51 protein-coding genes (1 of these 51 running past the window's edge) are annotated in these 57,671 nt (G+C 39.1%); 23 read left to right on the forward strand and 28 right to left on the reverse strand.

Annotation, left to right across the window (positions count from 1 at the left end):
• Positions 1-77: 77 nt before the first annotated feature.
• The 5 genes from I6F66_RS11855 to I6F66_RS11875 all read right to left on the reverse strand — a co-directional run bounded on the left by I6F66_RS11855 (position 78) and on the right by I6F66_RS11875 (position 6,049).
• A complete protein-coding gene (locus I6F66_RS11855; RefSeq protein WP_197209315.1) occupies positions 78-1,139 on the reverse strand; it encodes a DUF21 domain-containing protein in 1,062 nt (353 codons plus the stop codon).
• 55 nt (positions 1,140-1,194) lie between these two features.
• Positions 1,195-2,547: a magnesium transporter gene (locus I6F66_RS11860; protein ID WP_165728468.1), complete on the reverse strand. Its 1,353-nt coding sequence runs from the start codon at positions 2,545-2,547 to the stop codon at positions 1,195-1,197.
• A gap of 313 nt (positions 2,548-2,860) precedes the next feature.
• Positions 2,861-3,610: a serine/threonine protein kinase gene (locus I6F66_RS11865; protein WP_165728467.1), complete on the reverse strand. Its 750-nt coding sequence runs from the start codon at positions 3,608-3,610 to the stop codon at positions 2,861-2,863.
• Between the two features lie 117 nt (positions 3,611-3,727).
• On the reverse strand, positions 3,728-4,261 hold the full coding sequence (locus I6F66_RS11870; RefSeq protein WP_231611873.1) for a MarR family winged helix-turn-helix transcriptional regulator: 534 nt from the start codon (positions 4,259-4,261) through the stop codon (positions 3,728-3,730).
• A 120-nt stretch (positions 4,262-4,381) separates the two neighbouring features.
• Entirely contained in the window at positions 4,382-6,049 is a 1,668-nt protein-coding gene (locus tag I6F66_RS11875; protein ID WP_165728466.1) for a methyl-accepting chemotaxis protein, read from the reverse strand.
• Positions 6,050-6,535: 486 nt separating this feature from the next.
• On the opposite strand from I6F66_RS11875, the gene I6F66_RS11880 reads away from it, so the two are divergent.
• The 7 genes from I6F66_RS11880 to pelG are packed head-to-tail and all read left to right on the forward strand — an operon-like array spanning position 6,536 to position 18,198.
• On the forward strand, positions 6,536-9,244 hold the full coding sequence (locus I6F66_RS11880) for an endo alpha-1,4 polygalactosaminidase (protein ID WP_165728465.1): 2,709 nt from the start codon (positions 6,536-6,538) through the stop codon (positions 9,242-9,244).
• Entirely contained in the window at positions 9,244-12,531 is a 3,288-nt protein-coding gene (locus I6F66_RS11885) for a tetratricopeptide repeat protein (protein WP_197209316.1), read from the forward strand. Before I6F66_RS11880 ends, I6F66_RS11885 begins: the two co-directional genes overlap by 1 nt.
• Before the next feature lie 14 nt (positions 12,532-12,545).
• Positions 12,546-13,061 carry a protein PelC gene (locus tag I6F66_RS11890; RefSeq protein ID WP_197180500.1) on the forward strand — a complete coding sequence of 172 codons (516 nt, stop codon included), beginning with the start codon at positions 12,546-12,548 and terminating at the stop codon, positions 13,059-13,061.
• Positions 13,058-14,356 (forward strand): PelD GGDEF domain-containing protein, encoded by a 1,299-nt coding sequence (locus I6F66_RS11895; protein ID WP_165728462.1) that lies wholly within the window; start codon positions 13,058-13,060, stop codon positions 14,354-14,356. The genes I6F66_RS11890 and I6F66_RS11895 overlap by 4 nt, the downstream gene beginning before the upstream one ends.
• Entirely contained in the window at positions 14,353-15,336 is a 984-nt protein-coding gene (locus I6F66_RS11900; protein WP_165728461.1) for a HEAT repeat domain-containing protein, read from the forward strand. Before I6F66_RS11895 ends, I6F66_RS11900 begins: the two co-directional genes overlap by 4 nt.
• Positions 15,329-16,846: a GT4 family glycosyltransferase PelF gene (gene pelF, locus I6F66_RS11905; protein WP_165728460.1), complete on the forward strand. Its 1,518-nt coding sequence runs from the start codon at positions 15,329-15,331 to the stop codon at positions 16,844-16,846. Before I6F66_RS11900 ends, pelF begins: the two co-directional genes overlap by 8 nt.
• Positions 16,834-18,198, forward strand: coding sequence for an exopolysaccharide Pel transporter PelG (gene pelG, locus I6F66_RS11910; protein ID WP_007584803.1), 1,365 nt, complete (start codon positions 16,834-16,836; stop codon positions 18,196-18,198). Before pelF ends, pelG begins: the two co-directional genes overlap by 13 nt.
• A 48-nt stretch (positions 18,199-18,246) precedes the next feature.
• Here the strand turns inward: pelG and I6F66_RS11915 are convergent, their stop codons facing one another.
• A complete protein-coding gene (locus I6F66_RS11915) occupies positions 18,247-19,221 on the reverse strand; it encodes a DNA topoisomerase IB (RefSeq protein ID WP_165741000.1) in 975 nt (324 codons plus the stop codon).
• Between the two features lie 217 nt (positions 19,222-19,438).
• Between I6F66_RS11915 and I6F66_RS11920 the strand changes: the two genes are divergently transcribed.
• Entirely contained in the window at positions 19,439-21,325 is a 1,887-nt protein-coding gene (locus I6F66_RS11920) for a hypothetical protein (RefSeq protein ID WP_165728458.1), read from the forward strand.
• A 213-nt stretch (positions 21,326-21,538) separates the two neighbouring features.
• Positions 21,539-22,369, forward strand: a complete 831-nt coding sequence (purU, locus tag I6F66_RS11925; RefSeq protein WP_007584800.1) for a formyltetrahydrofolate deformylase — start codon at positions 21,539-21,541, stop codon at positions 22,367-22,369.
• 181 nt (positions 22,370-22,550) lie between these two features.
• Here purU and I6F66_RS11930 read toward each other — a convergent pair whose 3' ends face one another.
• A complete protein-coding gene (locus tag I6F66_RS11930) occupies positions 22,551-23,201 on the reverse strand; it encodes a response regulator transcription factor (protein ID WP_007584799.1) in 651 nt (216 codons plus the stop codon).
• A 104-nt stretch (positions 23,202-23,305) separates the two neighbouring features.
• Positions 23,306-25,246, reverse strand: coding sequence for an acetate--CoA ligase (acs, locus tag I6F66_RS11935; RefSeq protein ID WP_165741001.1), 1,941 nt, complete (start codon positions 25,244-25,246; stop codon positions 23,306-23,308).
• Between the two features lie 440 nt (positions 25,247-25,686).
• On the opposite strand from acs, the gene I6F66_RS11940 reads away from it, so the two are divergent.
• Both I6F66_RS11940 and I6F66_RS11945 read left to right on the forward strand, forming a co-directional pair.
• Positions 25,687-26,853 carry a DcaP family trimeric outer membrane transporter gene (locus tag I6F66_RS11940; protein WP_197119077.1) on the forward strand — a complete coding sequence of 389 codons (1,167 nt, stop codon included), beginning with the start codon at positions 25,687-25,689 and terminating at the stop codon, positions 26,851-26,853.
• A 220-nt stretch (positions 26,854-27,073) separates the two neighbouring features.
• Positions 27,074-29,197 (forward strand): TonB-dependent siderophore receptor, encoded by a 2,124-nt coding sequence (locus I6F66_RS11945; RefSeq protein WP_165742066.1) that lies wholly within the window; start codon positions 27,074-27,076, stop codon positions 29,195-29,197.
• Between the two features lie 382 nt (positions 29,198-29,579).
• Here I6F66_RS11945 and recA read toward each other — a convergent pair whose 3' ends face one another.
• Entirely contained in the window at positions 29,580-30,623 is a 1,044-nt protein-coding gene (gene recA, locus I6F66_RS11950; protein WP_024591486.1) for a recombinase RecA, read from the reverse strand.
• A 68-nt stretch (positions 30,624-30,691) separates the two neighbouring features.
• Positions 30,692-31,180, reverse strand: a complete 489-nt coding sequence (locus I6F66_RS11955; RefSeq protein WP_101217726.1) for a CinA family protein — start codon at positions 31,178-31,180, stop codon at positions 30,692-30,694.
• A gap of 21 nt (positions 31,181-31,201) precedes the next feature.
• Here I6F66_RS11955 and mutS point away from each other — a divergent pair, with 21 nt between their 5' ends.
• A complete protein-coding gene (gene mutS / locus I6F66_RS11960; protein ID WP_197209317.1) occupies positions 31,202-33,787 on the forward strand; it encodes a DNA mismatch repair protein MutS in 2,586 nt (861 codons plus the stop codon).
• Between the two features lie 91 nt (positions 33,788-33,878).
• On the opposite strand, the gene rpoS is transcribed toward mutS, so the two are convergent.
• From rpoS to I6F66_RS12015, 11 genes are all read right to left on the reverse strand, one after another.
• Positions 33,879-34,853, reverse strand: coding sequence for an RNA polymerase sigma factor RpoS (rpoS, locus tag I6F66_RS11965; protein ID WP_149594147.1), 975 nt, complete (start codon positions 34,851-34,853; stop codon positions 33,879-33,881).
• Positions 34,854-34,888: 35 nt separating this feature from the next.
• Positions 34,889-35,713, reverse strand: a complete 825-nt coding sequence (locus I6F66_RS11970) for a peptidoglycan DD-metalloendopeptidase family protein (RefSeq protein ID WP_165728453.1) — start codon at positions 35,711-35,713, stop codon at positions 34,889-34,891.
• 41 nt (positions 35,714-35,754) lie between these two features.
• Complete coding sequence (locus tag I6F66_RS11975; protein ID WP_165740814.1) at positions 35,755-36,333, reverse strand: YqaA family protein; 579 nt, start codon at positions 36,331-36,333, stop codon at positions 35,755-35,757.
• Positions 36,334-36,342: 9 nt separating this feature from the next.
• Positions 36,343-36,981: a protein-L-isoaspartate(D-aspartate) O-methyltransferase gene (locus I6F66_RS11980; RefSeq protein ID WP_165728451.1), complete on the reverse strand. Its 639-nt coding sequence runs from the start codon at positions 36,979-36,981 to the stop codon at positions 36,343-36,345.
• Positions 36,971-37,735 (reverse strand): 5'/3'-nucleotidase SurE, encoded by a 765-nt coding sequence (surE, locus tag I6F66_RS11985; RefSeq protein WP_197119073.1) that lies wholly within the window; start codon positions 37,733-37,735, stop codon positions 36,971-36,973. The genes I6F66_RS11980 and surE overlap by 11 nt, the downstream gene beginning before the upstream one ends.
• Positions 37,716-38,768, reverse strand: a complete 1,053-nt coding sequence (truD, locus tag I6F66_RS11990) for a tRNA pseudouridine(13) synthase TruD (RefSeq protein WP_165728449.1) — start codon at positions 38,766-38,768, stop codon at positions 37,716-37,718. Before truD ends, surE begins: the two co-directional genes overlap by 20 nt.
• Positions 38,765-39,262: a 2-C-methyl-D-erythritol 2,4-cyclodiphosphate synthase gene (gene ispF / locus I6F66_RS11995; RefSeq protein WP_197142421.1), complete on the reverse strand. Its 498-nt coding sequence runs from the start codon at positions 39,260-39,262 to the stop codon at positions 38,765-38,767. The genes truD and ispF overlap by 4 nt, the downstream gene beginning before the upstream one ends.
• The gene (gene ispD, locus I6F66_RS12000) at positions 39,259-39,960 is read right to left on the reverse strand and encodes a 2-C-methyl-D-erythritol 4-phosphate cytidylyltransferase (protein ID WP_197142423.1); all 702 of its coding nucleotides are present in this window, start codon (positions 39,958-39,960) and stop codon (positions 39,259-39,261) included. Before ispD ends, ispF begins: the two co-directional genes overlap by 4 nt.
• Positions 39,950-40,237 (reverse strand): cell division protein FtsB, encoded by a 288-nt coding sequence (ftsB, locus tag I6F66_RS12005; protein WP_165728446.1) that lies wholly within the window; start codon positions 40,235-40,237, stop codon positions 39,950-39,952. Before ftsB ends, ispD begins: the two co-directional genes overlap by 11 nt.
• 31 nt (positions 40,238-40,268) lie before the next feature.
• Positions 40,269-40,910: a hypothetical protein gene (locus I6F66_RS12010; protein ID WP_197119069.1), complete on the reverse strand. Its 642-nt coding sequence runs from the start codon at positions 40,908-40,910 to the stop codon at positions 40,269-40,271.
• Between the two features lie 74 nt (positions 40,911-40,984).
• Positions 40,985-41,464 carry a DUF2947 domain-containing protein gene (locus I6F66_RS12015; protein ID WP_165740820.1) on the reverse strand — a complete coding sequence of 160 codons (480 nt, stop codon included), beginning with the start codon at positions 41,462-41,464 and terminating at the stop codon, positions 40,985-40,987.
• Between the two features lie 60 nt (positions 41,465-41,524).
• On the opposite strand from I6F66_RS12015, the gene I6F66_RS12020 reads away from it, so the two are divergent.
• The 4 genes from I6F66_RS12020 to I6F66_RS12035 are packed head-to-tail and all read left to right on the forward strand — an operon-like array spanning position 41,525 to position 45,322.
• Positions 41,525-41,764 carry a DUF1653 domain-containing protein gene (locus I6F66_RS12020; RefSeq protein ID WP_165728443.1) on the forward strand — a complete coding sequence of 80 codons (240 nt, stop codon included), beginning with the start codon at positions 41,525-41,527 and terminating at the stop codon, positions 41,762-41,764.
• A gap of 52 nt (positions 41,765-41,816) precedes the next feature.
• Positions 41,817-42,665 carry a MoxR family ATPase gene (locus I6F66_RS12025; protein WP_165740821.1) on the forward strand — a complete coding sequence of 283 codons (849 nt, stop codon included), beginning with the start codon at positions 41,817-41,819 and terminating at the stop codon, positions 42,663-42,665.
• 1 nt (position 42,666) lies between these two features.
• A complete protein-coding gene (locus I6F66_RS12030; RefSeq protein ID WP_197209318.1) occupies positions 42,667-43,854 on the forward strand; it encodes a VWA domain-containing protein in 1,188 nt (395 codons plus the stop codon).
• Between the two features lie 25 nt (positions 43,855-43,879).
• Positions 43,880-45,322 (forward strand): hypothetical protein, encoded by a 1,443-nt coding sequence (locus I6F66_RS12035; protein ID WP_197209319.1) that lies wholly within the window; start codon positions 43,880-43,882, stop codon positions 45,320-45,322.
• Between the two features lie 126 nt (positions 45,323-45,448).
• Here the strand turns inward: I6F66_RS12035 and I6F66_RS12040 are convergent, their stop codons facing one another.
• Together I6F66_RS12040 and I6F66_RS12045 are read right to left on the reverse strand one after the other, a co-directional pair.
• Positions 45,449-45,682 carry a hypothetical protein gene (locus I6F66_RS12040; RefSeq protein ID WP_231611874.1) on the reverse strand — a complete coding sequence of 78 codons (234 nt, stop codon included), beginning with the start codon at positions 45,680-45,682 and terminating at the stop codon, positions 45,449-45,451.
• Between the two features lie 66 nt (positions 45,683-45,748).
• On the reverse strand, positions 45,749-46,204 hold the full coding sequence (locus I6F66_RS12045; protein ID WP_166377786.1) for a GNAT family N-acetyltransferase: 456 nt from the start codon (positions 46,202-46,204) through the stop codon (positions 45,749-45,751).
• 618 nt (positions 46,205-46,822) lie between these two features.
• Here I6F66_RS12045 and I6F66_RS12050 point away from each other — a divergent pair.
• On the forward strand, positions 46,823-47,602 hold the full coding sequence (locus I6F66_RS12050) for a hypothetical protein (protein ID WP_197142429.1): 780 nt from the start codon (positions 46,823-46,825) through the stop codon (positions 47,600-47,602).
• Between the two features lie 15 nt (positions 47,603-47,617).
• Here I6F66_RS12050 and I6F66_RS12055 read toward each other — a convergent pair whose 3' ends face one another.
• The 3 genes from I6F66_RS12055 to I6F66_RS12065 all read right to left on the reverse strand — a co-directional run bounded on the left by I6F66_RS12055 (position 47,618) and on the right by I6F66_RS12065 (position 49,814).
• The gene (locus tag I6F66_RS12055) at positions 47,618-48,793 is read right to left on the reverse strand and encodes an NRAMP family divalent metal transporter (RefSeq protein WP_197160841.1); all 1,176 of its coding nucleotides are present in this window, start codon (positions 48,791-48,793) and stop codon (positions 47,618-47,620) included.
• Positions 48,794-48,955: 162 nt separating this feature from the next.
• Complete coding sequence (raiA, locus tag I6F66_RS12060; protein WP_007376058.1) at positions 48,956-49,312, reverse strand: ribosome-associated translation inhibitor RaiA; 357 nt, start codon at positions 49,310-49,312, stop codon at positions 48,956-48,958.
• 187 nt (positions 49,313-49,499) lie between these two features.
• Complete coding sequence (locus I6F66_RS12065) at positions 49,500-49,814, reverse strand: pyrimidine/purine nucleoside phosphorylase (protein WP_002958974.1); 315 nt, start codon at positions 49,812-49,814, stop codon at positions 49,500-49,502.
• Between the two features lie 75 nt (positions 49,815-49,889).
• On the opposite strand from I6F66_RS12065, the gene I6F66_RS12070 reads away from it, so the two are divergent.
• Positions 49,890-50,114, forward strand: coding sequence for a hypothetical protein (locus I6F66_RS12070; RefSeq protein ID WP_197209320.1), 225 nt, complete (start codon positions 49,890-49,892; stop codon positions 50,112-50,114).
• Between the two features lie 16 nt (positions 50,115-50,130).
• Here the strand turns inward: I6F66_RS12070 and tkt are convergent, their stop codons facing one another.
• Positions 50,131-52,122, reverse strand: a complete 1,992-nt coding sequence (gene tkt / locus I6F66_RS12075) for a transketolase (protein WP_165739638.1) — start codon at positions 52,120-52,122, stop codon at positions 50,131-50,133.
• 303 nt (positions 52,123-52,425) lie between these two features.
• On the opposite strand from tkt, the gene metK reads away from it, so the two are divergent.
• The 5 genes from metK to serA all read left to right on the forward strand — a co-directional run bounded on the left by metK (position 52,426) and on the right by serA (position 56,862).
• Complete coding sequence (metK, locus tag I6F66_RS12080; protein WP_101164183.1) at positions 52,426-53,577, forward strand: methionine adenosyltransferase; 1,152 nt, start codon at positions 52,426-52,428, stop codon at positions 53,575-53,577.
• Between the two features lie 175 nt (positions 53,578-53,752).
• Positions 53,753-54,301: a hypothetical protein gene (locus I6F66_RS12085; protein WP_165739640.1), complete on the forward strand. Its 549-nt coding sequence runs from the start codon at positions 53,753-53,755 to the stop codon at positions 54,299-54,301.
• An 18-nt stretch (positions 54,302-54,319) separates the two neighbouring features.
• The gene (locus tag I6F66_RS12090; RefSeq protein ID WP_197209321.1) at positions 54,320-54,916 is read left to right on the forward strand and encodes a 5-formyltetrahydrofolate cyclo-ligase; all 597 of its coding nucleotides are present in this window, start codon (positions 54,320-54,322) and stop codon (positions 54,914-54,916) included.
• Between the two features lie 53 nt (positions 54,917-54,969).
• Positions 54,970-55,623, forward strand: coding sequence for a ribose-5-phosphate isomerase RpiA (gene rpiA / locus I6F66_RS12095; RefSeq protein ID WP_007584757.1), 654 nt, complete (start codon positions 54,970-54,972; stop codon positions 55,621-55,623).
• A 9-nt stretch (positions 55,624-55,632) separates the two neighbouring features.
• Positions 55,633-56,862, forward strand: coding sequence for a phosphoglycerate dehydrogenase (gene serA / locus I6F66_RS12100; protein WP_007584756.1), 1,230 nt, complete (start codon positions 55,633-55,635; stop codon positions 56,860-56,862).
• A 67-nt stretch (positions 56,863-56,929) separates the two neighbouring features.
• On the opposite strand, the gene panP is transcribed toward serA, so the two are convergent.
• Positions 56,930-57,671: the end of a pyridoxal-dependent aspartate 1-decarboxylase PanP gene (gene panP / locus I6F66_RS12105; protein ID WP_024594075.1), read on the reverse strand. Its footprint extends 884 nt past the window's final position; 742 of the gene's 1,626 nt are visible here — the last part of the coding sequence; its start codon lies beyond the right edge, outside the window; its stop codon occupies positions 56,930-56,932.

Below are 57,671 nucleotides of genomic sequence, written 5' to 3' on the forward strand. Positions count from 1 at the left end.
GCTTAAGTTACAAGCCATCCTGGAAGGCTACGATTTAGCAAAATCTCTTGAGCCAGACTTGTGATCAAGAGACAGCTTTATAGCTGCTTTTTATTTTCTGTATTTTCATGCAGTTCGAGTTTTGGTGCACTCATACCTTTGAGTAACCGACCAAATATATCAGCGCCGGTAATAATGCGCTTCACATCACTCCACACTAACACCACATCGTGATCAATGGCCCCATCAAACGATTTATCTAAAGAATGACTAGCCCGTATTTTTAAAATAACTTCACTCAGGCGCATCGCCTCATCAGCAACAATAATAGGTCTGTGACAATAATGATAAGGGTCGAACGTCTCTGGTTCAAACAAGGCTGAACGTAAAAAGCCGTCAGCATCTACCACTAATAAAGGCCAACCGTCTTCATTGGTAATGATCACCCAGTTATAACCTGACTTATGTAGTTTTCGTAAAAACTCATTATCAGTCGTTAATGTAAGGTCTGGGAAAATAGGCAAATCAAGCTTAGTAGGCAAAGCAATAATAGAGTCTGGATCAATTACCTCACCCTCTTTGGTTACGCTTATTTCATCTAAGCTAAAAAAGTTAAGCGCGCCTATTCCCTCAACGTGCTGAACATCAGCCTCTTCTGCTTCTATGTGTTTGCGAATAATACCTCTGAGCTCACTTTCAGCAAAGTACGTAATCCCCTCTTTACCTAACCATGCATCGAGAATTAAAGCCGTTGGCTTAGCAACTACATAAAACAGAATCTGATAAAACTTAATTAGCGGCGAAAGTAGGCTCGCCATTTTTAGCGCATTACGCGAAAAATAAGCCTGCGGTGTTATTTCACCAATAATAGTAATTGCGATAGTTGAGAATAAAAACGAACTTGCGCCCATTAATACCGAATCAGAAAGTAGTGTAAGTAGTACGTTAATACCTACGTTGCCCCACAAAATAGTCGATAATAAAAAGTTAGAGTCGTTTCGAAGGGCCATCACTTTTATGGCCGCCTCGTTCCCTTTTGCACTTTCCATTTCGAGCTGAAGCCTACTTAGTGAAAAAAACGCTAAGTTTAAGCCCGAAAATATTGCCGATTGTGAAATACACAAAGCAATTGCACACCAAATCATGACTTCAAAGGTCATTGTATTTTCCTGTTAGTAATACCAATTCACTTAATTAAGCGAATTGGTATAAGGCTTATAAAAGCAATAAACTGCCTAAACCTAAAAAGGTAACAAACCCAACAATATCGGTAACGGTAGTTAAAATTACCGAGCCAGATAACGCAGGATCAATTTTCATTTTGTCTAAAATAGACGGAATAACAACACCAGCTAGTGACGCGGCCACTAAATTCAATAATATGGCTACCGTAATCGTAATACTGAGCATTAAATCGTTAAACCATAAGAAGGTAAGCAGGCCTATTACAAACGCCCATACCAAGCCATTTACAGCGCCAACACGTAGCTCTTTTTTAAGTAACGCATTGCGGTTTGAATCTGTAACCTGTCCGAGCGCTAAACCACGCACAATAACGGTTAATGTTTGACTACCTGCGATCCCGCCCATAGAAGCAACCACTGGCATTAATACAGCGAGTGCTACAACCTGTTCTATAGTTGCGCCAAATAAACCGATGAACCAGGACGCTAAAAAGGCAGTAGCTAAGTTAATACCTAACCATATACCACGGTTTTTAGCACTTTTTCGCACACTTGCGAACAGGTCTTCGTCTTCACGTAAACCACCGGCTTTAGCGGCTGCTTCATCAGCAATTTCTTGTCGTAATTCATAAGCAGAGGCAATGGTTAATCGCCCAAGTAATTTGTTATCAGCATTAACCACTGGCAGTGCCATTTTTTCACTGTGAATCACCACCTCTGCCGCTTCATATAAATCATCATCAGCATGGAGCGATGAAAAGTCATGATTTGCCAATGTCATTAAGTTATCAGTGTCGCTGGCTTTTATTAAATCATTTACCGCAACCTCACCTATTAAACTACCCTTGCGGCTTACTAAATAAATAACTTCACTGTATTGCGGTAAACCTTTATGTAGCAATTTTTTAGCACCACCGGCTGTTAGCTTCTCCGATACTTTTAAAAAGTCAAAACCTAACCAGTGACCAAGTTGTTCTGGCGGGTATTGCTGCGCTAATTCATATTGTTTGGTTTGCGCTTCATCGAGTTGCTTTTTTGCATACTCAACAAATCGCTCTGGTATAACTTCTTCAAGTTCCAGTAGCTCTTCTACATTAACTTCATCAAGAAGTTTAAAAGCCTCAGTGTCTTCTAGTGTTTGCAGCAACCACAAGCAACTATCTTCACTTAAATTAACAAAAATTTCGTGTTGCGTGTCTTCGTCAAGCAACTGCCAAATTTCAAGTCGTTGTTCTTTTGGTATCGCCTCAAAAAGTAATGACAGGTGCTCTGTTGAAAGCGTTAACTGCGCATCTGCTAATAATTTATTTTTGCGTTCTGTTGTATCGCATTGCAATAAATCATTTATGAGCTGTGGAAGTTGGTCTACCGGATACTCAATCATCTTAAAACCTTAAATTTAAAAGCGTACATTATTCACAGTTTACTTGAACAATAAAAAATTGCAGAAAAAACGTGAACTTATTAAGCATGCGCAGGCTATTTTTGCGCATTGTATGGGCAAACTAAATGCAGTACTAATATTTATTTTAAAAAATTAAAAAAACAGTAAAAGGAATTGTTTTTAAGGAATTAAACGACAAGTAAGTAAACCAAACGGATTACTTATAATAAAAAAAATCCCATATTAGCCAGGCTAATATGGGCAAAATCACACAATGAATAAGGTGTTTTTAAATTACGGTTTATGCTTTTAATTAAAGTCTATCGGTAATATTTCGTACTAAGTCAGAATCTACAAATTGAGTAATAAGTGCAGCGCCCCACGCATAGCCACGCTGTATTGGGTAACCTTTAAAAATCCAGCGTTTACGCACGTGATTGAAGCGATCTAAATAGTCTTGCTTTTTTTTAGGCAGAGGTTGATCGCCCAATTTATTCCATGCTTTATATACACCTGACATGTCAGAGCCTCGCATAAAGCGTTGCAACCAACGCGGAAAACGCGAGAAGCTAATGGTTGACTGAAAATCAATAAAATAAGGTTTACCGTCTGCGCCGCATAAAATATTACCCATATTACGCAAGTCTAAATGCACGATGCCTTTACGATGCATTTTTGCTACTTGGCGCTCAAGCTCGCTAAAAAAGTTAACAGGTAGTGTTTTGTCTTCATGAATTAAAGAGCGCAGTGGCATGCCTTCAATATAGTTATAAGCCACAGCTATCGGCGATAACCTACAAAAGCGATTAGCAACAGCATCAAGCTCAGCTAATCGGCTCAACCCTTTATATTCTTGATTTACAGATAGTCGCGCAAATGTTTTACGAATAAGCCACGGGCTTTGGCTAAAATCTTTAACAATCAAATCAAATTCATTATCTTTATATCGATACACAATCGCGTTAGCAAAACGTCCCTTATGGACAACACTTAAGTGATGTTGCATAAAAGTATGTTCTGGATATTGCTGCTGTAATTGTACTAACAAATTATTTTCAATCATAACAAACCTAACAAGATGATAACTTTAATTGCCTAGGCAACTATATTATCAAAGTTAGATTCTACGCACAATCAGATCAACTAATTAGCACGCTAACTTTCTGTTGAAACAGTATCACTATTTTATTGATAATCTATTTGTGGGGGGAATTTCGGGTAATGTATCTAGATTATTTATAGCTTTAAATAATAAGTCTATTATTTGATTTTTTTCTGGCTCTGAAAAACCATTTAATGCTTGAGCATAGACTTCGTTTACTACAGGCATTATTTCTGGACAAAGAGCTTTACCCTTTTCACTTAAACACAAAATAGTTGAGCGCTTATCAAGCTCACATTGCGTTTTAATAATGAGTCCTTTTTCTTCAAGTCGGTTTAGTAAGCGGCTCATAGCGCCACGATCATAAACCATATACTCACAAAGTCCTGCAAGCGTATTAACCGACTCTCTCGCAAGTAGTACTACCACAATATATTGCGCTGAGGTTAAGTCCATAGGAAGTAACTTGGCATCAACATGAATGGCTAATCTCGAGCGTAAAAAAGACACTAAACGCCCCAAGTCTTGCTCTGGCGCTAACTCTTCTCGAGTACAACGTTTAATTGATGGCATGTTTTGCATGGTTATTCCACTGTATAGGTATATTTGCATGCTGATAGACCTTAACACATACAAAAAATTCAATAATTTTTATAAAAACTAAGCGGCTAAAACTAAGCCACAAAAATAAAGCCGCTATTAGCGGCTTTTACTGTAAAGTTTTAAACTTTGTTAAATTTTAAACTGGCCAACGAGTTGTCCTAAGTTTTCACCACGCGCAGCTAAATGCTGGCCTACCGAAGAGGTAGTTTTGCTTGAAATAGTTAGTTCATTAACGATTTCTTGAATGGCAAATACATTACGGTTTATTTCTTCTGTAACGCTACTTTGCTCCAGCGCCGCTGTCGCAATTTGCGTACTCATGTCGTTAATTGATCTAACTGAGGTTGTTACCGCACCTAAACTTTCTGAAATAGCACGAGACGATTCTACTGAGCGATTACAACTATTCTGACTCGCTTGCATTGCGGCTACAGCATCCGATACTAAATTATGTAACTCACTCAACATTTCACTAATCTCTAATGTGCTAACTTGAGTACGACTTGCTAAGCTTCTTACCTCATCAGCAACAACAGCAAACCCTCGCCCTTGCTCACCTGCTCGTGCAGCTTCTATTGCAGCATTAAGTGCAAGTAAATTTGTTTGCTCGGCAATTCCACCAATTACGCTTAGTACACTATTAATCTTTTTAGATTGATCACTGAGTGAATCAACTTGTTCTGCGGCTAGGTTTATCTCGCCCATTAGGTTAGACACCTCACTGAGTGAAATATCAACACACTCTTGAGCTTTAGCAACTTCTTGCGTTGCCGCTTGGGTTGACTCTGCCACTTGGTTCGTATTTTGAGCCACCTCATGAGAAGTAGCCGACATTTCGGTAATAGCCGTCGCAACAAGGTCTGTTTCATGATTGTGATTAAGTAGCTTGTCTTCAATTAATCGTGTTTGTGTATTTATATCACTAGAGGCTGTTTTTACATCGTGTGTTACATCAACCACATTAGCAATAATGCCATGTAACTTACTTACAAACATATTAAATGCTTCGCCAAGTTGGCCTATTTCATCGTTAGTATCAATATCTAAACGTTTAGTTAAATCGCCCTCACCTTTGGCAATATCGTCAAGGCTTTGCGCCATACGCTGTATTGGTTTTACCATTGTATTTGCGGCAATTAACGCACATATAATAGTTAACACAACCCAAAATAAAGCAATTAGCAATAAGGTCACTACCTTATCATTCATGTGCTCTTGCATTGCTGTTTGATATTTAAGTAGTTCTGCGTCTATATCATCCATATATGCGCCAGTACCAATCATCCAGTTTGTACCTGGGATCATTGCTGCATAGCCCATTTTTTCAACTAAGCCTGTGGTATTTGGTTTTTGGAAATGATAGTTAAAAGCGCCACCGCCTTTTCTAGCTTGATCTAATAAGCCCACTATTATTTTTTTACCGTTAGGGTCAGTCATCCCTATTTTGTTTTGCCCTTCAATAGCATCACCTAATAATGCATGAAAAACACTAACGCCATTTGTGTCGTATATAAAAAAGTAACCACCTTGACCAAATGTTAAATCTCTTAAAGCATTTTTAGCATCTTGCTCAGAGCCATTTGCTATTTGGTAGCGCACAATTTTACTGGCAATTTCTACCTCGGTGCTTAGCAACGTTTGTTTGTCACTTATTAGTTTAGTTTGAAATGCTTCAAAATTTTGTTGCTGATTTTTATTCTCTAAATAATAAGAACTCAGCATCAAGCTAATCAAAAGTAGCATTAAGGGCAATATAGCTAATAACAACAGTTTGTTTTTCAAGCTTAAATTACTCATTATTTCTCCGGGGTATATAAATGCATATATAGCGACAATAGCCAAAAATTAAATTACGGCTGTTTACATTGTTTTATTGGGTTTAAAAGCATAGTAAATAAAAAAAATTGGTGGGAGTAAACTCATACCATGCTCAATTAGCTGATATTATAGTCACAAGGAAGGTATTTGGACACTAAAAACACTGAGACCTTCGTATTAATTAATATATAATTTGCCACTCTTTCACTAGAGATTTAAAGTTCTAGCAGCTGCATTGATCTAAACTTAATTTTATAACGTACTAAGACGATTAATCACCAGCTATGTAATGAGTTAACGCACGACTCATGTTAGTATTAATTTTAGGTTCATATAAATAATGAACATATAGATATTAAACTTCCATTAACATATAATAACCCTATATTACTAATACCAAACAACTAGAAAATCGGAACGCATCACTTTGAGCCACAGTTATAATCTAATAAAAATGAATTATTAATGAAATATATTTTATACCTTGCACTTTTAGTGTCTGCTCATGCATTCTCAGCACCTGTAAATAATAGTATCGCTTTTTACTACTCAGCGCCGATGCCATTAGCCGAAATGACTTTTTATTCTCGCGTTGTCGTCCAGCCTGAACTCGTTACCGAGCACGAGCTTAATTGGTTTAAAAAACGAAACATTGCCGTTTACGCTTATTTAAGTGTGGGTGAATCGTTCAATAAAAGTGATTCTTCACTTTCAGTTAATCCTAATTGGAACAGCCACATTGCAGATTTAACATCTACGGATTGGCAACAACAAATGCAAGACAGCGCAGCTTCTTTAAAAGCGCGTGGTTTCAGTGGTTTATTTTTAGATACGCTAGACAGCTATCAACTTTTAGATGACAAACACAGTAAATCAGATCAACAAGATGGCTTAGTCGCGATTATAAAAAACCTCTCTGGTACGTTTAATAAGCATCTTATTCTTAATCGAGGCTTTGAGTTATTACCTAAACTTACTGGTTTAGCCAATGATTTAGTTGCTGAAGGTTTATATAGTCATTACAACCCAACTAATAATAGCTACAAATTAACCACAGAGAACGATCAAGCTTGGCTAAGCGCACAATTAAAAACAGCACAAAACTTAGGTTTTAAAGTACAAGTTATTGATTATGCGCAGCCTGATAACCGCCTTGCTATGGCGCAAAAAATAAAACAAGCTGGCTTTACTCCTTGGGTAACAGATGGGCACTTACAAACATGGGGTACATCAACCATATCGCCAGTACCAAGACGCATCCTAATTCCGTTCAACAGTAATGTAAGACCACTCATTTACACTACCGTACATTTAAAGCTTGCGACCATGATTGAGTATTTGGGATATATTCCTGATTATGTTGATGTAGCTAAACGAGATTTGCCATTAGTAGATCCAAGTTTACATGCTGGTATTATTTCATGGACAAACAGCGATGCTTTTTACACCCCAACTATTACTAATTGGTTGGAAAGTAACTTAGGCGTTGTACCTGAGCTAATTATGGGTGAGCTACCGCAATCAACTAAACTATTACTTAACCTTGGTATTGAAGCGCTTAGCGTATTGCCTCCAGCCCCTTATGAACTTAATCATTTTACTACATGGCTAAAAGGCGAAGCGACAACATCGCCTGCGATAATTAAGCCCTACTTACTGAAATTAGCAACTGATGCCACCCCGCTTATCAATATAAAAGCGGCTGATGGAACTATAATAGTGCAGAGTACTAAAACAAAATATGGCGCGGTTGTTGTTGCACCTTGGCTTATAGATACCTTGCCAATGGAAGGGAGTAAATGGGTTATTGACCCACGTACACTACTCACCAAAGCAATGGGACTACCTCCGATTCTAGTGCCTGATACGACAACTGAAAGCGGTAGGCGCATGCTAACGCTGCATATAGATGGCGATGGCTTCACAAGCCCGGCACATTATGCAGGTAAACCATATTCTGCAGAAGTGATTCGCGATGAAATAATTAAGCGCTATAAACTGCCTTTGACCTCATCGGTTATTCAAGCTGATATTGAAAAAAGTGGCTTACATTCAAAACAAAGTGCCAAACTTGAAGGTATAGCGCGCAGTATTTTTAATTTGCCTTATGTAGAAATTGCTTCGCATACTTATAGCCACCCTTATTTTTGGACTGCGTTATCTGGCCTTAGAATAGTAGATAAAGATGAAGTAGATTATGGTTTTCATCTTGATGTACCTGGCTACGACAAAATAAGCTTAAAAAAAGAAATCACCGATTCAATAAAGTATATTGATGAAAACCTGACACCAAAAAACAAAAAAACAGTGATGATGTTATGGTCAGGCGATGCAACTCCCGGCCCTAAAGCGCTTGAATTGGCTCGCGATGCTGGCGTATTAAACGTCAACGGTGGTAATACAGATGTAAATGCCGATAACCCAAGCCTTACGCATGTTTCACCAATAGGTAGACCAGAGCACGATTTGCTGTATCAAATTTATGCCCCCATATTAAATGAAAACGTATATACAAACTTATGGCACGGGCCTTATTATGGTTTTAGACGCTTAACCGAAACATTTGAAATAACAGAAAAACCATATAGATTAAAACCCTACACTATTTATTTTCATTTTTACTCAGGTGAAATCCCTGCGGGACTAGACGCACTAAAACACAATATAGATTATGTTTTAGCTAGGCCAAATACACCGGTACATTTGAGCCATTACGCAAAAGTAGCAAAAGACTTTTACTTTTCTGCGCTAGCAAAAAACAGTAATAATGAATGGTTATTTAGCTCAAAATACATTCGTACTTTACGAATTCCTACTGATTTTGATATGCCTAACATTGCCCAAAGTGAAGGTGTGTCAGGCGTTACTGAAAAAGGTGACTATATACACATTATTAATAACGTAGCTCGTCTTAGCTTTGATCACAGTCAAAATAGTAAAAAACCTTATTTAGCGTCTGCAAATGTTGTTATTGATAACTGGCAAGTTAACGGACCTGTTAGCTTTAAAGCGTGGGTGCCTGCTTCGCTTGATTTAATTAATGCACGTTCTTGCGAATTTGTATCTAGCTTAGGAGAGCACTTTAAAGGTATTACACGCGCTAATGTGACGCACTTTAATCTTCCAAAGGGTCAATTTTATGGTTATCTTAACTGCAATGGAGTCGCTCGATAATGAATGCTAAAAAGCGCCCTCAGTTAATTTCTGTAAAAACAATATTAGCAATATTAGCTGTAAGTTGTTTTGCACTTTATGCATTATTTCCTCACACCTTATTTTTTGAAGATGATGAACTTTCACAAGATTATACCTTTGAAAAATCGTACCTTAATGCAGCGCTCAACACTGAGCCTAACAACGAAAAGCTACGCGCAAAATTGGTTGAACTACATATAGGGCTTAGTGAGTATTCACAAGCCACTAACGAACTTGAAAAACTACCAAGAGGTGAGCGCAAAGCAACTCTAGAAATAAAGCTGCTTTACTCATTATGGCTAGCAAGCGGGGCTAAAGTTGACGATCGCTTTGAAGATCTATCTTTAAAAATAGGTGTCCATAAGCATTGGGACGAACAAATACTAACTATTGCAAAAGCAGTTGGGTTAAACGCAAAAGTTGCTCTGTACTATCAAAAAAATAAACAACCACTACTTGCAGCTGATTACTGGTTGAGCGCTGGCGAACCAGCCAAAGCTCTCGCTATTTATAAAACAAATATAAATGCTGACATTGCAGCTAAAGCGATTGAGACTGCACTTGGCGCAAATAATCCGATACAAGCTTACGCCTGGTGGAAAACTTATGGCGACCAAGCTAATGTTAAACGCACCCTTTATTTAGCTAACTTAGCTGGCAATACAGAAGATTCAGCTCAAGCCATTGAAAGCTTATTAAAGAGCGATCCAAATAACACCGAGTACTTAACAAAAGCCATGCACCTGCGTTTAGCAAATGGGAATGCAAAAGGGGCTGAGCAATTACTCGCCAAGCTATTACTACAAACTCCAAATGACAAAGAGCTACGCTTACTAAATTGGAAAATAAAGCGCTGGCAGAACAAGCCTAAAGAAGCGCTTAAAGAGTTTAAATGGCTAATGTCGAACAGAGCTGTAACCCCAGCGATGCTTACTGACAGTGTTAATGACGCTGCGGCATTATATTTATACCAAGACGCCAACGATATATATGAATACAAAGCACAAAACCGACAATTAAAAGGCAATGGCTTTGCTAAGTGGATGCAAACAAACGAATTTATAGGCAACACAAAACAAGAACTCAGTAATATTGACCGTTTTGAACAAATAAATGGTAAGAGTGTATTATCGCAATATTGGAAAGCGAAAGTACTTCACGATTCCGGAAATTTAAAAGCACTAAGAGCTTTATGGCCTAAATATAAAGGGCCTAAAAATGAAGAAGACTTACTTTGGATAGCTCGTGCATTTTGGCTTGAGGATGACTTTAAAACAGCATTGTCTATTTTAAAAAACAAGCAACAAAGTACTAATGGAGAATTTTGGACTGCACGAGTAGATATGGCAATGCGTGTTCAAGATAAAAAAGATGAGCTTTATGCTTTTGAGCAACTAAAAGCAATCAGCACGCTAAGTGTTGGCGACACGCTTTATTACCAACAGCTGCGCTTTGAAGGACGGCCTCAAGAGCTTCTCGATTATCTATGGGAAAATGAGTCACTTACAGACCGCCAACTGATACAAATTGCATTATTAAGCACGCAAGTAAACGATGCTAAATCGGTTGCCCGTATTCACACAGAGCTTGATAAACAACGTTATAATAAAGCTCTCTACCCTGCTTGGGTTATTCTTTCAAATTGGTATCAAAATCAAAGTGATTTAAATTCGGCTTATACAACTCTAAACCGCGCCGCTAAATTAAGTGAATACGACCCCGATGTTGTACTCGCACAAGGTTGGTTAGCGCTACAAATGCACGACACTATAATGATCAGCCGTATTTTAACTCGCTATTCGGACAGCGATCCTACCTACGCGTGGACGCAATTATTAGCTAGCCTATCTATTTATGAAAAATCATATAACAGTGCTTACTTTTATTTACGAAAACTAGCTGTTGCAGATCCAAGTGACTTAACAACACTGGTTAACTTAGCCGATGTAATGAAGCAGCTTGGTTATTATGCGAATGCTGCCGAGCTAAATCACTATTTATTACAGCATTTACCTAAAGATAAATACGCATACAGAGGCCTAATGTACCGCTGGGCAGGTGCAATGGCTGTTCCTCATTTAATGCAATTAAACTCCATGGATGAGCTCGCGCCCGACACTATTGGTGAGCCTCAAGCAAACTGGTGGTTAGCACGTCGAGCTGCACAAAAGTTAGAACCTTGGCAAAAACTACAGCTTTATATGACCAACGGCGAGTTTAATAAAGCGAAACAGCTTATAGCTGAAGGTTCACTAAGCAAATTAGATGAGCTAAACGCCCTACTCTATTTAAAACAACCCTATGCCACCATGCAACGTTGGTACGAAGAACTTACTGGCGAGGCAAATGAATCGCAATTGAGTTTACTCAGAAATGCACGCGCATCCTATTTTAGAGCACTTGAAATAAACCTATCGCCAGAGGCTGGTTTAAACAGTAGCCAGTACGATGTAAACGTTTATTTTCCTTATGCTAATGGGCAATGGAAATTAAGTTTAAGTAATCAGCAAAATCTTGATAACAACGGATTACTGTTTGCGATAGAAGATAAGATGACATTTGGTCGTTGGTATTTTGATGCAAAAATAGATTCTCACCAAGGCAGCTTAGTTAGTCGCCAAGGTCTTAGCTTAGACTCTCGTTATCAATGGGATTCGCGTACTCAGGTAGGTTTAAAGCTTGAATATAATGTTGAAAACCGCCAATCAGAAGCGCTACTTAGCTATGCTCAGCTAGATAAAGCCACGGCCTATGTTAACTACAATATTGATGGTAGACAAAATGTACAGCTATCAGCAGCAGCGATGTCTTTTTCTCGAAGAAGCGATGGCAGCTCACTAATAAATGGCCAAGAATATAATGCACGTTACCAATACAGTATTTTAAAAGACCGCCCAATTTGGAACGCTTATTTTAGTGCACAGTGGCAAGACTTTGAACGTGTTAATGCATTAATAAATACAGATGCAAGTAGAAGACCGCTAAGAGTTGACCTTCAACCATTTAGACGTTTTGCACTAGGGACCTCATTTGCTTCAACAGGTTCGTTGGAGCCGCCTTATTTAGGCGCAAGCCCTTCATGGTTATTTGATATAAGTACTGGCTATCAAACACTTAACGATACAGTAGATGTATCAGTTTCAAGTGGCGCTGGTTGGTCTGTACTGGGCGATGATTTATTTAAATTACAGCTGGGTTACCAAAGTAGTAATAAAGTGGGTAACTCAGATACACAATTACAATTAGGTTATTACGTACATTTTTAATGTTAGGAGAGAGTATGTTTCGTTTAATTATACCGTGTTTGGTATTACTATTATCAGCATGTACCACCAGCAGAGTTGCTGATGATGTAGAGCTTAGCCCTTCAAAAACTGTGGCATTAATGCCACTTGTTAATCATGCTCAAACACCGCTTGCTGGTGAGCGTGCTGAAGATATTTTGGCCAGTATTTGGCAGCAAAATAAATTGCCAACTCTTATACGCGCTCCTCGCGTAAACACTAAAGAGCTTCCACCACTGGACGATCAATACCGTTTAGACAATGCTATGCAATGGTTAAGCACTCAACAAGCTGACTATGTACTAACAGGTAGCATTGAAGAGTGGCGCTATAAAGCCGGTCTTGACGGAGAACCTGTTGTAGCACTGACCTTATCACTCACAGTTAACGGGCAAACAACGCCAATTTGGACGGGAACTATTGCTAAAAGTGGCTGGGGTCGCGATAGCATTGCAGCAACAGCACAAGATGTGATTGCCGATTTAATTTCTTATATAGAGGTTAGTGAGTGAAAACACATTTCCTTAGACCAAGAGACGTTCCTGAGCTACAAATATGGGCTGAGGTATTTATATTTACCGCGCTTGCTTTAGGGCTGCCTGTATTATTTAACGCAGAGGACCCATTTTGGACTGAGGGAGGGTTTTCGTGGCCTGTACTTGGCCCACTTTTAGTTTCTCTACGTTATGGCTTTTCAAAAGGCTTTATTAGTATTTTATGTTTGCTTGTTGGTCAACTTTGTTTACTTCAAGCAAATATTTTATCACCACAAAGCGACTTCAATATTAACGCCATGATTGGCTACATTATTGTAATTATGATCACTGGCGAATTTAGGGATGTGTGGGAACGTACTAATCAACAACAAAGTATTCAGCTTGAGTACGTAACCGATCGCCTTGAAACATTTACTCGTCAGTATCACTTAATTAATTCATCTCACGATAGAATAGAGCAAATGCTTGCTGGCCACACGTTAAGTTTGCGTGAATCGCTACAAGCAGTAAGAACCTCTATCGGGCTATTAAAAGAAAGAAGGCTTGATAGCGCAGCGCAAAAAATAATCGACCTATTCGTTGAATATGGCTTATTAGAAAGAGCGGGATTATATAAAGTTGAAAACGACACTGTTTTAGAGCCACCACTTGCCTCTATTAGCCAAATGGGTCAGATAGCTGAAAATGATCCTCTTATATTAGCGATGATTGAAGAAAAAGAATTAGTATCAGTAAAAGACGCAAAAACTGCATTAGGTATAAGTAAATACCATATGGCAATCCCACTTATCGACGTAAATAATACAATTTACGGCGTTATTTTAGTTGAAAGAGTACAATTTTTTGCACTTAAAAATACCACTCTTACACTACTTGCTGTTATGGCTGGGCATATTGGCGACCTGCTGCGCCATGAAATAACAAACCCAGTAATGACGTATGAAGAGTCTCCATACTTTATTCGCCAAGTTAAACGCGCGAATAAAGAAGCAAAACGATACAACATTCCATCGCAGCTGCTAAAAATAAAAGCCAATAATATTACTGATAAATCGACTCAACTTATGAGTTATTTAAGTGAAGCACGCCGTGGTTTAGACATTTATTTGTATGATAATCAAAATCAGGTATTACTGCTATTAATGCCATTAGCTGATGAACTTGAAAAAGCAGGCTTTATTGCCCGAATGAACACGTGGTGTAAAGAGCGCACTGGTAGCACTTTAGCTGAGCTTGATATTGTTATTGAGCAACAACTTGCACTACCAATAAGCTCAGATGATATAAAGAGATTGGTTTCACTTTCATGATTATAATTATTATAGCGGCTATTTTAGGGTGTATTTGTCAGTACTTTGCACTAATAGAAGTACTGGAAACACCTAATTGGTTTTTAGCTATACTATTGCATGCTATTGCTAGCATCCTTTTTGCTATTGTTAGTTATGTGTTTATACCTAAAAAATACAAAACGACTCCTTATAGCTCTTTTTTGCTCATGTTTTTATTATTGTTTACATTACCAGTACTTGGAATTATAGGTGTTGTAGTAGCGCTTACGTTTGCTCTGTGTAAACCTCTAAAAAACGATGATATAGAAATTGAAGAGCATAAAATACCTGAGCTTCCTTTTGAAGCCAGAGCTATATCAGCAAATCCAACCTATTCTATGGGCGGGCTTAAAGCAATTTTAAAGCACGCGAGTGAACCAAATAAACGTTTAAGTGCTGTAATGGCAGCTCGTCACATGAGTGACTCACAAGCTATTCCTATTTTAAAGCTAGCACTTAAAGATTTAGAAGATGATATTCGCCTACTCGCCTACTCAACCCTTGATGGTAAAGAAACCAAACTCAACGAAAAAATCAGTTTATATCAGCAAGAAATAGCCGTTACGACTAAGCAGCCTAAATTGAGTCATTTACAAAAACAACTAGCCGAACTTTATTGGGAACTTAGCTACTTAGGTTTAGCCCAAGGTGCACTGCGAAAATACGTTTTAGAAAAAGCCGAAACACTTGCACAGCAAAGTATTGAGCACGTAAAAACACCTGCAACCTTTATATTTTTAGGCCGTATATCTTTAGCCTTAGACAAATACGAAATAGCCCATGAGTACTTACTTAAAGCAACCGAATTTGGTATGGCAAGGCGTCATGTTCTCCCTTATAAAGCCGAAGTTGCCTTTTGTATGAACAAGTTTGACGACTGTAAACGCTACTTAAAAGAACTCCCAGAACAACCTAAAGGCAGTGAATTACGTCATTTGCAGGAGTATTGGCATGAGTAATAAAAATGCAGACATTTTACTGCTTTTGGAAGGTACCTACCCTTACATACGTGGTGGTGTATCTAGCTGGGTTCATCAAATAATTGAAGGGTTACCTCATTATAACTTTGAGCTTGTTTTTATAGGTGGAGCGCCAGAGCATTATGGCGAGATTCAATATACTTTACCTAAAAACGTTACCAAGCTGCATGTTCATTATTTAGTGGAAAATGACACTTCTGAAATAAAAGCTAAGCATGGCATTAAATATAAAAAAGAGCTCTTTGATTTTTGGCAGCAACTACAAAATTATTTTAGAGATTGTAACGAGCCTATTCCGAGTGAATTGTTAAAATTTGCATTTGAAACTTTGGCTAAAAAAGACGGTATTAACGAAGCCGACTTTTTATATAGTGAATCATCGTGGCAAGTGCTCATCAATTACTATTCAACTTTTTGTGATGAATCCTCTTTTATTGACTTTTTTTGGTCATACCGCAATTTATATAAACCGCTATTTAAAATAGCCGAAATTGCACGTGGACTTCCAAAAGTTAAACTTATTCACTCAATATCTACCGGGTATGCTGGTATTTTAGGATCTGGTGCCAGTGTAATAAGCGATACTCCCTTTTTGTTGACCGAGCATGGTATTTACACCAAAGAGAGAAAAATAGATCTTATTCAAGCCAGTTGGATCAAAGAGTCTGAACAAAGCCTAGGTAAAAACTTAAATACCGAGATGGGCTTTATTCGCCGAATGTGGATCAGCTTTTTTGAGCAAATAGGCCGAACAACATACCAAGAAGCAGATAAGATCATTTCGCTATACGATGGTAACAGACAGCGCCAAATAAAAGATGGTGCAGCGCCTGAAAAAGCATTTGTTGTACCTAATGGTATTAAAACAGTGCGCTTTATTGAAGCGCTTGAGCAGCGTCCAAAACAGATACCACCGGTTGTTGGATTAATTGGACGTGTAGTTCCTATAAAAGATATTAAAACCTTTATACGTGCGATTAAAGAAGCGCAATCGATATTACCAGAGGTCGAAGGCTGGATCATCGGCCCTTATGAAGAAGATCCGCAATATTACAAAGAGTGTGAACTACTTGTAGGCAGCCTTGATTTACAAAACAGTGTTAAGTTTTTAGGTATGCAAGATATTACCAAAATTTTACCTAAGCTCGGAATTGTTGCTTTAACCTCGATTTCCGAAGCGCAGCCTTTAGTGCTTTTAGAAGCAATGGCGGCCGGTGTGCCTGTACTTGCTAGTGATGTTGGCTCGTGCCGCGAAATAATCGAAGGCGGCACCGATGAAGATAAAGCATTAGGTAAAGCTGGTGAAGTTGTCTCAATTGCTTCACCTAGCGAAACAGCACAACAAATATCAAATATGCTAACAAATGAGCAAGCTTGGCTTGAGTATCAAAAAAGTGGTTTAGACCGCGTACAAAAATTTTATGACGAGAGCCACATGTTTGCCCGTTACGATAAACTTTATAAGGATACAATGGCATGGCCGGAATAGGTTTTGAGATACGAAAAATTCTCAAAAAAAATACCCTGCTCTCAGTTTTTGAAGCATACGGCTACGCAGGGTTAATAGGCTCAGGCCCCTGGCTGCTCTCTATTGTAGCGTTAATGCTAATTGGTATTTTAAGTTTAGGAATTGTATTACCTAAAGTACTTATTATTCAGTTTTTAACGCTTGTTACCTACATGATGGCAGCCTCACTTATTTTAACGGGTGGCTTGCAGTTATTACTAACTCGGTTTATTGCCGATTTGTTTTTTCAAAAAGAAGAGGCAAAAGTACTCCCTAATTTACTTGGTGCGCAACTTGTAACAACAATAGCTGCGTTATTGGTGGGCTTAGCTGTATGGCCTATGCTCCCTATACCCGTTGTTACTAAGATTATAATTTTAGGTGCCTTTGTAAGCTTATGTAATCAGTGGCTTGGCGCTATTTTTCTATCAGGTATGAAAGAGTACCGGTTAATTTTAATAACTATGCTAAGTGGTTACGCCTTTATGGTATTGCTTGCATATTTATTAAGAGACTGGCAGCTAGACGGCTTATTTTTTGCGTTTTTTGCAGGCGAAGCACTGCTCTTTTTTAGCTTTTTATTTATGATTATTCGCCGCTACCCAGGTGAAAAACTTATAAGCTTTGACTTTTTAAGCAATAAAAAAGTGTATTACAGCCTATTCTTTTGTGGTCTGTTTTATAACATTGGTGTATGGGCTGATAAAATCATTTTTTGGTATTCTCCAAGCACATCAATTCAAATTATTGGTACATTAAGAGCCAGCCCAATTTATGACTTACCTATATTTTTGGCTTATTTGTCTATTATCCCCGGTATGGCGGTATTTTTAGTAAAAATGGAAACAGACTTTGTAGAAGAGTACGACCGTTTTTACACCGCTATTCGTGGTGGCTCATCTCTTGAAGAGATCTACATATTAAAAGACAGTATGATCCAAACTGCGCGTGCCGGTTTATACGATATATTTAAAATTCAGGGTATTACCGTTGCCTGCTTATTATTATGGGGTGAGCAAATACTTACCTTTATTGGCATTGATCCAAACTATAAAACGCTTTTATTTATTGATGTAGTAGGTGTAGGCGTACAAGTTATATTTTTATCTATTTTAAATATTTTGTTTTATTTAGATAAACGCTCAACAGTGCTATTTTTAGCGGGGTTATTTTTGGTAATAAACGTTGTTTTAACTTTGTTATCAATTGCTTTTGGACCGCAGTTTTATGGCTATGGCTTTGCATTAGCAACCATTATTACCTCGGTAGTAGGATTATTTTGGCTTTCAAAACAATTTGAAGATTTAGAATACGAAACGTTTATGCTGCAATAGCATAATATAAAAACTTAGCATAAAGGCTGTAAGCTACAGCCTTTATCGTTACGTTAAAAACTCTAATAAACCGCGCTCAAACCGACTAAGATACTTTGTTTTACGGGGTAATTTAAAATTGTCGCGCCAATGAGTTTGTTCTGATTCATTTTTCTTACAAAGCTCAATAACATCAGGATGAATATAAGAATTACGCGCTATTGTTGGCGTATTCCCAAGCTTTGAAGACACTTCATCAAGCATTTTTTTTAATGTAATAGCGCCTTTTGCTTCATACACTTCTTTAAAAGCAATCACACTTGCTCGCCATGTTCTAAAGTGTTTTGCGCTAAATTCTTCACCCATTATATTTTGAATATACTGATTGATTTCAGTAGAGGTAACGTTAGAGCGCTCCCCCTCTTCTATATATTGAAACAAGTGTTGCCCGGGTAAGTCCTGAAGCTCCTTAATAACACTACTCAATGCTTTATCCGTTATATTTACTTCCCTTTCTTTGCCTGACTTTGCACGGTATTTTAATCTAATATTTTTTCCTGTTAATTTTGCATGCCTTGATCTTAGGGTTGTCGCACCAAAACTTTTATTTTGTTTTACATTACGTTCATTCCCCACCCGTAAAGCACCTAAATCCATTAATCTAACAATGGCTGCTAAAGTACGTTCATAATCGAGCTCATCACCTTGCAATGCTTCCTTTAATTGAGCCCTAAGTAACGGCAGCTTATGTCCAAACACACTACAAGCTTGATACTTTTTAGCATCTTGTTGTTGTGTAAATAATGGATGATATCGGTACTGCTTTCGTCCTTTACTGTCGTAACCTGTTGCTAAAATATGCCCATTTTCTTCAGGGCAAAACCATACACTTTTATAAGCAGGCGGGAACGCGAGTGAATTTAAGCGCTCAATAACGGCCTTCTCTTTAATTATTTTTCCTATTGGGTCAAAATACTGCCAATGTTTGTTTTTTTTCTTTCGGGTAATTCCGGGCAAACTATCATCAACGTAAATCAATTCCATCATTCCTCCTCAAGCATTTAAAAGAGATATTGTTAACTCGCTTAAGCTTATATTTCAAAGCATAGAATGTACCACTTTAAAATAACCTTAAACTGAACGACTTTATTGATATATAATCAAAAATTGAGCAAAAACAAAAATACGATATATATAATGGTTATTATAACTACGCTTATATTCTCCCTTAATTGGGCATGCTGTTTAAAAGGAGCATTCAATGGCTTTTGATTATGGATCGATTGATCTTGGACTAAAAAACCCCTTCAAACTTGAAGGTAAAGTAACAGCTGTAAGAGGACTCATTGAGTCTATAGCGGGTATTAGTTTACTTGTTATTGCTGCGGGATCAGTAAAAGAAGATACAACCGCTGGATGGATTTTAATGGTGTTTGGCATGCTTATTTTAGCATTCGGCATTCGCTCACTTTCAAGTGGTATTTATGCAACTCTTAAGTATTTTGTAGGCAGAAACCACCCTACTTCACTTGCTTATAACTACAGCAAATCACAAGCATCAACCGCCCAAGAAGAACAAAAAGAAGTAGCCTACACCGCGCAATCACTCGAAGAAATGCTGGTTGGTCGTAAAAACAGTACGTTTAAAGAGCCTAATGGTTTTTTATCACGTTTACTTCACAGCTTAATCCCTAAGTTATTATTCCTACCTTATCCTATTCGTAATGTTGCTCAGCGCTTATTTGGCTCATGGGTAAGTACCCTTGTTGCACTTATTGCTTATGGCCTTGTAGCATTTGTATCTTTATCGGGTTTTACCGGTGAAGCAGGCGAATTAGCATTTCCTGTTTATAGTGCCATATTAATGTTCTACGTGCTTTTTTCGTGGCGCTCTACGGGTAAACCTATTTCTAGAAACGCTGAAAAAAATATTGAAGCACTTGGTACTGGTGCACTCGCTAAAATTATTTCTTTATCTTTTATTCTACCAATCGCTATTGGCCTTTCTATGTCATGGCTGATGAAAGAACAACACATTAGCAAACAAGAAATAGATGGCTGGATTGAGCAACTACCTAGTCTTCATGCTGGCATGTACTTAATTGCGATTATTGTATTAGCCACTCTGAGCTGCGCAATTGCTTTTATTATGATTAAAGCGCGTTTAAATGCAGTTACCCCTTCTGCTGAAGTATCAGAACTACGTGAAAACTGGCAAGAGTCTGTTCATCCAGACGAAATTTTTATAAACCTAGACAATCTAGTAATGGCTAACCGTCGTTATAAAGAAGTACCTAACAGAGTTTATCGCGAATTAGATCCTAAGCTTCAAGAACAAATTGAAGGTAAAGGCGGTTTTAAAGGTGAAATGATCCAAGAGATTCAACCTAAACTGCACTCAATAGACTTAGGTAAAAACTTTACGCTAGCAAGGTTACTTGCTTTAGTAAGTGGTAACTTGCTTTATATTATAGCCTTAGCGTTTACTGTGTTTTTAGCGTATTCGTTTATTAATATTTATCATTACGTTGACGCTGCAAATATTAGTAGCTTTAAACAAGCATTTAATAACCAACATGTTATTCAATTTAGTGAGCTATTAATGACAAGCTTTCACTTATTGCTAATAAGTATACTTATTAAAGCATTTGCGCAATTGCTTACAAATACAGCTCATCTATTTTTTGCTGAAATGCAATTTGAATCACTACTAGTGTACTTTAAATGCGAAGGCACATTTACTGAGTCTAAAATATCAACAGGTACTGGTATTCATGATAGTACCCGCTCAGAAAATACTTTAGTACGCAGTAGCATAACGCCTTGGATTATTGTTTCTCGTGTTATTTCTACTACGTTTGCAGCAACAGGTATGAAAAATCTTGAACATCCTCGCCATATTATGGAAATGCATAAAGACGAAGGACAATTACAAGCAATCAAAAAAGACGTTATCGCGTTCTTGAAAGACCGTGAATCTATCGCCTCAATCACCAGTGAGCGTGATTTAGGTAATGCTTCACAAATACATCAATTAAATCAGCAAACGCGTGCTATACCTACTCAGCAAGCGATAGCTAAAGATGACGAAGAAGCTGCCGGGTATTTAAGACAAGAAGAAAGCTTATCTCCCGAGCCAAAGGGTTAATTAACTTAAACTCTGGATTATTAGTATTAATGCCACCTTGTAAATTAGGTGGCATTTTTTTATCCTTTATTAACCTCTATTCAATACCTTTTAACTTTACTACCTCTTTTATACTCAACAACATGATTAATATTGGATTAGTCCACAAAGCCCTTGCTTTATGTGCCAAAACACAAATAATGAAGTATTAATCACAGGGTAAGAATGAGGACAATGAGCTATATACTAACCACCCAATGTGCTGACGACGTAGGCTTAATAGCTAAAATCACAGGGCTTTGTCATAAAAATAATTTAAATATTACGCGTAACAACGAGTTTGTAGATAAAGACGCACAGCGATTTTTTATGCGCACAGAGCTTACAGGCGAGCCACAAAGCGACTTTTTAGATCAACTACGCGCACTGTTGCCACAAGGCGCTAAACTTGCCCTACATTGCGGTGCAAAAACTAAAGTAGTTTTACTTGCAACTAAAGAAGCCCATTGTTTAGGTGGTATGTTGCTAAAGCAATTTGAACAAACTCTTAATATTGAAGTATTAGCAGTTATTGCTAACTACGCTGATTTAGAGCCTTTAGCAAAAGGGTTTGATGTGCCGTTTCATGTTGTATCGCACGAAGGACTAACTCGTAGCGAGCACGATCAAAAAGTAGGTGATTTAATTGCCAGCTACAACCCTGATATTATTGGTCTTGCCAAATACATGCGTATTTTAAGCCCTGAATTTGTGGGTCGCTTTGAAGGCAAAATAATTAATATTCATCATTCATTTTTACCCGCATTTATAGGTGCTAAACCTTATCATCAAGCATTTGAGCGCGGCGTAAAAATCATTGGTGCTACCGCTCACTTTGTGAATAATGAGCTTGATGAAGGACCTATCATTCTTCAAGACGTAACAAGCGTAACGCACGCTAATACTGCAGAAATGATGGCTAAAATGGGTAAAGATGTAGAGAAAACAGTGTTTTGTAAAGCACTCCAACTTGCATCAGAGCATAAGCTATTTATTAATGGTAATAAAACTGTAGTGTTTTCTTAGCATTGTACCAATTCGCTTAATTAAGTAGTTTATTTTGAGGTAATAAAACAGTGTTGATAACAAGGTATGCATTTTGTTATTAACCTGAATTCTGATTAACTATTCTACACATAAAAATATGCCAGCATTGTTGCTGGCATTTTTTTGCTCATAATTAAGCAAGTGACTTTTTAAATGTAAATTATGCCTGCTCTATTGGCTCGAGTTTTAATTTCGCGGCAATTAAAACGGCTTGGGTACGATTGTACACGCCGAGTTTTCTAAATATGGCTGTAATGTGTGCTTTTACTGTTGCTTCTGATATGTGCAGTTCATAAGCAATTTGCTTATTAAGTAAACCTTCGTGCAGATATTGCAGCACTCGGTATTGTTGAGGTGTTAATGAGGCAACTTGCGCTGCTATTTCTCGGTCTTCACCTTCAATTTCAGCTACTTTGTTTTTTAACTCTTTTGGTAGCCATGTATCGCCTTCAAGTATTTGGTTAATTGCACTGGCAATATCATCAGACGATGACGATTTAGGAATAAAACCCATAGCGCCGTAACCCATTACTTTAGAAACTATATTAGCGTCTTCACTACCCGAAACAACGGCAATAGGTAAGCTTGGGTATTCTTCTCTAATACGAATAAGACCATATAAATCACCATTACCTGGCATGTGAAGGTCTAGCAGTAATATATCAAGATCCTCTTGCTCGCTTAACACTTGCAGTGTGCTGTCAAAATCGGATGATTCAAAAACCTCTAAACCTTCAAATTTTGCGCTCAATGCGCCCTTTAGTGCTTCACGAAATAACGGATGGTCGTCCGCTATTAAAAACTGACTCATGGTTCACTCCTAATAAATTCGGCTGCCAGTTAGGTATAAAACCCTTACTGACAGCCGATATACTACGTTTAGAATCAACTTGTAATCAAGTTTTTAACGCACATTTAACGATTTAATCTGTTCTCGATTAGTTCATCGACTACAGATGGATCTGCAAGCGTTGACGTATCACCGAGTTGTTGGTGCTCATTTGCAGCGATTTTACGTAAAATACGACGCATAATCTTGCCTGAGCGCGTTTTAGGTAAACCTGGAGACCATTGAATCATATCTGGTGATGCTATTGGGCTAAGCTCTTTACGAACCCAGTTACGTACCTCTTTGGTTAACTCATCGCTTACTGTTACACCTTCATTTGGCGTAATATAAACATAAATACCTTGGCCTTTAATATCATGCGGGTAACCTACAACAGCGGCTTCTGCTACTGCTGGATGTGATACAAGAGCACTTTCAATCTCCGCAGTACCTAAGCGATGACCTGATACGTTAAGTACATCGTCCACACGTCCTGTGATCCAGTAATAACCGTCTTCATCACGACGACACCCATCACCAGTAAAGTAAACACCTGGGTAGGCGCTAAAATAAGTTTGTTCAAAACGTTCATGGTCGCCATAAACAGTTCGCGCTTGCGATGGCCAACTATCTAAAATAACTAAATTACCATCTACGGCACCTTCGAGTGTATTACCTTCAGCATCAAATAATGCTGGCGCAATACCAAAAAATGGATGGGTTGCAGAGCCAGGCTTTGTATCAGTTGCACCCGGTAAAGGCGTAATCATTATGCCACCGGTTTCTGTTTGCCACCACGTATCAACAATCGGACAATTAGATTTACCAATACTCTCGTAATACCACGTCCATGCTTCTGGATTAATTGGCTCACCAACCGAGCCTAAAATACGTAAACTATCGCGATTTGACGAAGCAGTTGGCTCATCACCTTTCGCCATTAGCGCACGAATTGCTGTAGGCGCAGTATATAAAATAGTTACACCGTGTTTATCAACAATTTCGCCCATACGTCCTGCAGTTGGATAAGTTGGTACACCTTCAAATAATACTTGTGTACAACCGTTTACTAATGGCCCGTATGCAATGTAACTGTGGCCTGTGATCCAACCTACATCGGCACTACACCAATACACATCGTCTTCTTTTAAATCAAATACGTATTCATGTGTCATTGATGAGTAAACTAAGTAGCCACCAGTAGTATGCACAACACCCTTCGGCTGACCTGTTGAACCTGATGTATATAAAATAAACAATGGATCTTCAGCGTTCATTGGCTCTGGTTCACACTTTGCTGGTAAATCAGCAACTAGGTCATGCCACCATATATCGTGCTCATTCCAATCAACTTCACCGCCGGTTAATTGGTGCACAATAACATGCTCAATTGAGGTTACAGTTTCTTGCGCTACCGCTTCATCTACATTTGCTTTTAATGGAACACAATTACCTGCTCTGCGCCCTTCATCCGAAGTAATAACAATTTTGGCACCCGAATCTCGAATACGATCTGCAATCGCAGAAGGTGAAAAGCCACCAAATACAACCGAATGAATAGCACCAATACGTGCACAAGCCTGCATTGCATAAACAGCTTGAGGCGTCATAGGCATATAAATCGCTACACGATCACCTTTTTGAACACCTAGCTTTTTTAAACCATTGGCAAACTTAGCCACTTCATCATGCAATTGTTGATAAGTAATATTCTCACTTTGAGATGGGCTGTCACCTTCCCAAATAAGCGCCGTTTTGTCTGCTTTGGTTTTTAAGTGACGATCGATACAATTGTACGAAGCATTAAGGTAGCCATCCTCATACCATTTAATATTTATATGTCCTTTGTCGAATGATGTGTTTTTAACTTTTGTATAAGGGGTAGACCAATCAAGACGTTTGCCATGCTCACGCCAAAAACTTTCTGGGTCATCAATAGATTGCTTGTAAAGCGTATTATATTTATTTTTATCTACAAGAGTCGCATCTTTAATATGCGCCGGAACTGGATAGATACTTTGTGACATCTTCGTCTCCATTAAATTACTTGCCTTAGGCTCTTATCAAGGATTACTCAGCAGTACTTTATTAAGTATTAGACCTTAGTTGTATTCCTCACCAATTTGCTCATTTGTAGTTTATAATCCTTCTGCTTTCAATTTTTTTACATAAATAATACAACGCGTTAAATGTAAGTGAATACAAACTTATCAACTCTAAAACCTTAGTCTTATAGACCAATAGGTAATTGAGTAAATATTGCGCATATTCAACAGTGTTCGGTACTGTAATAAACGTATTTACTGCAGTACTTAATAAAAGCTTTATTTAACGAATGAAAACAATATGTGTATTGAAAAGCTAAATTAACACCCTTTTTATTCGTAAGTAATACTCGTAGCAAGTAATACAACCTTACATGAAAAAAAAAGTAACAGACAACAAGTAGCCTATAAAGGACACCACAATGAAATTTATCCCATTAAAAACATTGGCAGCAAGCGCTGTACTATGTGCACTATCAAGTACTGCATACGCGGCAACTGCTGCAAAAATTGGTGATACCGAATTTACTTACGGTGGATACATCAAGCTAGACACAATGTGGAGTGATTACTCCGCAGGTGCACCGGCTGGTACAAACGTTGGCCGTGATTTTTACGTACCAAGCACGCTAACCGTTGGTGACGACAATAGCTCTGATGCAGTATTTGATATGCATGCACGCGAGTCACGCTTTAATTTTGGTACATCAACTTTAATGGATAACGGCAAAACCGTTAAGACTAAAATTGAGATTGATTTTTTAGCCTCGGCTGCTGGCGGTAATGAGCGAGTTTCAAACTCTTACGCACCACGTATTCGCCACGCGTTTGTTACTTACGATGGTTGGTTATTTGGTCAAACGTGGTCTAACTTTCAAAACGTGGGTGCCCTTGCTGAAACGCTTGATTTTGTAGGGCCTGCTGAAGGCACTGTGTTTGTGCGTCAATCGCAAATTAAATATACCACTGGCGCATGGTCTTTCTCATTAGAAAACCCAGAAAGTACAATTTCTACGACTAGCGGTATGGTAGTCACTGATGATGCATCATTACCCGATTTTACAGCTCGTTACACACACAAAGCTGATTGGGGTAACATTGTTGTTGCCGCGCTTGCTCGCCAACTTACTTATAAAGTAGGCAGTGTTGATGCCGATGAAACATCTTTTGGTATTAGTGCATCGGGTAAAATAAACCTTGGTGAAGACAACCTTAAATTTATGCTTACTCAAGGCAAAGGCTTAGGCCGTTACGTAGGCTTAAACGTAGCTCACGGTGCAGTACTTAATGGCGATGAACTAGATGCGATTGACTCAACTTCTGGTTTTGTTGCTTACCAGCACAAGTGGACAAGCAAATGGCGCTCAACGTTCTTATACTCATTCTTTAGCGCTGATAACAACACTGATTTATTAGCTATTTCTGGCGATCCGACAGAATCAAGCCAAAGCTACAGCGCAAATATTCTATACTCACCCGTTAAACGTTTAACGTTTGGTGCTGAACTAAAGCATGCTGAACGTGAAACTGAAAGTGGCGTAGATGGCGATCTAGATCGCTTACAGTTCTCTGTTAAATACTCTTTTTAATAACTAAAAAGCTAACTACTTTAAAAAAGCGGCCTAGGCCGCTTTTTTATAAGGGATATTAAGTTCTATATAATTCATCAATTCGTACCCATAATCTCTTTATGTGACGCTAAAATCCAACAAAATAGAATAATAATAGGTAAAAACACACAACCTAATTGCAAATCGATATCATTTAGATTAAGTTACGCACTTCTTTTTGAACTAACTGGAAAAACTTATGTCGTCCCCTCAAGTTTTGCGTTTATCTAAATTAAGCTTTGCTACTTCTTTAATTCTATCTGGTTATGCACTTGCTGATGAAGCAACTGTAAAAGATGAACCTCTCGAAAAAATTGCGGTATATGGTCAACATCACAAAAACTACATAACAGAAGAAGCGCAATCAGCTACCAAACTAGGTCTAACAATTAAAGAAACACCACAGTCAATCTCGGTAGTATCACGCGCATTAATGGACGACTTTTCACTAGACGATATAAACTCAGTACTTGAAAGCACCCCCGGCGTAACAGTAGAGCAAATAGAAACAGATCGTACTTACTTTAAAGCTCGTGGCTTTGAAATTACTAACTTTCAAGTTGATGGCTTAGGTATTCCACAAAGCTCTGGATCTATTCAAGGCAGTCTTGATACTTCAATTTATGACCGTGTAGAAATAGTTCGTGGCGCTAATGGCTTAATGACCGGTGCCGGTAATCCTTCTGCAACTGTAAATATGGTTTTAAAAAAGCCAACTTACACAACACAAGCAAATGCATCAGCCTCGTATGGCTCATGGAATAAAAAACGTTTAGATTTAGATGTATCTACGCCAATAAATGAAGAACACGCCGTACGTGCTGTATTTACAAAGCAAAAAGCTGATTCATACCTAGATCGCTACGAAACAGATAAAACAATTATTTATTTAGCCTACGAAGGCAAATTAACAGACAGCACATTATTAAGCGTTAACTACGTTAACCAACAAAAAGATGCTAATAGCCCACTTTGGGGGGCACTACCTCTTTATTACACCGACGGCTCACCAACTAACTATGACGAATCAACCAGTACTGCTGCTGATTGGTCTTACTGGGATAACAGTGCAGAGCAAGTATATGTAACGCTTGAACAAAACTTATCAGCAACATGGGTGGCTAGAGCACGCTATGCTCACATCGAAAACAAGCAAAACTCAGAGCTGTTCTACGTATACGGTACCCCTGATAGAGATACTGAACTTGGTTTAACAGGTTATGCTAGCCGTTATGATTACGAAGATAAGCATGACTTATTTGATTTATACGCCAGTGGTAAGTTTGATTTATTTAATCAAGAGCACGACCTATCATTTGGTGTTAGCCAAGCTAAAATGGATTACAACGAGCAGTCTCTTTACGATTACACTACAGGCAATGGTTTTCCAGATATGCCATCACTTAAAACGTGGGATGGTGTAGTACCAGAGGCAACACTTGTTGATGGCGTAAATGGTAGTGATATTACTAACGAGCAAAAATCAGCTTACATATCTACTCGCATTAAATTAAGTGAGCCTTTAAGTGTGCTCGCTGGCGTGCGTTATACCGATTGGGAAACAAAAGGCACAGCCTATGGCGTTGCTCAAACTCGAAGTGACTCTGAGCTAATACCGTACATTGGTACAGTGTACGACTTTAACGAATCTCTATCGGCTTATGCAAGCTATACAGAAACATTTGTACCGCAAAAAGAACTAGACATAAATGCCAATCAACTACCTGCTGTTACTGGCAAAAGTAGCGAAATAGGTGTCAAAGCACAGCTTCTAGACGACCAGTTATTTGTAACGTTTGCTTATTTTGATGCAAAACAAGATGGCCTTGCTGTTGCTATAGCTAACTCATTACCAAGTGATACGCGTTATTATGCAGCTGATGGCATTAGTAGTAATGGTTTTGAAGTAGAGTTAAGTGGTAAATTTACAGATGATTTAAGTGCAAGTATTAGCTTTAGTAATTTAAATATTGATGGTGATGATTTAGTAAAAGATTACACACCAGAAAACCAACTTAAAGTGGCCGCAACCTACCAAGTGCCTTTAGTTGATGGCTTATCATTTGGTGCAAACTATCGCTGGCAGGATTCAACTAGCCGAGTTCAAGTTAAAGATGCTAATGGTATTGCAAGTGTTACTACCAACCAAGATGCATACGGGTTACTTGATTTAATGGCCACTTACAAAATTACAGATAACGTAGGAGTCACTTTCAACGTTAATAACACCACAGGTGAAAAATATTTGCACAGCCTATACTGGGAACAAGGTTACTACGGTGCACCGCGTAACTACGCTCTATCTGTAAATTGGCAGTTATAAATATATTTGATTAATTAAAGGCTGTAGATTTTTGCGGTTAAATTAAAAAACGACACATTTTTAATGTGTCGTTTTTATTTTTATCTAACCTAAACTCTGGTTAAGAGATTTACTAACGTATTGAATCATAGTGGTATTTAAATTTATTTTCTCTAGCCAGAGATTTTCAGTGGAAACAAGGCGAATTTACGCGTCAATAGCTGGCCTATTGTAAGTAAATTCAACGCAGTTAGCGCTGAAAATAGCTGCTCGAGATAGATTTATTATCCAGAGCTCAGGTTATCTACTTTAAGTTTTTAATAACAAAAAAACGCTAATCATTACTGATTAACGCTTTTTAAAGCTCGGGTCAAATCAAGCTTAAAAACTCATTTTGAGGCTGTTAAAGATCAGCGTCATCGCCCAACTTATCTTCACCATCATCTGGTTCAATAGTTGCTTTTAATAAAAGCATTTCGCGTAACTTGCCTTCAATCTCATCTGCAATTTCTGGGTTTTCTTTCAAAAACTTAATTGAGTTAGATTTACCTTGGCCAACCTTGTTGCCACAGTAACTATACCAAGCACCTGCTTTTTCAACAATTTTATGCTTAACGCCTAGGTCAATTAGCTCGCCTTGCTTAGAAATACCTTCACCATACATGATGATAAATTCAGCTTGTTTAAACGGCGGCGCTACTTTGTTTTTAACAATTTTAACGCGAGTTTCGTTACCAACAACTTCATCGCCTTCTTTAACAGAACCAATACGACGAATATCAATACGTACCGATGCGTAAAACTTAAGTGCATTACCACCCGTTGTTGTTTCTGGGTTACCAAACATAACACCAATTTTCATACGGATTTGGTTAATGAAAATACACAACGTGTTAGAGCGTTTAATGTTACCAGTAAGCTTGCGTAATGCTTGCGACATTAAACGTGCTTGTAAGCCCATGTGCGAATCGCCCATATCGCCTTCAATTTCAGCTTTTGGTGTTAGTGCAGCAACCGAGTCAATTACAACAACATCTACTGCGCTTGAGCGTACTAACATGTCACAAATTTCTAGTGCTTGCTCACCTGTATCTGGTTGAGATACAAATAATTCATCTATATTTACACCCAATTTTTGGGCATATACTGGATCTAGAGCATGCTCAGCATCAATAAAGGCACATGTTTTGCCTTCTTTTTGTGCTTCTGCGATAACTTGTAAAGTAAGCGTTGTTTTACCAGATGACTCAGGTCCGTATACTTCAACAATACGTCCCATAGGTAAACCACCTATGCCTAAAGCAATATCAATACCTAATGAGCCTGTAGATACAGATTCAATGTTTAACGCTTTGTTATCACCCAATTTCATAATTGAGCCTTTACCAAATTGACGTTCAATTTGTGATAGTGCTGCGTCCAACGCTTTTTGTTTGTTATCGTTCATTTTATTCTCCAAATCCAGCTAATGGAATCAAGTATACTGTATGAAATCACAGTATCAAGCTAATTTTTTTATTTTATCTCATCTATTACACTTTTCAATGCAAATACAATAGCTTGCAGTCTAACTTGAGCCCTATCGCCAGAGAATACTTGTTTAAAGGTCAGTACTTTGTCATTAATTTGTATGCCAAACCACACAAGTCCCACAGGTTTGCCATCAGTTGCCCCGCCAGGTCCTGCAATACCCGATACAGCTATAGATATATTTGCATTTGTTGCTTTAATAGCACCTAATGCCATTTCACGCACTGTTTGTTCGCTCACAGCACCGTACTTTGCTAATGTGCTTGCACTTACATTTAGCAAATCTTGCTTTGCTTGGTTGCTGTAAGTCACAAATGCGCGGTCAATATAAGCAGAGCTTCCGGGCGTATCTGTAAGGGCATAACTCACTCCGCCACCAGTACATGACTCAGCACTAGTGATCCATAAGCATTTATCCGTTAAAATAGCGCCTAATTGCGCAGCAAGTGTTTTAATCTCTTGATGTAATTCCATATTCAGCCTTTGGGTAAATACATGTCGTTTGATCTTTATGCACCACACACTATAAAACAACAAACCCCTATGATGCAGCAGTATCTAAAAATAAAATCAGAGCATCGCGATATTTTATTGTTTTATCGTATGGGCGATTTTTACGAACTCTTTTTTGATGACGCTAAACGCGCCGCTCAATTACTCGATATTTCGCAAACTCATCGCGGTAAAGCCGGTGGCGATCCTATCCCTATGGCGGGCGTACCTTATCATGCAGTAGAAAACTACCTAGCACGCCTAGTCCAAATGGGTGAATCAGTCGCTATTTGTGAACAAGTGGGTGACCCTGCAACTAGTAAAGGCCCTGTCGATCGTAAAGTTGTTCGTATAGTTACACCTGGTACAATTTCTGATGAAGCGCTTTTACAAGAACGACAAGACAATCTTCTTACTAGCGTTTGGCAAAGTAAAAAAGGTCTGTACGGTATCGCGTACCTTGATATTAACTCTGGTCGCTTTAACGTTGTAGAGGTTAACACCGACGAAGCCTTTAACTCAACTATTCAGCGCTTAGCTCCGGCAGAACTTCTGTATAGCGAAAGCTTTGAAAACTTTCATTTAATTGAGCATATAAAAGGTGCCCGCCGCCGCCCAGAGTGGGAGTTCGACTTAGATACGGCTCAGCACTTATTATGCGATCAGTTTGGTACTAAAGATTTAGTTGGTTTTGGTGTTGATAAAGCCCACAGCGCGCTTGTTGCTGCCGGTTGTTTAATGCAATACGTAAAAGATACACAACGTATTGCACTGCCACATATTCGTGCAATTACGCTTGAGCACAACGAACACGCTGTTATTTTAGATGCCGCAACCCGTAAAAATTTAGAACTTACCGTTAATTTATCAGGTGGGTTTGAAAATACACTTGCCCAGGTACTTGATAAAACAGCAACACCTATGGGCTCTCGTTTACTTAAGCGCCGTATTCATACACCTGTACGTAATAAAGACGAGCTAAATTCACGCTTAAATGCAATTAGCGCTATTTTAGATGTACAACTGTGCGGTGAATTACACGAATCATTAAAAGAGATTGGTGATGTAGAGCGTGTTATTGCACGCTTAGCTTTATGTACTGCTCGCCCGCGCGATTTAACTCGCCTTCGCAGCGCATTACAAGCACTTGCGCCACTACACACTTTGTTAGGCGATGCTAACGATCCTCGTATAGCGGGTATTATCAAGCACTCGCCTGAGCTCCCTGATTTACAAGAGTTATTAGAACGTGCAGTGATAGAAAATCCACCGGTACTTATTCGTGACGGTGGCGTTATTGCCCCTGGTTACAACAGCGAACTAGATGAGTGGCGTAACTTAAGTAAAGGTGCAACCGATGTACTTGAACAACTAGAGTTACGTGAACGCGAACGCACGGGTATTAGTACGCTTAAAATTGGTTATAACCGAGTACATGGCTTTTTTATTGAAGTAAGCCGCGCCAATGCCCACTTAGTGCCAGCCGACTACATTCGTCGCCAAACGCTCAAAAATAACGAACGCTATATTATTCCTGAGCTTAAAGAGCACGAAGATAAAGTACTTGGTAGCCAATCAAAAGCCTTAGCGCTTGAAAAGCAACTATACGAAGAGCTGTTCAGATTTATCGCTCCACATATTGAACAGCTGCAAATGATGACAGCAGCACTGGCCGATTTAGACGTGTTAAATAACTTGGCCGAACGTGCATTTGCACTCAATTATGCAAAACCAGAACTGTGCGATAACGACAATATAAGCATTAAGCAAGGTCGTCACCCTGTTGTTGAACAAGTAATGAAAGAACCGTTTATTGCTAACCCTGTTGAATTAAACAGCCAACGTAAAATGTTGATTATTACAGGTCCAAACATGGGCGGTAAATCAACCTATATGCGCCAAACAGCACTTATTGTACTAATGGCTCACATTGGCAGTTATGTACCTGCAGACAGCGCTAAAATAGGTAATATTGATCGCATATTTACACGTATTGGTGCTAGCGATGATTTAGCATCAGGTCGCTCAACCTTCATGGTAGAAATGACCGAAACAGCGACTATTTTAAATAATGCCACGGCGCAGTCTTTGGTATTAATGGATGAAATTGGTCGTGGTACAAGTACCTATGATGGGCTCTCGCTTGCGTATGCAACAGCCGATCATTTAGCGTCAAAAATATCAGCTAAAACATTGTTTGCAACGCACTACTTTGAGTTAACAGAACTTGCTGAACAAACAACAGGTCTGGTAAACGTGCACCTTGATGCAATAGAGCATAACGATACAATCGCCTTTATGCATACAGTTCTCGACGGCGCTGCAAGTAAAAGCTTTGGCTTACAAGTAGCTGCCCTTGCAGGAGTTCCTAAAGCTGTGATTGCACAAGCAAAGCAAAAACTTAAGTTGCTTGAAAATCATCAAAGCGTTACTGCACCAAATACAGAGCAACAAGCCTTTACTTTTAATAACGAAATTGCACAAAGTGCCCCTTCTGAAGTAGAAGAACAATTAAGCGCAATTGACCCTGATAATTTATCGCCACGCCAAGCGCACGATTTATTATATAAACTAAAAGCATTGTTGTAATTTATATCATCTAATTTACAAGCATAAAAAAAGCCGAAGAATAAATTCTTCGGCTTTTTAACACACATAGTCTTTTAAACTATTTAACCAGTTACGAAAACTGATTAAACAAGCTATCTGTACTTAAACCTTCTTGTTGCAAAATGTCTTTTAAGCGACGTAATGCTTCTACCTGAATTTGTCTTACACGTTCACGTGTTAAGCCTATTTCGCGGCCTACATCTTCAAGTGTAGATGGCTCGTAGCCAAGCAATCCAAATCGACGTGCTAACACTTCGCGTTGTTTAGGGTTCAATTCACCTAACCAATCTACAATGTGCTTATTAATATCATTGTTTTGTACTTCGCCTTCAGGGCCAGCACTTTTTTCATCAGGAATGATATCAAGTAAAACACTGTCGTTTTCACCACCAATCGGCATGTCTACTGATGCAATTCTTTCGTTTAAACGTAGCATTTTAGTTACGTCTTCAACGGGTCTATCTAGGCAAGCTGCAATTTCGTCAGCTGTTGGCTCATGGTCAAGTTTTTGAGTTAATTCTCGAGCTGTACGTAAATAAACATTAAGTTCTTTAACTACATGAATAGGTAAGCGAATGGTGCGAGTTTGATTCATAATGGCACGTTCAATTGTTTGACGTATCCACCATGTAGCGTAAGTTGAAAATCTAAAGCCACGCTCAGGGTCAAATTTTTCAACTGCGCGGATTAAACCTAAGTTCCCTTCTTCAATTAAATCGAGTAAAGCCAGGCCGCGGTTGTTGTAACGGCGTGCTATTTTAACAACTAAACGTAGGTTACTTTCAATCATACGTTTGCGTGAGGCTTCACAACCTCTAAGTGATTTACGAGAAAAAAACACTTCTTCTTCTGCACTAAGCAAAGGAGAAAAACCAATTTCGCCTAAATAAAGTTGGGTTGCATCAAGATTTTTAGTGACTTCTTCTTTAGCAAAAATTTCATCATCTTCTACTTTATCTAGTAGAGTTGTGCTTTCATCAGCAGCGATGTCATCGAATTTTTCGTCAGTCGTAGTGTGTGTGTCAAGTTTTGCTGCGCTAGCCATAAGCCTTCTCCCGAGCAATTATCAATACCTAAAAATTAGGGTAGGTATTTAGCAGGATTGACAGCTTGCCCTCGGTAGCGAATTTCAAAACGAAGCGCGGTGACCGGAGACTCTGAATTACCAATTTCTGCTATTTTTTGTCCTGCCTTAACCTTCTGCTTTTCTTTAACAAGTAATTTCGAGTTATGTGCATAAGCACTTAGGTAATCATCATTATGTTTCAATATGATTAAACTACCGTATCCTCGAAGAGCGTTACCCGCGTATACCACTGTTCCTTGTGCCGCAGCTAAGACTGAAGCCCCTTTGCGATTAGTAATCTGTAAACCTTTATAACCGTTTTCCTTATTAGAAAAGCGTTTGGTAATTTTGCCCTTTGCAGGCCAAGACCATTTAACTTTACTGCTCGACAAACGTTTAGTATTACTAACTTTGTTACTGGCTTGTTTCTGAACATACTCTCGTTGTTTTGGGGGATCAAGCTCTTTCTTTAATATTATGTTATTTTTTTGTGTGTTTTTTATAGACTTTTTACTCAAGTTCGTATATTTTTCATCCCTTTTAATTTTTTCAGGCTTAGGGATTAAGGAGATATTTTGCCCAGGAAAAATGGTGTAAGGTGATGGAATTGAGTTGTTTTTTGCTAGTAACCTAAAATCCTGCCCGGCACTAAAAGCGATAGAATAAAGCGTATCTCCTCTTTGCACTTTATAACTACTTCCATTAATGTTAATAGTATGACCTAAATCATTAACATTATTATTTAGGCTGCTAACAGGTGCTGGAATATGGCGAGAAGAACAACCAAAGAGAAAAATACTAATAAATATAGTCACATACAGTAAAAACTGTTTATTCATTGTATTTTTCTCCCAAATTAGACAATTGATATTTTTAACGCTTAACGCAATAAAAAGTACGCTAGTACAATTAATACCACTAATCCCCAACCAAGTATTTCAATATACTGACGTAATTTTGCTTCCATTTTAGCCCCGCCCCACTTCATTAAAGCTGAAACTAAAAAGAAACGTGCACCGCGCCCAATAGCTGATGCGAGTAAAAATGGCAAAAATGCCATTTGCAAAACACCTGCGCCAATTGTAAATACTTTATATGGTATCGGCGAAAAACCAGCTAAAAACACAACCCAAACACCGTAATCTTTAAACCAATTTAACGCGATATCAAACTTTTCTTGCCAGTGCATTTGTGCAATTAATGGCTCAACAACAGGTTCGAATAACCAAAAACCGAGTAAGTAGCCAATTATGCCACCAAAAACCGACGCTATTGTGGCAAAGCTTGCAAAGCGCCATGCTTTTTTAGGTTGCGCAAGCGACATAGGTGCAAGCATTACATCGGGTGGTATTGGAAAAAAAACTGACTCTGCAAAGCTCATTGCAGCTAAATAACGTTCCGCATGACGGTGTTTTGCCCACACTAGGGCCATATCGTATAACTTGGTAAACAACTTCAAAATGAATTCCTATTCAATATCGCCAGGTACTAGCGGCACAAATCTAACGGGAGCAATAACATGCTCTTTATAATTATCGCCTTTGCGGATAACCATTATTAATTTTTGATCACTCTCACCAATTGGGGCTAATAACACGCCGCCATCGGCTAACTGATCAAGTAAGTCTTGCGGTACTTTAGAGGCCGCAGCAGTCACTATAATACCATCAAACGGTGCTTGTGATTGCCAGCCTTGCCAACCATCGCCATGCTTCATGGTTACATTATATAAATCGAGTTGCTGCAACCTGCGTTTTGCCTGCCACTGAAGTGTTTTAATACGCTCTACCGAGTAAACCTTAGTAAACGTTTTAGCTAATATTGCAGTTTGATAGCCAGAGCCAGTGCCAATTTCTAATACTTTATCGCGTACACCAGCTAAGCGGAGCAACTCTGTCATGCGCGCTACTATATAAGGCTGAGAAATAGTTTGCCCTTGCCCAATAGGTAACGCTGTATTTTCATAGGCTTTATGTTTTAGCACATCATCTATAAAAATATGGCGAGGAATGTCAGCTATAGCACTGAGTACTTGTGTATCTTCAACGCCTTCACGCTTTAGTAAGTCAGATAACGCTTTTGCACTGCGTGTATAATTAGCGAGCACGATTAATCTCCAAATCGGCTAACCAGTCTCCTACGGCTTTTAAGCTATCTTTTGCTGTCATATCAACACTCAATGGCGTCACCGATGCATAGCCATTGTTAATAGCGTGAAAATCGGTCCCCTCTCCTGCATCGCTTTCAGTCCCTAGCGATCCATACCAATAAATATCACGACCCCAAGGATCGGTTTGTTTGGTCATGGTTTCGGCTTTGTGGCGAGCGCCTAGGCGTGTTACTTGCACCCCTTTTAATTCACTTAATGGAATATCTGGCACATTAATATTTATTATTTGATCTTTTGGCAGCGGGTGCGAAGCCAAGCCTTTAATAATATTTACGGTAACCGCGGCGGCTGTTTCAAAATGCTCGCCCTTATGTGAGCAAAGCGATACCGCAATTGCAGGTAAGCCTAAATGGCGACCTTCAGTTGCAGCGGCAACGGTACCAGAATAAAGCGTATCGTCGCCTAAATTGGCACCATGGTTAATGCCTGCAACAACTAGATCTGGTTTTTCACCAGCTAACTGGTTTACACCTAAATGTACGCAATCAGTAGGCGTGCCATTAACCGACATAAAACCATTTTCGAGCGTTGTAGCTCGCAGCGGGTTCATTAATGTTAAAGAATTACTAGCGCCACTACAGTTGCGGTCAGGTGCAACCAGAGTTACATCAGCAATTTGTATAAGCGCCTGATATAAAACTGCAATGCCTTTAGCATTTACGCCATCGTCGTTACTTAACAGTATCTTCATTTATGCCATTATCCTTTTCTTTGCGCTCTCGTGGGCTTGCATCTGTGTAATCCACCAGCTCACGTAATAATGCGGTTGCAAAACACCCTTTAGGCAAACCAAAACTCAGTTTTAAACTGGTTTCATCTATGGTCTCAACCGTTAAGTTTTGCGGAATTAAACGCAGCATTCTGCGCTCATTTTTAAGACCTAGCTCACCTAAACCATCACACCATGCTTGATATGGTTCGAGCCATACTTTCTCTTGCTCGGTTAAGCCTTTTTCACTTTTACCTACCATAGGTGCCGACATCATAATATCGCCAGTGGCTAGTCGTTCTATGTTTTCGTCGTTAATTGCATCTTCAAAAAATGCGTTACTGCCGCTAAGCATAAATACTTCACGGTGCATTGTTTTAGCTAAACCATGCTCTTTAACACGCAGGCTTACTAACTGATTAAACACATGTGAGCGTGCTGCTGAAATAATGATACCGCGTAACTTTTTATCGCGAATACGCTCACCAGCAAACATTTTTTCTGCCATTACTAAGTTATGACCGCCATGCCCAAAACGTTGTTCGCCAAAGTAATTTGGCACACCTGCGCGCACGGCATTAATACGGCATAGAATATCAAGGGGCTTGGTTACATTACGCAGCGTAATAGTAAATTTATTCCCCTTGTGGCAACCCGTACGTAATTTACGGTCGTGGCGCTGTTGCGACACAATAAAAATACTCTCGCTATTTAAATCACTAAAATCGATAGGCTTTTTAATCGGTACTTTTACGCTAAACCACTGCGAGCACACACCGTGGCGATCTTTCATACCTGCGTAGCTTACGTCTCGTGGTGACACACCCGCACGTTGTGCAATTAGCTTTGCAACGTATTGCGTATTTTCGCCTTTTTTAACCACCTGCAAACACACGTGTTCGCCACTGCCGGTAAATTCTATACCTAGGTCTTCATCAACCATAAAATCTTCAGCGGTGGTTTTAAAATCAGCTTTAGAAAGCGGTGCACCGTATAAATAATTTAAATCGCTCATGCGCTTTTTGTACTCGTAAACTCTTTACTCATAATAACCACAGCATGGCTCGAAATACCTTCCCTGCGCCCTTCAAAGCCTAGCTTTTCGGTAGTAGTGGCTTTAACGTTAATTTGCGAAAGGTCACAATTTAAATCGCTGGCTAAATTAGCGCGCATAGCTTGAATGTGTGGCAGCATTTTAGGCGCCTGTGCAACAATAGTTACATCGCCATTGCCAAGTACATAACCTTGCTCTTTAGCTAAGCCAACTACATGGCGAAGTAAAATACGGCTGTCGATATTTTCATACTCGCTTGCCGTATCGGGGAAGTGCTTGCCAATATCGCCCATTGCAAGCGAGCCTAAAATAGCATCGCATAATGCATGAATAGCCACATCGCCATCTGAGTGCGCTAAAAAGCCCTGTGGATAATCAATTTTTTCACCACAAATAGTCAAAGGGCCTTCGCCACCAAATTTATGTACGTCAAAACCATGGCCAATTCGAATCATAATGCACTCTCGTTTTGTTGTTTATGTAGTAAAAACCCAGCCAGGTCTAAATCCTCTGGCGTGGTTATTTTAATATTATCGCTGCGACCCGCTACAAGCTTTACTGGTTTGCCTGCCCATTCAATTGCGCTGGCTTCATCGGTAATAGTTACTCCACTCGCTAATGCGTTTTGAAGTGCACTTTTAAGCTCGTCATATTTAAAAAACTGCGGGGTAAGTGCTTGCCATAAGTCATCGCGAGGTACAGTTTGTTCGCTGTACTCGTGTCCGCGTTTTATGGTGTCTTTTACTTTACTCGCTAAAATACCGCCTTCATCAGCGCGTATACATTCATCAATTAAACGCTCTATATCACTAATATTAACTAATGGGCGCGCAGCATCATGTACTAATACCCACGTAGGCGGGTTAGGTGCTAAAAAAAGTAAGCTATTGAGTACTGAATCTGCTCGCTCTTTTCCACCACTGGCTCGCACAATGCGATTATCAAGCAGTGGGAGTTCGTCAAAATAGGGGTCGCTGTCGCTGAGGGCAACAACAATAGAGCTTAATTGGGGTAATTGAGAAAGTTTAGCTAAGGTATGCTCTAAAATAGTTTTACCAGCTAATTGTATGTATTGCTTAGGCGCATTGTGCTGCATTCTACTGCCAACACCCGCTGCAGGAACAATTGCAGCAATAGTCTGTTTATTTGTCATATTGTTTGCCCGGTAAAACACGAATAAATGTTTCGTCCGGTTTAATCATTCCCAATTCGTTGCGTGCACGCTCTTCAATGCCTTCTTGGCCAAGCTTTAAATCTTCAATATCTGCTTTAAGCACTTTATTTCGTTTAATGAGCTTTTCGTTGGTTTGTTGATGCGATGCAACAGCACCTTTTAGCCGTGTGTAGTCTTGTAAACCATTATGACCAAACCATAATCTGTATTGTACAAACAGTGCTAAGCACAGTAAGCCAACTTGAAAAATACGCATTTAACACTCCTTATTTTAAATTCCAAATACCTTAACTTTCATACGCTAAGGGGCGCTTTAGATTGCGCCAATTAATACTACCCGCTAAAAGCATTTCACGTAGTGATAAAACCCGTGGCATACAACGCTTCGAAAATTGCCACTGGTGCCCACAACATGCCCCCGTTAAACTCACTTTACTTGGCTTTATTAGCTGAGCATTTTGTTGCTCGAGCCCATTACCTAAAAAATCAAACCAACCGAGCTCATTGCAATGCAGCTTATTTTCACCTAACTGATCAATGCTATCTATTCTAAGGCGCACCTGATCGTAACCATGCAATATAACGGGCACTATAAGCCCCACTTTGGCATACGTTTGATAAAAAAGTTCATTAGCGTGAACATTCACATCGGGTGGAGTCGGTTTTTGCTTTTCAAGCCACGTCCCGTTTTGCGCATCCAGCGTAAAAGGCGTGTCGCCATTAGCTACTAACGTTGCCGCTCGCTCAATATAATAAGGTAGGCTTTTTAACTGGCGGCGCAATTTCTCGGCATTAGGCTCTGCAACTAATCGCTGAACCTCACGCTGATAAAACGCATTACACAATTGTGCATACAACACTTTTTGTGCATCAGTTTGCCAAATTTCAACTTGCTGCTGAGCACCAAGTGACTGATTTTTAGCGACCAATAGCTATACTCAAAAATATTCAGGTAAATGTTTTATAACACAGTATTGAGTATTTTTTAAGCGCAGCGCACTATTTAAGCGCTTGGCTTTTCACCTAATTTTGCTTTACCTGATTCTAAAAATTGCACAACCGTATTACGCTTTTTACCGATCAATAAACTGCCATCGGCTAAAAACATAAAGTTTTGCCAATTGCGTTTAAATACATCAAACGTCGTTTCGATAATATTATCGCGCGCCATACAAAAATAAACCGTGGTATTAGCTTCCCAATCTAAAAAAGTTAAGATTGCTTCTGGTGGTTGCGCATCACCATTTTCCCATGCATCTTGCCAATCTACTTCTTGGCTAAAGCTTTTTTCTTGTCCGCACCAATCGGTGTCTTCAAAAAAATCTGGGTGGTCAAACTCACGGCTCACCATGGTTGTCCAAAGTACGGCTGCACGCTCATCGCCCATAGGCTTTATTTTTGCTGCGTCTTCATCAGATACAGGTAAGTCTTTATGACGAAAAACCCATGCTTTTTTGTAATCATCTAGCGAAATATAGTTCATAGTGTTGGCAAATTAGTTAACATTAAAAGTGCAAAGCCAAATTATACAAGAGATCAAAACATGACTACAGCAATAAAACCACTTTCCCTCAAACCAGGTATGTACCAACACTACAAAGGGCCGCAATACAAAGTTATTCACGTTGCCACCCATAGCGAAACCGAGGAACAACTTGTGATTTACCAAGCACTCTATGGTGAATTTGGAATCTGGGCGCGCCCACTTAGTATGTTTTTAGAAACTATTGAAAAAGACGGTGAGGTCATACCGCGTTTTGCCTACCTTGGACCTGCCGTTTAACTATGGCATTATAACAAAATAACTTACTCCTCAGACCAGACAAGGGTACACCGTGCAATTTAATTCTACTGACAATTACATCGCAAGCAGCTCGCTAAAACAGGCAGTAAATGCCGCCATTATGCTCGAAAAACCACTTTTAATTAAAGGCGAACCCGGCACAGGTAAAACCATGCTGGCTGAGGAGTTAGCTAAAAGTTTAGATACAGTACTTATTCAGTGGCACATTAAATCGACTACTAAAGCGCAGCAAGGCTTGTACGAGTACGATGCGGTTTCGCGCCTGCGCGACAGCCAATTAGGTGACGAGCGTGTACACAATATTGGTAACTACATTGTTAAAGGTAAGCTTTGGCAAGCATTTACTCATGCAGAACTACACGGTAAACGCCCAGTACTATTAATTGATGAAATAGATAAAGCCGACATAGAGTTTCCAAACGACTTATTACTTGAGCTTGATAAAATGGAGTTTCATGTTTACGAAACTAATGAGCGCATTGTAGCCAAAGAGCGCCCTATTGTGATCATTACCTCTAATAATGAAAAAGAATTGCCGGATGCATTTTTACGCCGCTGCTTTTTTCACTATATTGATTTTCCTAGCAGCGATGAAATGCAGCAGATTATTGACGTGCACTACCCTAACGTTAAACAAGATTTAGTACGCCAAGCACTCGAAGTGTTTTTTAACCTACGCGATGCAAACGGCCTTAAAAAGAAGCCATCCACTAGCGAATTACTCGACTGGCTTAAACTGCTTATGGCAGAAGACATAGACGCTAAAACACTGCACGACAAAGCTAAAAAAGGCGGATTAATGCCCATGTTTGGCGCACTGCTTAAAAACGAGCAGGACATAAGCCTAATCGAAAAATTAGCCTTTATGAGCCGCCGTTAAGATGTTGATTGCGTTTTTCTTCAAACTGCGTGAATACCGCTTACCTGTAAGCCTGCGCGAGCTACTCGATTTAATAAATGCCTTAAAAAAAGGCGTTATATTTGCCGACGTAGACGCCTTTTACCATTTAGCACGCACCATAATGGTAAAAGACGAAACCCACTTTGACCGATTTGACAAAGCCTTTAGCGACTATTTTAGTGGTATTGCTGACCTCGATTTACTCGAGAGCTTAAAGCAACAGCACAACTTACCTGAAGACTGGCTACGTAAAGAATTCGAAAAAAAACTAAGCGATGAAGAAAAAGCCCAACTTAAAGCTATGGGCGGACTCGACGAGCTTATGAAAACCCTAAAAGAGCGTTTAGAAGAGCAACAAAAACGCCACGCTGGCGGCAATAAATGGGTGGGCACTGGCGGCACATCACCTTTTGGTGCATACGGCTATAACCCAGAAGGTGTGCGTATAGGGCAAGACGGCAACCGTAACCGCCAAGCGGTAAAAGTGTGGGATAAACGAGAATACAAAAACCTCGACACCGACAGAGAAATTAGTTCGCGCACAGTTAAACTCGCCCTTAAAAAGTTACGAAAGTTTGCCCGCACTGGCGCAAGCGACACGCTTGATTTAAACGAGACTATTCGCGCTACTGCAAAACAAGGCGGCATGCTTGATGTAAAAATGGCACCCGAGCGCCATAATGCCGTAAAAGTGTTGATGCTATTTGATATTGGCGGCTCAATGGATGACTACATTCATACCTGCGAAGAGCTATTTAGCGCCGCCCACAGTGAGTTTAAGCACTTAGAGTTTTACTACTTTCATAACTGTTTATACGAGCACGTTTGGCAAGACAATGCGCGGCGCCACTCAAACGTAATAGACACCATGACGCTGATTAATAAATTTACCAGCGACTATAAAGTAATATTTGTTGGCGATGCCACTATGGGCCCTTACGAAATAGCTTATGCGGGCGGCTCGGTAGAACACTACAATGAAGAGCCCGGCAGTGCCTGGTTATCAAGAATCACAAAACACTTTGATAAAGTCGCCTGGCTCAACCCACAACCCGTTGAACACTGGCCATACTATCAATCGATTAGCTTTATAAAAGAGTTAATGAACAATCGCATGTATGCACTGAGCTTAGATGGAATAAGCAGAGCGATAAAAGAACTGAGTTAAATTTATATTTAAAAAGGAGTTTAATATGTCGAATACTTTTTCCACTTCAAAAAATACAACTTTCTATGAGTTACTTGTCAGTATTAAAGTTGGTAATGACGAATTTAAAAATATTCCTTGTAAAATTTATGCTTCCAATGACTATAGCGAAAGGCCTTTTGCTGTAATGAACCTTCTTGAAGTAAATAGTTTTAGTATTGCTGAGCATTTAGAAGGCGAGTATAGCTTTGACCAATTTCAAACTTATAAGATTAAAGCAAAAACAATTGTAAGAGTAAATTCAGATTCATTATTACCTCAAATAAGCGACTTCAAGCACCCAGTAACATTTGAACTGTATGAACTAGAAATCATAAATTTAATAGAACAAAAGATAAAACATGACTACCAAAGTTATATATTTATGATAAGTAATAATACCCACCTTTCCCCTATAGTAATTTCAAATACGAATAATGATGGAAGTGTAAGTATAAAAAAAAGTAAGCTAAAAGAGTTTGTACTTACCGACAAATTTAGAATGATTTTTGACTCAAAGTTTAAATTTATTAATTGTAATAACGGTAATTTACTTAGAAAAAGTTATTTAGTAGCTTTGTCTGATGTTGATTTGAAAGCTAGCAATTTAGAAACAATAAAAAATACTCTACTACAATCACTCGATGAAATATTACTACTTAGCTCTTTCTTCTCTAGGCAAAGAACTATTTGTTACGGTTTGGAAGTAACATCTAAATACCTTCAATTAAAGTATTATCGGGGGAATATTACCAAACCTGATACTGAGAATAGTTTAATGGCTTATTCAGGTATAATACATAACCAAGACTTTGAGGAATTTGTACAGGAAGCATATACTCAGCTCCAAACTTCCGATTCAAAGCAGAACATTATATCGGCATTACATGCCACGTTACCCACAGAATATCCGTCTATTGAAAGTCGATTCCTATATCTTTTCTCTAGCTTTGAAGCTCTTGTAACATCAACTAAAAGTAATTTGAATTTATCTAGAAGTAAATTTCGCCCATTAAAGAAAATACTTACTAACGAAATAGATAAGTTTTTTCCAGAGCAGGATAATCAGAAAAAAATCCACATAAAAAATAAAATACTTGAACTAAATAAAATATCTTTTAATGATGCTTTAACTCAATTTATACAAGAAAACTCTATTTTAATAAATGACCTTTGGCCAATTACACAAAATGAGACTACTCCAGTCGACTATCCCTTATCAAAAATTAGGAATAAATTGGCTCATGGTGAGTCACTACCAATAGAGGCTATACAGCCACTAACTTTAGCCATTGAGCACCTTGAGAAAATACTGCAAAGAACTCTAGTCATACTGTTAAAGTGTGATTTAGAGTTAACAAGTTTGACTAGAGTTAATATTAATATCAGAAATCCCGAGTTTTATTCATTTAATGAAGCAGAGAAAAAACTAACATGTATATGGAAATAGATATTACTTATCTTTGAAATAACGAAATAGTGCCTTTCTTTTTCATTTTATTAGGCCGATCTAAATAATAAGCACTCCAACATAGTAAGTCATTAAATAAACGAACGACTAACTCTGTCATCTAAGTTAGATCCGTGATGGCTTGCCAATTAATTCTACTGCACCATTGTTCCCAATTTTCGATCGCTCTTGCTGATGTATGTAGGATTTTTCTCGAATATTTACTATTTCACTAGGTGAGATAGCAAGGTCGTTGATATCATTTACCGTATGAGAACGTAACGTAGGCTCTCCTTGTGAATGCGTTTTCGCATCATCAAGTGCTGTAGTTAATTCTGAAAATAAATCACGTTTGCTCATTACATCATCTCCTAAAACTCTTTATATTGCTTTTTTGTTCTTCTGTAAATGGTGAACGCATACAACTCAAAGCGCTTTACTCATAAACAAGCTGTACGGGTCTAGCTCATAATCACCAAACGGTTCGCATTTTTTAAAACCAAATTGAGCATAAAGCTTTTGTGCGGGTAAAAATGCCTCTGCGGTGCCGGTTTCTAGACTTAGCTTTTTATAACCACGCAGTGTGAATTGCTCAATTATATGGGTGAGCAATTTAGCTGCTATGCCTTGGCGTAAATAGCGGCTTGATGTGCGCATTGACTTAATTTCGCCATGCGTTGTATTTAGTGCTTTTAAAGCACCAACACCCGCTAAATTATTATCAATCCATAAGCTATAAAAGGTTATATTGGGCTGAGTAAGTTTAGTTACATCCAGTGCATGTACGCTCTCCGCAGGTGAGTGTTTTAGCATATCGTTATGATGCCCTTGTAGTAGCTTTATAACGTGTGGGTTTGAAAGTTCACCTGTTCTAATATCCATTTATACCTCGTTTAATCCTAGAATTTAATGCTTGAGGGCTTTAGGGCTTTAATTAAAACCCTAAAGTAAGGGGTTATATTTAGGCTGCTAGCTCCCACACTATAAACGCTACTGCAAAACCTACTAAATACACTAGTCCTAACCACGTTAAGCTACGTAATAACACGCTGTGTTTTATTGCTAAATCAAACTAGACATCCACCTTAATTAAACAAACAAAGCTATCTCAATTAAGATAGGTGTTGTCTTAATTTTTTTACCTCGCGAGTAGTAAAAAAAAAACCAAAAACGCGGCTTAAAGCCGCGCCTACAAATATAACCCCAATCCTGTAGGCGCGAGTTTACCTCGCGAACATGCTTAATAAAACATACTTAACAACAAAATTTAGGGTGGGTGTTTTGTTGGTGTCTTGTTTATTTTTGTTTTATGAGCGACCTGATAAAAAGCGGATCGTTACCCAAATCAGAGGGCGAGTATTTTTTTGTTCGCACTACTGAATAACTTATTTACACGTGGTTTTCAATTGTGAGTAAGGGTAATCTTTACCAAATTGAACTTTTGATTAAAACCGTTATAATTCACGCACTTTTGATTAAAGCTGTTGTAATTCATCCATTATGAAAAATATTTTTATTGTTATTTCACTCATTTTAGCCGTTTTTTTTGGCTACAACTATTTCACTTCCAACTCGACAAAAGTTGTATTAGATAGCGCATCCGAAACTTCAACACAAAAACTTGCTAACAATTGGGATGATATCACTCTTCCAAAAGAGATTGAAAATCATTCAAATATTGAAGCTTGTGATACAACAGAGGCAAACATTTGTTTTGGCTCAGGAAGTATATTTTACAAAGAAACCAAAGATGTGACTGTAGCAAGCTTAGTATCAACTGCAGAAACATCGCGTTACGGTGTCCAGGTTAAAAAAACAGGTGAGCTGTTTGTGTTTTCTATAGAGAATGACATTTCTGACGACGAACTGGATTTTGGTAATATTGCTTGTTACAAATATGAGGGTAGTGAAGAAGGCTTTACCGAAACGCGTGAATTAAAATTAGATATTTACGGTACAAAAGTAACAGGGACAAAGTTAGGTTACTCCCAATCAGTTGAATACAGCGTTGGGTATGAAGGTATTGTTGAAGGAGTACTAAACAGCCTTGGAGGAAATACTGTAAATGCTATCACTACACTTACTATTGCAGATGGAGCGGAGATCCGCCAAGAAGAAATATACATTTTAGGTGAAAACTCAATGACTGAAATGCGATATCGTTTAGTCGATGATTTTAAAAATAGTATTTTACGTATCGATAAGAGTATAAAAAAATCCGCAGAAGGTCAGATTTTCCCTATTGAGTATAAATATAACAAAGTAGAGTGCCCGTTATAGGGCTTCGATCTTTAATTAGGCTGCCAACTTCCAAATTATAAAAGCTAAAGCAAAACCAACCAAGTACACTAAGCCTAACCAAGTTAAACTACGTAATAGCACGCTGTGCTTAATAGCTGGCTCTGAGCGTACAAGACTAAAGTTAAGCCATGCAAAAATAGGCGTTGTAACAAATGAAAGCGTCATCGCAAAGGTAAGCATGGGGCCAAGGGCTGATTTAAAAAATAAAATAACCGCCATACCGGCAAGAGCTTGTAGTATTAGCCAAATATTTAAGCTGTGTTTCGATTGCTTAAAGCCAAGTAACTTATGCGATTCGTTTAAAGTACGCGCGTAACCATCTAGTACAGTTAATGTGGTGCCAAACATACATAAAAATGCGATTGCTGATACCAGCGGCCTTGCCCACTCGCCTATTGTTAATGCGTACATATCAATAAGCTGTTTGGCAAACGCGACACCACCGAGTTCTATACTGCTGGTTTGCCCGTATTGCACTAATACGCCTAAGCTAAAAAATACCAAGGCTAAGCCGGCTGTAAGCCAGTAACCTACGTTAAAATCGAACAGGCCTTGGCTTTTAGTGACGGTTTGCTGCGCTTGTTTTTCTTTTAGCCATAAAGAACTTAATGCAGATATTTCGATAGGCGCTGGCATCCACCCCATTAAAGCCACCATAAAACTCAGCATTGCAAGTTCGTACGGTGAAGGCCCTACATAGTCAGCAGGTGCCATTGGACCGTTACTAAATGCTATAGCAAGAGCAATTAATGTTGCAAGTGTAAGCAGCCCCATAATGCCTTTGGCAACGTTATCGAGCGCTTTAAAGTGCCCAAGTAGTAATATAACTAAACATACCCCTAGCAGCATCCAACAAAGTAAGGTTACTTCAATAACAATAGGTAGAGCGTAATGCAGTAAGCTTGCGGTAAGCAGTAATACGCCGGCGGTATTAACAACGGCGGCTACAATGTTTAAACCAATAAAGCTATAAAAGTAAAACGGACCTTTACTTTTATACCCCTCTACTAGGCTATTTTTAGTAGCGAGAGTGTATTCCATACCAAAGCGAAAAAACGGGTACTTTAAAACATTAACAACGAGGATAAGCCAAAATAATTGCCAGCCAAATATTGCCCCAGCTTGTGTAGAGGCAACTAAGTGAGAACCTCCAATAGCGGCTGTTGCCATGAGAATCCCAGGGCCAAGCGCGTTCAGGCTTGATTTCCATTTCGATACTGCTTGGTTCATTTACTGCTCAAAAATAGTGTGTGTGAGCCTCTAACTTACAGAAATTACAGGCAATAAAAAAGAGCCAGGCGGCTCTTTTTTACAATACTTTGTGACTAATTTTTATTTAAGATCCATCTCTTGGATGATCTCGTGTGCGATTTCAGGTGTCGTGCTTACAGGCTTTTCGTGTAAGTTTGCTTTTATTTGCCCTTTTCGATGTTTTAGTGCCGCATCGAGTTTTTTAGCTGCGCTTGCAATAGCTGGGTACATAACTTCGTTTTCCCCTTTTACCGATATGCGCGTGCCTTCGTAATTTGTGCTAATTTCAGCTTGGATCTTATGATGCTCTTTAGACAAAATAATATCGAGCGCAATAAGCGATGGGAAATGGCTCTCGATTTTTGAAAATTTTTCGTTGATGTGCTCTCTAATAGAGTCAGTAACTTCAACATGGTGACCAGAAAGATTAATTTTCATAGGGTATCCTTTTATTTGTTACCTATAATTAGTATTGGGGGCTATTTAGATTAACACAAGGAAAAAAGAGAGATATTTGAGGGTTATTTACGGCTTTTGGTGATTTAAATCATGTGTTGCGCAAAGTTTATGCAAAGCCCACATTGCATGGGCTTTCAGACGTCTACTTAATTTAAGCTCTGATTGATTAATCTGTGTACGAACAACAGTAATCAGCAAAGTCAGATACTTTTACTTTAAAGCTTACGTTTGCATCTACATTAAACGATTCACCTGCATTAAATGTTTTCCATTCGCTCGCGCCTGGTAATAAAATATCCCATTGGCCAGCTAAAAGCTCCATGCATTCTTTTTGGTTTGTATCAAAAACAAACTCACCTGGTTGCATAAAGCCTAACGTTTTCGCTTCGCCATCACCTAAAATAACGGTACGGCTTGATACTTTTCCGTCAAAATATACATTGGCTTTTTTTACTACACTTACGTTATCGAACTTTGGCATTTTTAGCTCCTGCTATTAATTTAAGATTTTTATTTATAAATTTTATCGCACTACCTTGCCTGATAGGTAAATAGCTTGCAAGAGAAGCGTATTGAAAGTTACTCACTTAAAGTATTCAAAGCAGCCCTTTGGGTAATATTAAATAAATTAGAAGCTGCCTTCCCACGTGAGCAAACTCTTCGCCTACCACTCAAAGCTAAACTCCCTGTAGACGCCCAGCTTGCTGGCGTTTTAAAGCAACGCTTTTACAGTTATTCAAACAAAAAAGCCCGCCCTGTTTTAAACAGAGCGGGCTTTTAAATATTAAAGCAATCGATTAAAAAAGCTCGTTTGCTTTGCTTACAATGTTTGCCACTGTAAAACCAAAGTGCTCAAACAGTTCGCCTGCAGGTGCTGACTCACCAAAGGTAGTCATACCTACTACTGCGCCGTTTAAACCAACGTACTTGTACCAGTAGTCAGCAATACCAGCTTCTACTGCTACGCGGCGTGAAACTGATGCCGGTAATACGCTTTCTTTGTATGCTGCGCTTTGCGTTTCAAAGGCATCAGTACAAGGCATAGATACAACACGTACCTTTTTACCTTGGCTGCGTAGTTCGCTTGCTGAATCTTGTGCTAGTTGCACTTCAGAGCCCGTCGCAATAAAGATAATCTCTGGATTGCCGTCACAGCTAAGGATGTAACCACCCTTTTTAACGTCACTTAATTGCTGTGCGTCACGCGCTTGTTGCTCAAGACCTTGGCGAGTAAAGATTAACGATGTAGGACCGTCTTTACGCTCAATAGCTTGTTGCCATGCAATTGCCGACTCAACTTGGTCACACGGGCGCCAGTTGTATAAGTTAGGCGTTAAACGCATGCTTGCAATTTGCTCTACTGGTTGGTGAGTTGGACCATCTTCACCTAAACCAATTGAATCGTGCGTGTATACAAAAATGCTTGGTTGCTTCATTAATGCAGCCATACGTACGGCATTTTTTGCATATTCAACAAACATTAAGAACGTAGCACCGTAAGGAATAAAGCCTTTATGAAGGGCAATACCATTCATAATTGCTGACATACCAAACTCACGCACACCGTAATAAATGTAGTTACCGCTTGCATCATCGCGTGTTAAACCTTTAGAGCCATCCCAAATTGTTAAGTTTGAGCCAGCTAAATCGGCTGAGCCACCCATAAATTCTGGTAATAACGGACCAAACGCATTTAATGCATTTTGCGACGCTTTACGAGACGCTGGGTTTGCTGGGTTTGCTTGTAATTGCTCAATATACGCTTGAGATTTTTCAGCCCAATCGCCAGGCAGTTCGTTATTAATACGACGCTTATATTCAGCTGCAAGCTCTGGGTATGCTTTTGCGTATGCTGCAAATTTTTCGTCCCAGCTTGATTCAAGCTGTTGACCTTTTTCTTTGCTATCCCATTGTGCGTAAATATCATCAGGAATTTCGAACGCATCGCCAGTCCAACCTAAGAATTCGCGAGACGCTTTAATTTCGTCATCACCTAGTGGTGCACCGTGACAATCGTGGCTACCAGATTTATTAGGTGAGCCGTAACCAATAATTGTTTTACAACAAATTAGTGAAGGTTTATCGGTAACGCTTTTTGCTTCGCTAATTGCAGCACTTATAGCATCGCTGTCGTGACCATCAACACCACTAATTACATGCCAACCGTAGGCTTTAAAACGAGCTGGCGTGTCATCTGTAAACCAACCTTCTACTTCACCATCGATAGAAATGCCGTTGTCATCCCAAAATGCAACAAGTTTACCAAGGCCTAATGTGCCAGCAAGTGAACCCGCTTCATGAGAAATACCTTCCATTAGGCAACCGTCGCCCATAAATGCATAGGTAAAGTGATCAACAATATCGTGACCTTCACGGTTAAACTGTGCAGCTAGCGCCTTTTCAGCAATTGCCATACCTACGGCATTTGTGATCCCTTGACCTAATGGACCCGTAGTAGTTTCGATTCCTGGTGCATAACCGTATTCAGGGTGACCTGGTGTTTTAGAATGCATTTGACGGAAGTTTTTAATTTCGTCCAATGGTAAATCGTAACCACTTAGGTGCAATAGAGAATAGATAAGCATTGAACCGTGGCCGTTTGAAAGAATAAATCTGTCACGGTCAGCCCACTCTGGATTTGTTGGGTTATGCTTTAGATAATCGCGCCATAGTACTTCTGCGATATCGGCCATGCCCATAGGGGCTCCAGGGTGACCAGATTTGGCCTTTTGTACTGCGTCCATTGACAAGACGCGAATAGCATTTGCAAGTTCTTTGCGAGATGGCATGAATTCTCCTACCTTTATGTGTATTTGCGCGGGTATTTATGTAATCGTTTATGCTCATAAGTCACTTAAGAGCTTTTATGGCACCATTCTTACTTATTGTGGGGGCTGTGTGCAATTAAAAACCCCATAAAAATGAGGCATTATGAATATTTTTTAAGACCAAAAAGTTATTATACATTTTATTTAGACGTCTAGGCGTAAAAACACTATGCAAGGTGTTTTGTTTTCGATAAAATACGCCCCTTAATTTTTTAGCGCTAATACCGACGTTTGTGAAGCGCAATATTTGTGAGCAGAATTACAATGGCAAAACATTTATTTACTTCTGAATCAGTTTCTGAAGGTCATCCGGATAAAATCGCCGATCAAATCTCTGATGCGGTACTTGATGCTATCCTAGAGCAAGACTCTCATGCCCGTGTTGCATGCGAAACTTACGTAAAAACCGGTATGGTTATGGTTGGTGGTGAAATCACTACTAGCGCATGGGTTGATATCGAAGAAATTACACGTAAAACAATTCGTGACATTGGCTACACAAATTCAGACATGGGTTTCGATGCAGACTCGTGTGCAATTTTAAACACTATTGGTAAACAGTCTCCTGACATTAACCAAGGTGTTGACCGTACTAGCCCAGAAGAACAAGGCGCTGGCGACCAAGGCTTAATGTTTGGTTACGCATGTAACGAGACAGAAGTACTAATGCCTGCTCCAATTACTTACTCACACCGTTTAGTTCAGCGCCAAGCTGAGGTTCGTAAAAGCGGCGAGCTTAACTGGTTACGCCCAGATGCAAAATCTCAAGTTACTTTTGCATACGAAAATGGCAAACCAGTAGGTATTGATGCTGTAGTACTTTCTACTCAGCACAGCGAAGATATTTCACAAAAAGATTTAGTAGAAGCGGTGATGGAAACAATCATCAAGCCGGTACTTCCTGCAGAACTTATTACAAGTGCAACTAAGTTTTTCATTAACCCAACAGGTCGCTTTGTAATTGGCGGACCAATGGGCGATTGTGGTTTAACTGGTCGTAAAATCATTGTAGATACATACGGTGGTATGGCTCGTCACGGTGGTGGTGCATTCTCTGGTAAAGATCCATCAAAAGTTGACCGTAGTGCTGCATACGCTGCACGTTACGTTGCTAAAAACATTGTTGCTGCTGGTCTTGCTGACAAGTGTGAGCTGCAAGTTTCTTACGCAATTGGTGTTGCAGAGCCTACTTCTATCAGCGTTGAAACGTTTGGTACAAGCAAGCTAGAAGAAAGCCGTTTAATCGAGCTTATTCGTGAACATTTTGACCTGCGCCCTTACGGCTTAATTCAAATGCTTGATTTAGAGCGCCCTATCTACCTTCCTACAGCGGCTTACGGCCACTTTGGTCGTGACGAATTCCCATGGGAACGTACAGATAAAGCAGACGCACTTCGCGCAGCTGCTGGCCTTTAAGCCAAAATTGTTGTAGTAAATTAAAAACGGCCCTTTTAAGGGCCGTTTTTGCATCTAAAACTTATTCGCTATATTGTTTGTAGCGCGTCTACAAAATAACTATTAAATCGACCTCGAATTCTTTTGTACTTTAGGTATATACTCATTTCATTATAAAAGCTTTAGGGACAGTTAAATGGCCGATAACTTTCGCGTTATATTTGCAGGACTTGCCGATAGCGTTGACATAAAAACAGCATGTACAAATTTAGCTGCAAAATTAAAAACTTCAGACGAAAAAGTAGCTCTTTTTTTTAAAGGTAAGCCACTGTTTGCACCAAGCGATAAAGACAAAGCGTTAAAACAGGCTAAATTACTAGCAAGCTTAGGCATTAAAAGTAAGCTTCAAGCTGTTTCAAACATCATTCAAAATGGCTCAAACCCTGCTGCAAATAACAACCAACGTGACGAACGTATTTTTGATGCACTCGATTACATCACTAGCAGCTTAATTCGCCTTGAAGAAAAGTTAGACGAGTTAGAGCAACGACTTCCTGACACTCAATTAAAAGCACCAGACGAAAATATTGACGAATGGCAAGATGACGACCTAATGCTAGATGATGACTTAGCGCCTCCTAAAAAACGCAGTAACTTACTTTTATATTCATTGATTGCAACTGCCACCATTTTGCTAATCGTACTGGCTGTTTTTTTAATTTTTCCCGATTTATTCTCTTTTTAAGAATGGCTAATTAATTTAATGAGCAATAAACGCGCAAAAACAAGAGCTAAAATTCGTAACACCCGTAATAATTTGTCAAATAATCAGCAAATAATTGCTGCTCAATCGCTAAAAATGAATTTTATTCAACATTTAAAAAGCGAAAAAACAACGAATTCAAAGCATATTGCCATTTATTTAAGTAATGATGGAGAGCTAGACACCTCATTGTTAATTAAAGAATTATGGAGTTTAAACCATGCTGTTTACCTCCCTATAATACACCCATTTAATGGCGCTAATTTACTATTTCAGCGCTATGAGAAAAACTCACCCATGAGAGCAAATCGCTATGGTATCTTGGAGCCTAAGCTGAACTGCTCTCAAATATGCCCATTACCAGTGCTTGATTACCTCCTTATGCCATTAGTTGCATTTGACAAACAAGGTAATCGCCTAGGAATGGGAGGTGGGTTTTACGACAGAACATTGGCACGTTTACATGAACAAAATTGGCAAAAACCGCAACTAATTGGCCTTGCACATGAATGCCAAAAAGTTGATGTTCTACCAATCGAGTCGTGGGACGTACCACTTAAAACCATTATCACCCCAGATAAAACATACTGTTGGTAACATTTAATTTTGGTTACTAACCGCATATTTCTGACATACATGAGCACAAAGCAATGACACAAGACGAATTAAAAAAAGCAGCTGCTTGGGCAGCACTCGAGTTTGTAAAAGAAAACACCATTGTAGGCGTAGGTACAGGTTCTACTGTTAACCATTTTATTGATGCTCTTGGCTCAGTAAAAGACACTATTGTAGGCGCTGTATCTAGCTCAGAAGCTTCAACTGCGCGCCTACAAGCGTTAGGTATTGAAGTATTTGAGCTTAATAATGTTGCTGCTTTAGATGTATACGTTGATGGCGCTGACGAAATAAATGCTCAAAACGAAATGATTAAAGGTGGCGGTGCAGCCCTCACTCGCGAAAAAATAGTAGCCGCTGTAGCTAAACAATTTGTGTGCATTGTAGATGACACCAAATTAGTAAAAACATTAGGCGATTTTCCGCTTCCGGTAGAAGTTATTCCAATGGCTCGCAGCTACGTTGCACGAGAATTATTAAAGCTTGGTGGTGACCCCGTTTATCGCCAAGGCGTAGTTACCGATAACGGTAACGTTATATTAGATGTATTTAACTTAAAAATTACCAATGCTAAACAACTTGAAGCACAAATAAATTCAATTGTTGGCGTAGTTACCAACGGCCTATTTGCAATGCGTGGTGCTGATAAAGTGATTATCGGTACTAAAAATGGGCCACAAATTAAATAGGATGAGGTTATGAGTAAGGTATCGTTAGCAAAAGACAAAATTAAAATTCTCTTGCTTGAAGGTGTTCACCAAAGCGCTGTTGAAACGCTAAAACGTAACGGTTACAGCAATATCGACTACGTTAAAACATCCTTACCTGAGGACGAATTAAAAGAGCGCATTAAAGATGTTCACTTTGTAGGACTTCGTTCTCGTACTCATATTAACCAAGCCGTATTAGACTCAGCTGACAAGCTAGTTGCTGTTGGGTGTTTTTGTATTGGTACAAACCAAGTTGATTTAGATGCAGCACGCGAACGCGGTATTGCTGTATTTAACGCACCATTTTCTAATACTCGTTCAGTTGCTGAACTTGTACTTGGTGAAATCCTACTTTTATTACGCGGTATTCCAGAGCGTAATGCAGCGGCTCATCGTGGTGGCTGGTTAAAAACAGCAAATGGTTCGTTTGAAGCACGTGGTAAAACATTAGGTATTATTGGCTACGGTCACATTGGTACTCAGCTAGGTATTATGGCTGAAAATATCGGTATGAATGTGGAGTTTTACGATATCGAAGATAAATTATCACTCGGTAATGCAAAACAAGTTCACAACCTAACTCAGCTGTTACAACGCTCTGATATTATTAGTTTACACGTACCAGAAACACCGCAAACTAAAAATCTTATTGGTAGTGCAGAACTTGCTGTTATGAAGCAGGGATCTATTTTGATCAACGCTTCACGCGGAACTGTTGTTGATATTGATGCACTTGCAGAAGCACTAACAGAGAAAAAACTAAGTGGTGCAGCAATCGATGTGTTCCCTACTGAGCCAAAATCTAACGATGAAGAATTTGTATCGCCACTGCGCCAATTCGACAATGTTATTTTAACGCCGCACATTGGTGGTTCTACACAAGAAGCGCAAGAAAACATTGGTATTGAAGTAGCGGGTAAACTGGCTAAATACTCAGATAATGGCTCAACTATTACAGCTGTTAACTTTCCTGAGGTATCACTACCAGAGCTTGCTAATCGTAGCCGTTTATTACACGTGCACCACAACCGCCCTGGTGTACTAACGCAAATTAACCAAGCGTTTGCACAGCACGGTATTAACATTGCTGCGCAATACCTACAAACAGACGCATCTATTGGTTATGTAGTTATTGATGTAGATACAGATCAATCTGAAGTAGCACTTAAAGAACTAAGCGCTGTTGAGGGTACAATTAGAGCACGTATTCTGCATTAGTAATTTAATCAGCTATTCTAATATCAAAAAGGGTCACTTCATTAAGTGACCCTTTTTTGTATTTAGATTACATATACTTTCTTAAGTATTTTTTGAATACCGGATCTGTTGCTGCCAACTCTTTTTGCTCAGCTAATATCTCTTTTAAAATAGCACCTGAAGTAAGCGGGTTAGCTAGTACCACCCTAAATACAACTGTTGGTTGATTGTCGTATTTAGAAGGCGTTAAACGAGTACGTGATACAAATGAGCGACCAGACTCTCGCTGACGTTTTTGCATACTGGCAGTAAAACGGTTCAGTGAAGCAAAAATATCTAACCGAGTTGCTGCATCAGCATCGGCTATTGCTTGTTTAATTTGCTTAGGTACATAACGATACGTTAATAAGCACAACTCAGGCTCCGAAATAAGCTCAAAGTCTTCATCAGCCTTAATTAAATCAGCAAAGTAATGTGCTTTTTTGATGCTTCGATCAATCAGCATTTCGTAACCTTTACGACCAATAACACGTAAGCAAGCATGTACTAACATTGCCATACCAGGTCGGCTGCCTTCTAGCGTGTGGCTACCTAAGTCTTTTGAACCTTTACGTAATATGTACTCAGCGTGATGCTCTATTGCATCAGTTGCAGCGGGATCTTTAAATAAAACTAAGCCCGCTCCCATTGGTACATACATTTGTTTATGTGCGTCGATGGTAATTGAATCTGCTCTCTCAATCCCTTTAAGTAAAGGGCGATGCGTGTTCGATAAAAGGGTCGCTCCTCCCCATGCAGCATCTACATGAAAATGGCAGTTAATGTCTTGT

The organism is Pseudoalteromonas sp. NZS100_1 (assembly GCF_015864285.1).
Taxonomy (GTDB): domain Bacteria; phylum Pseudomonadota; class Gammaproteobacteria; order Enterobacterales; family Alteromonadaceae; genus Pseudoalteromonas; species Pseudoalteromonas arctica.

Excerpts from the sequence above, each read along its gene's own strand:
- I6F66_RS11855 (WP_197209315.1), bottom strand. The coding sequence starts at position 1,139 with ATGACCTTTGAAGTCATGATTTGGTGTGCAATTGCTTTGTGTATTTCA.
- I6F66_RS11860 (WP_165728468.1), bottom strand. The coding sequence starts at position 2,547 with ATGATTGAGTATCCGGTAGACCAACTTCCACAGCTCATAAATGATTTA.
- I6F66_RS11865 (WP_165728467.1), bottom strand. The coding sequence starts at position 3,610 with ATGATTGAAAATAATTTGTTAGTACAATTACAGCAGCAATATCCAGAA.
- I6F66_RS11870 (WP_231611873.1), bottom strand. The coding sequence starts at position 4,261 with ATGCAAATATACCTATACAGTGGAATAACCATGCAAAACATGCCATCA.
- I6F66_RS11875 (WP_165728466.1), bottom strand. The coding sequence starts at position 6,049 with ATGAGTAATTTAAGCTTGAAAAACAAACTGTTGTTATTAGCTATATTG.
- I6F66_RS11880 (WP_165728465.1), top strand. The coding sequence starts at position 6,536 with ATGAAATATATTTTATACCTTGCACTTTTAGTGTCTGCTCATGCATTC.
- I6F66_RS11885 (WP_197209316.1), top strand. The coding sequence starts at position 9,244 with ATGAATGCTAAAAAGCGCCCTCAGTTAATTTCTGTAAAAACAATATTA.
- I6F66_RS11890 (WP_197180500.1), top strand. The coding sequence starts at position 12,546 with ATGTTTCGTTTAATTATACCGTGTTTGGTATTACTATTATCAGCATGT.
- I6F66_RS11900 (WP_165728461.1), top strand. The coding sequence starts at position 14,353 with ATGATTATAATTATTATAGCGGCTATTTTAGGGTGTATTTGTCAGTAC.
- pelF (WP_165728460.1), top strand. The coding sequence starts at position 15,329 with ATGAGTAATAAAAATGCAGACATTTTACTGCTTTTGGAAGGTACCTAC.
- pelG (WP_007584803.1), top strand. The coding sequence starts at position 16,834 with ATGGCCGGAATAGGTTTTGAGATACGAAAAATTCTCAAAAAAAATACC.
- I6F66_RS11915 (WP_165741000.1), bottom strand. The coding sequence starts at position 19,221 with ATGGAATTGATTTACGTTGATGATAGTTTGCCCGGAATTACCCGAAAG.
- I6F66_RS11920 (WP_165728458.1), top strand. The coding sequence starts at position 19,439 with ATGGCTTTTGATTATGGATCGATTGATCTTGGACTAAAAAACCCCTTC.
- purU (WP_007584800.1), top strand. The coding sequence starts at position 21,539 with ATGAGCTATATACTAACCACCCAATGTGCTGACGACGTAGGCTTAATA.
- I6F66_RS11930 (WP_007584799.1), bottom strand. The coding sequence starts at position 23,201 with ATGAGTCAGTTTTTAATAGCGGACGACCATCCGTTATTTCGTGAAGCA.
- acs (WP_165741001.1), bottom strand. The coding sequence starts at position 25,246 with ATGTCACAAAGTATCTATCCAGTTCCGGCGCATATTAAAGATGCGACT.
- I6F66_RS11940 (WP_197119077.1), top strand. The coding sequence starts at position 25,687 with ATGAAATTTATCCCATTAAAAACATTGGCAGCAAGCGCTGTACTATGT.
- I6F66_RS11945 (WP_165742066.1), top strand. The coding sequence starts at position 27,074 with ATGTCGTCCCCTCAAGTTTTGCGTTTATCTAAATTAAGCTTTGCTACT.
- recA (WP_024591486.1), bottom strand. The coding sequence starts at position 30,623 with ATGAACGATAACAAACAAAAAGCGTTGGACGCAGCACTATCACAAATT.
- I6F66_RS11955 (WP_101217726.1), bottom strand. The coding sequence starts at position 31,180 with ATGGAATTACATCAAGAGATTAAAACACTTGCTGCGCAATTAGGCGCT.
- mutS (WP_197209317.1), top strand. The coding sequence starts at position 31,202 with ATGTCGTTTGATCTTTATGCACCACACACTATAAAACAACAAACCCCT.
- rpoS (WP_149594147.1), bottom strand. The coding sequence starts at position 34,853 with ATGGCTAGCGCAGCAAAACTTGACACACACACTACGACTGACGAAAAA.
- I6F66_RS11970 (WP_165728453.1), bottom strand. The coding sequence starts at position 35,713 with ATGAATAAACAGTTTTTACTGTATGTGACTATATTTATTAGTATTTTT.
- surE (WP_197119073.1), bottom strand. The coding sequence starts at position 37,735 with ATGAAGATACTGTTAAGTAACGACGATGGCGTAAATGCTAAAGGCATT.
- truD (WP_165728449.1), bottom strand. The coding sequence starts at position 38,768 with ATGAGCGATTTAAATTATTTATACGGTGCACCGCTTTCTAAAGCTGAT.
- ispF (WP_197142421.1), bottom strand. The coding sequence starts at position 39,262 with ATGATTCGAATTGGCCATGGTTTTGACGTACATAAATTTGGTGGCGAA.
- ispD (WP_197142423.1), bottom strand. The coding sequence starts at position 39,960 with ATGACAAATAAACAGACTATTGCTGCAATTGTTCCTGCAGCGGGTGTT.
- ftsB (WP_165728446.1), bottom strand. The coding sequence starts at position 40,237 with ATGCGTATTTTTCAAGTTGGCTTACTGTGCTTAGCACTGTTTGTACAA.
- I6F66_RS12015 (WP_165740820.1), bottom strand. The coding sequence starts at position 41,464 with ATGAACTATATTTCGCTAGATGATTACAAAAAAGCATGGGTTTTTCGT.
- I6F66_RS12020 (WP_165728443.1), top strand. The coding sequence starts at position 41,525 with ATGACTACAGCAATAAAACCACTTTCCCTCAAACCAGGTATGTACCAA.
- I6F66_RS12030 (WP_197209318.1), top strand. The coding sequence starts at position 42,667 with ATGTTGATTGCGTTTTTCTTCAAACTGCGTGAATACCGCTTACCTGTA.
- I6F66_RS12035 (WP_197209319.1), top strand. The coding sequence starts at position 43,880 with ATGTCGAATACTTTTTCCACTTCAAAAAATACAACTTTCTATGAGTTA.
- I6F66_RS12040 (WP_231611874.1), bottom strand. The coding sequence starts at position 45,682 with ATGAGCAAACGTGATTTATTTTCAGAATTAACTACAGCACTTGATGAT.
- I6F66_RS12045 (WP_166377786.1), bottom strand. The coding sequence starts at position 46,204 with ATGGATATTAGAACAGGTGAACTTTCAAACCCACACGTTATAAAGCTA.
- I6F66_RS12050 (WP_197142429.1), top strand. The coding sequence starts at position 46,823 with ATGAAAAATATTTTTATTGTTATTTCACTCATTTTAGCCGTTTTTTTT.
- I6F66_RS12055 (WP_197160841.1), bottom strand. The coding sequence starts at position 48,793 with ATGGCAACAGCCGCTATTGGAGGTTCTCACTTAGTTGCCTCTACACAA.
- raiA (WP_007376058.1), bottom strand. The coding sequence starts at position 49,312 with ATGAAAATTAATCTTTCTGGTCACCATGTTGAAGTTACTGACTCTATT.
- I6F66_RS12065 (WP_002958974.1), bottom strand. The coding sequence starts at position 49,814 with ATGCCAAAGTTCGATAACGTAAGTGTAGTAAAAAAAGCCAATGTATAT.
- tkt (WP_165739638.1), bottom strand. The coding sequence starts at position 52,122 with ATGCCATCTCGCAAAGAACTTGCAAATGCTATTCGCGTCTTGTCAATG.
- metK (WP_101164183.1), top strand. The coding sequence starts at position 52,426 with ATGGCAAAACATTTATTTACTTCTGAATCAGTTTCTGAAGGTCATCCG.
- I6F66_RS12085 (WP_165739640.1), top strand. The coding sequence starts at position 53,753 with ATGGCCGATAACTTTCGCGTTATATTTGCAGGACTTGCCGATAGCGTT.
- I6F66_RS12090 (WP_197209321.1), top strand. The coding sequence starts at position 54,320 with ATGAGCAATAAACGCGCAAAAACAAGAGCTAAAATTCGTAACACCCGT.
- rpiA (WP_007584757.1), top strand. The coding sequence starts at position 54,970 with ATGACACAAGACGAATTAAAAAAAGCAGCTGCTTGGGCAGCACTCGAG.
- serA (WP_007584756.1), top strand. The coding sequence starts at position 55,633 with ATGAGTAAGGTATCGTTAGCAAAAGACAAAATTAAAATTCTCTTGCTT.